Annotated in this window: 55 protein-coding genes and 1 tRNA gene (1 of these 56 only partly in view); 31 read left to right on the top strand and 25 right to left on the bottom strand. The window is 71.9% G+C overall.

Translation table 11 applies throughout. From position 1 onward, the window contains the following. From leuD to V3T34_RS09195, 6 genes are all read left to right on the top strand, one after another. Window positions 1-484 carry the 3' portion of a 3-isopropylmalate dehydratase small subunit gene (gene leuD, locus V3T34_RS09220; RefSeq protein WP_305078117.1) on the top strand. The gene continues 125 nt to the left of window position 1, outside the view, so only the last 484 of its 609 coding nucleotides appear in the window; the start codon falls outside the window, past its left edge; its stop codon occupies window positions 482-484. Between the two features lie 154 nt (window positions 485-638). Then, a complete protein-coding gene (locus tag V3T34_RS09215; RefSeq protein ID WP_305078118.1) occupies window positions 639-1,904 on the top strand; it encodes an ABC transporter substrate-binding protein in 1,266 nt (421 codons plus the stop codon). Window positions 1,905-2,243: 339 nt separating this feature from the next. Then, window positions 2,244-3,119, top strand: a complete 876-nt coding sequence (locus tag V3T34_RS09210) for a branched-chain amino acid ABC transporter permease (RefSeq protein WP_060845721.1) — start codon at window positions 2,244-2,246, stop codon at window positions 3,117-3,119. Between the two features lie 36 nt (window positions 3,120-3,155). After that, window positions 3,156-4,082, top strand: coding sequence for a branched-chain amino acid ABC transporter permease (locus V3T34_RS09205; RefSeq protein ID WP_060845720.1), 927 nt, complete (start codon window positions 3,156-3,158; stop codon window positions 4,080-4,082). 34 nt (window positions 4,083-4,116) lie between these two features. Next, window positions 4,117-5,670 (top strand): ATP-binding cassette domain-containing protein, encoded by a 1,554-nt coding sequence (locus V3T34_RS09200; protein ID WP_407942686.1) that lies wholly within the window; start codon window positions 4,117-4,119, stop codon window positions 5,668-5,670. 111 nt (window positions 5,671-5,781) lie between these two features. Continuing rightward, window positions 5,782-6,030, top strand: a complete 249-nt coding sequence (locus tag V3T34_RS09195; RefSeq protein WP_060845718.1) for a DUF6894 family protein — start codon at window positions 5,782-5,784, stop codon at window positions 6,028-6,030. Between the two features lie 135 nt (window positions 6,031-6,165). Here the strand turns inward: V3T34_RS09195 and flbD are convergent, their stop codons facing one another. The 8 genes from flbD to V3T34_RS09155 form a co-directional block, all read right to left on the bottom strand. Continuing rightward, a complete protein-coding gene (gene flbD / locus V3T34_RS09190) occupies window positions 6,166-7,539 on the bottom strand; it encodes a sigma-54-dependent transcriptional regulator FlbD (protein ID WP_060845717.1) in 1,374 nt (457 codons plus the stop codon). A gap of 53 nt (window positions 7,540-7,592) precedes the next feature. Next, window positions 7,593-7,943, bottom strand: coding sequence for a flagellar motor switch protein FliN (gene fliN, locus V3T34_RS09185; protein ID WP_048425912.1), 351 nt, complete (start codon window positions 7,941-7,943; stop codon window positions 7,593-7,595). A 66-nt stretch (window positions 7,944-8,009) separates the two neighbouring features. After that, a complete protein-coding gene (locus V3T34_RS09180; RefSeq protein WP_305078121.1) occupies window positions 8,010-8,642 on the bottom strand; it encodes a FliH/SctL family protein in 633 nt (210 codons plus the stop codon). Continuing rightward, on the bottom strand, window positions 8,642-9,691 hold the full coding sequence (gene fliG, locus V3T34_RS09175; protein WP_048425914.1) for a flagellar motor switch protein FliG: 1,050 nt from the start codon (window positions 9,689-9,691) through the stop codon (window positions 8,642-8,644). Before fliG ends, V3T34_RS09180 begins: the two co-directional genes overlap by 1 nt. 101 nt (window positions 9,692-9,792) lie before the next feature. Beyond that, the gene (fliF, locus tag V3T34_RS09170) at window positions 9,793-11,442 is read right to left on the bottom strand and encodes a flagellar basal-body MS-ring/collar protein FliF (protein ID WP_305078144.1); all 1,650 of its coding nucleotides are present in this window, start codon (window positions 11,440-11,442) and stop codon (window positions 9,793-9,795) included. A 248-nt stretch (window positions 11,443-11,690) separates the two neighbouring features. After that, window positions 11,691-11,966, bottom strand: coding sequence for a CtrA inhibitor SciP (sciP, locus tag V3T34_RS09165; RefSeq protein ID WP_048425916.1), 276 nt, complete (start codon window positions 11,964-11,966; stop codon window positions 11,691-11,693). Between the two features lie 112 nt (window positions 11,967-12,078). Next, the gene (locus tag V3T34_RS09160) at window positions 12,079-12,756 is read right to left on the bottom strand and encodes a flagellar hook assembly protein FlgD (protein ID WP_060845715.1); all 678 of its coding nucleotides are present in this window, start codon (window positions 12,754-12,756) and stop codon (window positions 12,079-12,081) included. 40 nt (window positions 12,757-12,796) lie between these two features. Continuing rightward, on the bottom strand, window positions 12,797-14,152 hold the full coding sequence (locus tag V3T34_RS09155) for a flagellar hook-length control protein FliK (protein WP_305078122.1): 1,356 nt from the start codon (window positions 14,150-14,152) through the stop codon (window positions 12,797-12,799). A 297-nt stretch (window positions 14,153-14,449) separates the two neighbouring features. Here V3T34_RS09155 and mnmA point away from each other — a divergent pair, with 297 nt between their 5' ends. The 5 genes from mnmA to V3T34_RS09130 all read left to right on the top strand — a co-directional run bounded on the left by mnmA (window position 14,450) and on the right by V3T34_RS09130 (window position 19,814). Then, window positions 14,450-15,598 carry a tRNA 2-thiouridine(34) synthase MnmA gene (mnmA, locus tag V3T34_RS09150; RefSeq protein ID WP_305078123.1) on the top strand — a complete coding sequence of 383 codons (1,149 nt, stop codon included), beginning with the start codon at window positions 14,450-14,452 and terminating at the stop codon, window positions 15,596-15,598. Window positions 15,599-15,763: 165 nt separating this feature from the next. After that, complete coding sequence (locus V3T34_RS09145; RefSeq protein ID WP_091744724.1) at window positions 15,764-16,417, top strand: class I SAM-dependent methyltransferase; 654 nt, start codon at window positions 15,764-15,766, stop codon at window positions 16,415-16,417. Then, complete coding sequence (locus V3T34_RS09140) at window positions 16,414-17,244, top strand: TVP38/TMEM64 family protein (protein WP_305078124.1); 831 nt, start codon at window positions 16,414-16,416, stop codon at window positions 17,242-17,244. The genes V3T34_RS09145 and V3T34_RS09140 overlap by 4 nt, the downstream gene beginning before the upstream one ends. A gap of 198 nt (window positions 17,245-17,442) precedes the next feature. Continuing rightward, entirely contained in the window at window positions 17,443-18,873 is a 1,431-nt protein-coding gene (locus V3T34_RS09135) for a sensor histidine kinase (RefSeq protein ID WP_305078125.1), read from the top strand. Window positions 18,874-18,917: 44 nt separating this feature from the next. Further along, complete coding sequence (locus V3T34_RS09130) at window positions 18,918-19,814, top strand: LysR substrate-binding domain-containing protein (protein WP_305078126.1); 897 nt, start codon at window positions 18,918-18,920, stop codon at window positions 19,812-19,814. A gap of 19 nt (window positions 19,815-19,833) precedes the next feature. Here the strand turns inward: V3T34_RS09130 and V3T34_RS09125 are convergent, their stop codons facing one another. Next, complete coding sequence (locus tag V3T34_RS09125) at window positions 19,834-20,817, bottom strand: LacI family DNA-binding transcriptional regulator (RefSeq protein WP_060845709.1); 984 nt, start codon at window positions 20,815-20,817, stop codon at window positions 19,834-19,836. 169 nt (window positions 20,818-20,986) lie between these two features. Between V3T34_RS09125 and ptsP the strand changes: the two genes are divergently transcribed. The 5 genes from ptsP (at window position 20,987) to V3T34_RS09100 (ending at window position 28,296) form a co-directional block, all read left to right on the top strand. Continuing rightward, on the top strand, window positions 20,987-23,539 hold the full coding sequence (ptsP, locus tag V3T34_RS09120; RefSeq protein WP_305078127.1) for a phosphoenolpyruvate--protein phosphotransferase: 2,553 nt from the start codon (window positions 20,987-20,989) through the stop codon (window positions 23,537-23,539). Continuing rightward, window positions 23,536-24,489, top strand: coding sequence for a 1-phosphofructokinase (gene pfkB / locus V3T34_RS09115; protein ID WP_305078128.1), 954 nt, complete (start codon window positions 23,536-23,538; stop codon window positions 24,487-24,489). The genes ptsP and pfkB overlap by 4 nt, the downstream gene beginning before the upstream one ends. An 88-nt stretch (window positions 24,490-24,577) precedes the next feature. Continuing rightward, complete coding sequence (locus V3T34_RS09110) at window positions 24,578-26,287, top strand: PTS fructose transporter subunit IIC (protein ID WP_305078129.1); 1,710 nt, start codon at window positions 24,578-24,580, stop codon at window positions 26,285-26,287. 213 nt (window positions 26,288-26,500) lie between these two features. Beyond that, window positions 26,501-27,238, top strand: coding sequence for a LuxR family transcriptional regulator (locus V3T34_RS09105; RefSeq protein ID WP_060845705.1), 738 nt, complete (start codon window positions 26,501-26,503; stop codon window positions 27,236-27,238). A 395-nt stretch (window positions 27,239-27,633) separates the two neighbouring features. Further along, entirely contained in the window at window positions 27,634-28,296 is a 663-nt protein-coding gene (locus tag V3T34_RS09100) for an acyl-homoserine-lactone synthase (RefSeq protein ID WP_236012469.1), read from the top strand. 47 nt (window positions 28,297-28,343) lie between these two features. Here the strand turns inward: V3T34_RS09100 and V3T34_RS09095 are convergent, their stop codons facing one another. From V3T34_RS09095 to V3T34_RS09075, 5 genes are all read right to left on the bottom strand, one after another. Continuing rightward, complete coding sequence (locus tag V3T34_RS09095; RefSeq protein WP_060845703.1) at window positions 28,344-29,009, bottom strand: response regulator; 666 nt, start codon at window positions 29,007-29,009, stop codon at window positions 28,344-28,346. A gap of 486 nt (window positions 29,010-29,495) precedes the next feature. Next, window positions 29,496-29,648: a hypothetical protein gene (locus tag V3T34_RS09090; RefSeq protein WP_197682157.1), complete on the bottom strand. Its 153-nt coding sequence runs from the start codon at window positions 29,646-29,648 to the stop codon at window positions 29,496-29,498. A gap of 532 nt (window positions 29,649-30,180) precedes the next feature. After that, window positions 30,181-30,633, bottom strand: coding sequence for a secondary thiamine-phosphate synthase enzyme YjbQ (locus V3T34_RS09085; protein WP_060845702.1), 453 nt, complete (start codon window positions 30,631-30,633; stop codon window positions 30,181-30,183). Continuing rightward, window positions 30,630-32,324, bottom strand: coding sequence for a cisplatin damage response ATP-dependent DNA ligase (locus V3T34_RS09080; RefSeq protein ID WP_305078130.1), 1,695 nt, complete (start codon window positions 32,322-32,324; stop codon window positions 30,630-30,632). Before V3T34_RS09080 ends, V3T34_RS09085 begins: the two co-directional genes overlap by 4 nt. Then, window positions 32,321-33,517 (bottom strand): ligase-associated DNA damage response exonuclease, encoded by a 1,197-nt coding sequence (locus V3T34_RS09075; protein ID WP_305078131.1) that lies wholly within the window; start codon window positions 33,515-33,517, stop codon window positions 32,321-32,323. The genes V3T34_RS09080 and V3T34_RS09075 overlap by 4 nt, the downstream gene beginning before the upstream one ends. Window positions 33,518-33,615: 98 nt before the next feature. Here V3T34_RS09075 and V3T34_RS09070 point away from each other — a divergent pair, with 98 nt between their 5' ends. After that, on the top strand, window positions 33,616-34,545 hold the full coding sequence (locus V3T34_RS09070) for a class I SAM-dependent DNA methyltransferase (protein WP_305078132.1): 930 nt from the start codon (window positions 33,616-33,618) through the stop codon (window positions 34,543-34,545). Between the two features lie 84 nt (window positions 34,546-34,629). On the opposite strand, the gene V3T34_RS09065 is transcribed toward V3T34_RS09070, so the two are convergent. Next, the gene (locus V3T34_RS09065) at window positions 34,630-35,535 is read right to left on the bottom strand and encodes a LysR family transcriptional regulator (protein ID WP_091885222.1); all 906 of its coding nucleotides are present in this window, start codon (window positions 35,533-35,535) and stop codon (window positions 34,630-34,632) included. A gap of 89 nt (window positions 35,536-35,624) precedes the next feature. Between V3T34_RS09065 and V3T34_RS09060 the strand changes: the two genes are divergently transcribed. Continuing rightward, the gene (locus tag V3T34_RS09060; protein WP_305078133.1) at window positions 35,625-36,062 is read left to right on the top strand and encodes a PACE efflux transporter; all 438 of its coding nucleotides are present in this window, start codon (window positions 35,625-35,627) and stop codon (window positions 36,060-36,062) included. A gap of 138 nt (window positions 36,063-36,200) precedes the next feature. Here V3T34_RS09060 and V3T34_RS09055 read toward each other — a convergent pair whose 3' ends face one another. Together V3T34_RS09055 and V3T34_RS09050 are read right to left on the bottom strand one after the other, a co-directional pair. Beyond that, window positions 36,201-36,437, bottom strand: coding sequence for a hypothetical protein (locus V3T34_RS09055; protein ID WP_060845697.1), 237 nt, complete (start codon window positions 36,435-36,437; stop codon window positions 36,201-36,203). A gap of 515 nt (window positions 36,438-36,952) precedes the next feature. Then, on the bottom strand, window positions 36,953-38,155 hold the full coding sequence (locus V3T34_RS09050; RefSeq protein WP_091885216.1) for a pyridoxal phosphate-dependent aminotransferase: 1,203 nt from the start codon (window positions 38,153-38,155) through the stop codon (window positions 36,953-36,955). A gap of 231 nt (window positions 38,156-38,386) precedes the next feature. Here V3T34_RS09050 and V3T34_RS09045 point away from each other — a divergent pair, with 231 nt between their 5' ends. Further along, window positions 38,387-39,544 carry a helix-turn-helix transcriptional regulator gene (locus V3T34_RS09045; protein ID WP_305078134.1) on the top strand — a complete coding sequence of 386 codons (1,158 nt, stop codon included), beginning with the start codon at window positions 38,387-38,389 and terminating at the stop codon, window positions 39,542-39,544. Between the two features lie 16 nt (window positions 39,545-39,560). Here V3T34_RS09045 and V3T34_RS09040 read toward each other — a convergent pair whose 3' ends face one another. Further along, on the bottom strand, window positions 39,561-40,424 hold the full coding sequence (locus tag V3T34_RS09040) for a DUF1236 domain-containing protein (protein WP_305078135.1): 864 nt from the start codon (window positions 40,422-40,424) through the stop codon (window positions 39,561-39,563). Window positions 40,425-40,806: 382 nt separating this feature from the next. On the opposite strand from V3T34_RS09040, the gene V3T34_RS09035 reads away from it, so the two are divergent. After that, window positions 40,807-42,450, top strand: a complete 1,644-nt coding sequence (locus V3T34_RS09035) for a hypothetical protein (RefSeq protein ID WP_305078136.1) — start codon at window positions 40,807-40,809, stop codon at window positions 42,448-42,450. A 38-nt stretch (window positions 42,451-42,488) separates the two neighbouring features. Here V3T34_RS09035 and V3T34_RS09030 read toward each other — a convergent pair whose 3' ends face one another. After that, entirely contained in the window at window positions 42,489-43,568 is a 1,080-nt protein-coding gene (locus V3T34_RS09030) for a tartrate dehydrogenase (protein ID WP_091744849.1), read from the bottom strand. 63 nt (window positions 43,569-43,631) lie between these two features. Next, window positions 43,632-45,452, bottom strand: a complete 1,821-nt coding sequence (locus tag V3T34_RS09025; protein ID WP_091885183.1) for a chloride channel protein — start codon at window positions 45,450-45,452, stop codon at window positions 43,632-43,634. A 172-nt stretch (window positions 45,453-45,624) separates the two neighbouring features. Between V3T34_RS09025 and V3T34_RS09020 the strand changes: the two genes are divergently transcribed. Together V3T34_RS09020 and V3T34_RS09015 are read left to right on the top strand one after the other, a co-directional pair. Beyond that, a tRNA-His gene (locus V3T34_RS09020) sits at window positions 45,625-45,701 on the top strand. 174 nt (window positions 45,702-45,875) lie between these two features. Then, window positions 45,876-46,088 carry a hypothetical protein gene (locus V3T34_RS09015; RefSeq protein ID WP_244533438.1) on the top strand — a complete coding sequence of 71 codons (213 nt, stop codon included), beginning with the start codon at window positions 45,876-45,878 and terminating at the stop codon, window positions 46,086-46,088. A 13-nt stretch (window positions 46,089-46,101) separates the two neighbouring features. Here the strand turns inward: V3T34_RS09015 and V3T34_RS09010 are convergent, their stop codons facing one another. The 3 genes from V3T34_RS09010 to V3T34_RS09000 form a co-directional block, all read right to left on the bottom strand. Continuing rightward, window positions 46,102-46,269 (bottom strand): hypothetical protein, encoded by a 168-nt coding sequence (locus V3T34_RS09010; RefSeq protein ID WP_305078137.1) that lies wholly within the window; start codon window positions 46,267-46,269, stop codon window positions 46,102-46,104. Between the two features lie 237 nt (window positions 46,270-46,506). Further along, window positions 46,507-46,791: a hypothetical protein gene (locus V3T34_RS09005; RefSeq protein ID WP_060845688.1), complete on the bottom strand. Its 285-nt coding sequence runs from the start codon at window positions 46,789-46,791 to the stop codon at window positions 46,507-46,509. Window positions 46,792-47,286: 495 nt separating this feature from the next. After that, the gene (locus V3T34_RS09000) at window positions 47,287-47,586 is read right to left on the bottom strand and encodes a hypothetical protein (RefSeq protein WP_060845687.1); all 300 of its coding nucleotides are present in this window, start codon (window positions 47,584-47,586) and stop codon (window positions 47,287-47,289) included. A gap of 271 nt (window positions 47,587-47,857) precedes the next feature. Here V3T34_RS09000 and V3T34_RS08995 point away from each other — a divergent pair, with 271 nt between their 5' ends. The 8 genes from V3T34_RS08995 to V3T34_RS08960 all read left to right on the top strand — a co-directional run bounded on the left by V3T34_RS08995 (window position 47,858) and on the right by V3T34_RS08960 (window position 54,217). Then, window positions 47,858-48,484, top strand: a complete 627-nt coding sequence (locus tag V3T34_RS08995) for a hypothetical protein (RefSeq protein ID WP_305078138.1) — start codon at window positions 47,858-47,860, stop codon at window positions 48,482-48,484. 92 nt (window positions 48,485-48,576) lie between these two features. Then, window positions 48,577-48,801: a hypothetical protein gene (locus V3T34_RS08990; protein WP_060845685.1), complete on the top strand. Its 225-nt coding sequence runs from the start codon at window positions 48,577-48,579 to the stop codon at window positions 48,799-48,801. Window positions 48,802-49,063: 262 nt separating this feature from the next. Continuing rightward, on the top strand, window positions 49,064-50,116 hold the full coding sequence (locus tag V3T34_RS08985; protein ID WP_305078139.1) for a transglycosylase SLT domain-containing protein: 1,053 nt from the start codon (window positions 49,064-49,066) through the stop codon (window positions 50,114-50,116). Between the two features lie 166 nt (window positions 50,117-50,282). Continuing rightward, window positions 50,283-50,900 carry a response regulator gene (locus V3T34_RS08980; RefSeq protein WP_305078140.1) on the top strand — a complete coding sequence of 206 codons (618 nt, stop codon included), beginning with the start codon at window positions 50,283-50,285 and terminating at the stop codon, window positions 50,898-50,900. A 184-nt stretch (window positions 50,901-51,084) separates the two neighbouring features. After that, a complete protein-coding gene (locus V3T34_RS08975; RefSeq protein ID WP_305078141.1) occupies window positions 51,085-51,369 on the top strand; it encodes a hypothetical protein in 285 nt (94 codons plus the stop codon). Between the two features lie 140 nt (window positions 51,370-51,509). Beyond that, the gene (locus V3T34_RS08970; protein WP_305078142.1) at window positions 51,510-52,460 is read left to right on the top strand and encodes a transglutaminase family protein; all 951 of its coding nucleotides are present in this window, start codon (window positions 51,510-51,512) and stop codon (window positions 52,458-52,460) included. A gap of 137 nt (window positions 52,461-52,597) precedes the next feature. Further along, window positions 52,598-53,404 carry a transglutaminase-like domain-containing protein gene (locus V3T34_RS08965; RefSeq protein ID WP_060845681.1) on the top strand — a complete coding sequence of 269 codons (807 nt, stop codon included), beginning with the start codon at window positions 52,598-52,600 and terminating at the stop codon, window positions 53,402-53,404. Between the two features lie 159 nt (window positions 53,405-53,563). Next, window positions 53,564-54,217, top strand: a complete 654-nt coding sequence (locus tag V3T34_RS08960; RefSeq protein ID WP_060845680.1) for a L,D-transpeptidase — start codon at window positions 53,564-53,566, stop codon at window positions 54,215-54,217. Between the two features lie 109 nt (window positions 54,218-54,326). On the opposite strand, the gene V3T34_RS08955 is transcribed toward V3T34_RS08960, so the two are convergent. Further along, the gene (locus V3T34_RS08955; RefSeq protein WP_060849184.1) at window positions 54,327-54,629 is read right to left on the bottom strand and encodes a hypothetical protein; all 303 of its coding nucleotides are present in this window, start codon (window positions 54,627-54,629) and stop codon (window positions 54,327-54,329) included. 123 nt (window positions 54,630-54,752) lie between these two features. Here V3T34_RS08955 and V3T34_RS08950 point away from each other — a divergent pair, with 123 nt between their 5' ends. After that, window positions 54,753-54,986, top strand: a complete 234-nt coding sequence (locus V3T34_RS08950) for a hypothetical protein (RefSeq protein ID WP_091744869.1) — start codon at window positions 54,753-54,755, stop codon at window positions 54,984-54,986. A 139-nt stretch (window positions 54,987-55,125) separates the two neighbouring features. On the opposite strand, the gene V3T34_RS08945 is transcribed toward V3T34_RS08950, so the two are convergent. Then, on the bottom strand, window positions 55,126-55,251 hold a 126-nt coding region (locus tag V3T34_RS08945), incomplete at its 5' end, for an EF-Tu C-terminal domain-related protein (RefSeq protein ID WP_462677503.1).

Genomic DNA, 55,251 nt, shown 5'->3' with positions numbered 1-55,251 from the left:
GTTCCACGACGAGCGCCGCCGCAGCGAGGCCTATCCCCTCGACGCGCCCGCCTATGCCGGGGCGGGAATCCTGGTCGCCGACCGCAACTTCGGCTGCGGCTCCTCGCGCGAGGGCGCGGTCTACGCACTGGTCGATGGCGGCATCCGCTGCGTGATCGCCCCGAGCTTCGGCGACATCTTCGCATCGAACGCGGCCAAGAACGGCCTCCTGACCGTGACCCTGCCCGAGGCGGCGGTCGCGGCCTTGCGCGCGCGCTTGGCCGCCGCGCCGGGCGCCGCGCTCACGGTCGACCTGCCGGCCCAGACCGTGACCGACCCGGACGGCGCGGCGGTATCGTTCGAGATCGATCCGTTCAAGAAGCGCTGTCTCGTCGAGGGGCTCGACGACGTGGCGCTGACGCTCGAACACGCCGAGGCCATCGCGGCCTTCGAGGCCCGGGTGGCGGCCGAGCAGCCGTGGCGGGTGCCGTCCATCGCCGGATGATCCGGCCAGGGAGCAAGCCATGCACCCACGCGATGGCTCGCTCGCGCTTTGATGCAATATTCGATCAGCATCTTGTGATCGAAGTCTCTCCCGCTACACTACCCCTCCGAGCCGCGACGCCATCAATCAAACAGCGGCCGGAAGAGGGAACGTCATGCTGGAATGCGCATCCGTCGCCAGGCGGCGGCTCGTCCGCGCGTTGCTTGGCTCAACGGTTCTGTTGGCCGCCAATGCCTCGCTCTCGACCGCTCAAGCCGCCGACCCGATCCGCATCGCGGTGATCGCGGAGGCGCAGGCCATCGCCGGGGCCTCGATTCCCCAGGCTGCCCAGCTCGCCGCCGACGAGATCAACGCCAAGGGCGGGATGGACGGCCGCAAGATCGAGATCATCACCTACGACAACAAGAGCTCGGCCGCGGATTCCGTCCGCGCCTTCCAGCGCGCGGCGAGCGAGGACAAGGCCCACGTGGTCATCGCCAGCTACATCAGCGAGGTGGTGCTGGCGCTCCAGCCCTGGTCGGCCCGGCTCAAATTGCCCTTCATCACCCCCGGCGCGGCCTCGAACGAGATCCCGCTCAACGTCCACAAGGACTACGCCCGTAACAAGTATTCCTTCCACGGCTACCTGACCTCGAAGGCGCAGTCCCAGGCCGTCTGCGACGCCGCCAAGGCGATCCTGGTCGAGGGGCGGCAGATGAAGACCGCAATCATCATGAGCGAGGACGCGGCGTGGACGAAGCCGCTCGACGAGGGCTACAAGGAATGCCTGCCGAAGGTCGGCCTCAAGGTGCTCGACCATATCCGGTTCTCGCCGAGCACCACCGACTTCAACCCGATCTTCAGCCGCATCGAGGGCGCCAAGCCCGACGTGATCGTCACCGGCATCTCGCATGTCGGCGTGCAGCCGACGGTGCAGTGGCGCAGCCAGCAGGTGCCGATCCCGATGGTCGGCATCGCCTCGCAGGCGACCAACGCCACCTTCTGGAAGGAGACGAACGGCGCGACGGAAGGCGTGCTGTTCGAGATGTTCGCCGCGCCCGGCACCAACGTGACGCCGAAGACCGCCCCCTTCGCGGAAGCCTTCAAGGCGAAGTACGGCAACTATCCGGGATACGCCGGCTACACGGCGTATGACGAGGTCTACTACATCGCCGATGCGGTGAAGCGGGCGGGCTCGACCGACCCCGACAAGCTCGTCGATGCGCTCGAGAAGACCGACTGGGAGGGTACCCTCGGGCGCATCCAGTTCTACGGCAAGGACGACGAGTTCACCCACTCGATCAAGTATGGCGCCGGCCTCGTGTCGGGCATGATGATGCAGTGGCAGGACGGGAAGCAGCTGGCGGTCTGGCCTCCGAGCGTCGCCAATGGAAAGATGACCTTTCCGAGCTTCGTCAAGGCCGGGACGGCGGCGAACTAAACGCCTCCATTGATCGATCCTGATCCAGCCGACGCGGGATCCCCTCTCCCACACGGGCGAGCGGATTCGCACCTCTCCTCAGAGAGCTAACCCTCTGTAAAGGTGCGCGCTTTCCCCTCCCCCTTGTGGGGAGGGGTTAGGGGTGGGGGTGGTGCCGCGTAGAGCGCAAGCTTCATCCGGCACCACCCCCAACCTCCAACTCCTCCCCACAAGGGGGAGGAGAGGCGCGCTACCTTCAAAGGGAGAAGCGTTCAAACCGAGATGTGCGACCACGCTAGCCCAAACGGGAGAGGGGAGATCTCGCGCGCGCCTCGCCCCCTCATCTTTCCCGCGAGCCCCATGACCGCGATCCAGATCCTCATCGACGGCTTCGCCATCTCGGCGCTCTACGCGCTCGGCGCCACCGGCTTCACCCTCATCTTCGGCGTCTCAGGCGTGCTCAACCTCTCGCACGGGGCGCTGATGGTCACCGCCGCCGTGATCGCCTGGGCGGCCTCCAGCGAGTTCGGCCTCGGATCTTACGCGGGTGCGGCCGCCGGCATCGTCGTCTGCACCGGGCTCACCCTCGCCACCTACGGCGTCGTGGTGCGCCCCATCGACAAGTCCCGTGCGATCCCGCCGGAGGAGAAGGAGATCTTCATCCTCACCGGCACCCTGCTCTGGGGCATCATGATCCAGGAGTTCATCGCCTACCTGTTCACCAGCAACGCCAAGACGGTGATGCCGATCGTCGAGGGCGTGGTGACCATCGCGGGCGTGCGCACGCCGTGGAACCAGGTCTTCACCGCGGTGGTGTGCTGGGCGACAATCGGATTGCTGTGGCTGCTCGTGAACCGCACCCGCACCGGCAAGGTCCTGCTCGCGGCCTCCATGAACCCGCGCGGCGTGACGCTCCTCGGATTCGAGCTGTCGAAGATCTACGTGGCGATCTGGCTCATCTACGGCGTGCTCGCGGGCATCGCCGGGGTGCTGCTCGGCCAGTTCCTGGGCGTGTCGAGCTACAGCGTCGGCCCGCTCACCGCGAGCGCCTTCTCGATCGTCGTTCTGGGGGGCTTAGGCAGCGTCTCGGGCTCGCTGATCGCCGCCTACGTCGTCGGCTACCTCGAGACGCTGACCGCCTATCTCGTCTCCCCGGCCTACCGGACCATCCCCGCGCTGCTGCTCCTCGTCGCCGTGATGTATGTCCGGCCGCAAGGCCTCCTCGGGCGCCGCTGACCCCGGCCCCCCGCGTCATCCGAAGAAGAGGCCTGAATGTTCGCCAAGACTCTTCGCAATCCGCTGTTCTGGCTCTGCCTGATCGGCCTCGCGCTCGCCAGCGTGCTGCCGCTCTGGGTCTCGGGCTACATCCTCGGGCTCCTCACCGTCGCGTACTATTTCGGCGTGTTCTCGATGGCCTGGGACCTGCTGTTCGGCTTTGCCGGCGAGGTCAATTTCGGCCCGACCTTCCTGATCGGGCTCGGGGCCTACACCGCCGGCATCCTCAACGGCCACGGGGTCGGCATCCCGCTCTGCCTCTTGGCCGGCACCGTCGCGGCGGTGATCGGCGGCCTCGTCCTGGCCCTTCCCGCGCTGCGGGTGCGGGGCCCGTATTTCGGCCTCACCACCGTCGTGGCGGTTCTGATCCTGCAGAACCTGATCGTGGTCTTCGCCGACACCACCGGCGGCGAGATCGGCCTCACCGTGCCCGACGTCATCAGCATCGACGCCGCGACGAATTACTGGATCGCGCTCGGCTTCATGGGGGTGAGCGGGCTCGTCCTCTACGCCATCGCGGTCTCGCCGGTGGGGCTGATCCTCCAGGCGAGCGGGCAGGACCCGGTCGAGGCCGGCGCGCTCGGCTTCAACGTCGCCAAGCACAAGCTCGCGGCGTTCTGCGTGAGCGCGGTGTTTTCGGGGCTCGCGGGCGCGTTGTTCGTCTTCTACATGGGCACCGCCTCGGTCGGCACGCTGGTCGACGTCTCGGTCGGCGTCCAGGTCATCATCGGGGCGGTGCTCGGCGGGCGGCGCACCATCGTGGGCGGCGTACTCGGCGCGGTGTTCCTGATCGCCGCCGGCGAGTTGCTGCGGCCGCTCGGCTCGCTCTCGACCTTCGTGGTCTCGGCCGCCGCGCTCGCCGTTATCCTGTTCGTGCCGTCGGGCCTCCTCGGGATCCTCACCCGGCAGGGACGCCACGCCTGATGGCCTCCGCTCCTCGCGTCACAAGGGTTGCGTTATGAGCGTTGCGTCCACGAGTGCTGCGTCCATAGGTGCGGCCAGCCCCGCCCCATCCCCCCTGCCCTCCGCCGCGGGCGCCGTGCCCGACGGAGCTCCGCCGCTCCTCGCGGTCGAGGGGCTGACCAAGCGCTACGGCGGCCTCGTCGCGGCGAAATCGATCGGCTTCACGGTGCGGGCCGGCGAGATCGTCGGGCTGATCGGGCCGAACGGCTCGGGCAAGTCGACGGTGATGAAGCTAATCATGGGGCTGGAGCGCCCGAATGGCGGCAGCATCCGGCTCGACGGCACCGAGATCGCCGGCTGGCCATCGCACAAGGTGGCGCGGGCCGGCATCGGCCTCGTCTTCCAGCATTCGCGGCCGCTGCACCGCCAGACCGTCTTGGAAAACATCAAGCTCGCGCTCCTGCCCGACAGCCTGGTGCGGCTCTTCGCCGATGCCGGCGTCGAGAAGCGGGCACGCGCCATCGCCGAGCGGGTAGGTCTCGGGGCCGTCATGGACCGGCGCCCCGGCACCCTGCCCTTCGCCGACCTGCGCCGGATGGAACTCGCCAAGGCGATCGCCCGCGACCCCAAGGTGGTGCTGGTCGACGAGCCCTTCGCGGGCCTCACCTCCGGCGAGGTCGCGGATTTCTCCGCCCTGATCCGCGGCTTTCGCGACGAGGGCAAGGCGGTGCTCCTCGTCGACCACAACGTGAAGAGCGTCTCGGCCCTCGTCGACCGGGTCTTCGCGATGTATCTCGGCGAGCGCGTCGCCGAGGGCAGTGCCGCCGAGGTGATGCGCGACGAGACCGTGCGCCGGGTCTATCTCGGCGGCAGCATCGAGACCGCTTCGCGGCCCGAGGCCACCTTCTCCGGCCGGCCCCTGCTCCAGGTCGAGGGGCTCGACGTGCTCTACGGCAAGGCGCAGGCCCTGCGCGGCGTCGGCCTCCACGTGCACGAGGGCGAGTTCGTCTCAGTGGTCGGCCTCAACGGCGCCGGCAAGACCACCCTGTTCAACGCGATCTCCGGCTTCGTCCCGCATTCCGGACAGATCAGCTTCGCGGGGGAATCACTGGCGAAGCGCACGCCGGCGAGCATCGCCAAGGGCGGCATCGTCCAGGTGCCGGAGACCCGCGAATTGTTCGGCGAGATGAGCGTGCGCGAAAACCTCGATCTGGGCGGCCAGCACCTGCCCAAGGCCGAGAGCACACGCCAGCTCGACTGGCTGTTCGAGCTGTTTCCGATCCTCAAGAGCCGCGGCGGCCAGATGGCCCGCACGCTCTCGGGGGGAGAGCAGCAGATGCTCACCATCGCCCGCGCCCTGATGATGAAGCCGCGCCTGCTGATCCTCGACGAGCCGACGCTGGGCCTCGCCCCGGTGATCCTCGAACAGCTCTCGAAGGCGCTGGAGCGCCTGCGCCAGACCACGCCGATCACGGTGCTGCTCGGCGAGCAGAACGTCACCTTCGCCCTGCCCCACGCCGACCGGGTCTACGTGCTGGAGCATGCCCGCGTCGTCTGGGAGGGCCCGCCCGACCGCTTCGCCGCCGAGGCGGGGGCCGGCTATCTGTAGGGGGCCGGGACGGCCCGCGCTGGGCAATCCGAAAACCCTTGACTCGGGTTAAGGCGGCCGGAGACGAGCCATCGTATTCAAAGCAGAACAACCACCTCATGGAGGCGCGGGATGTCCTGCTACTACTTTCACTTTCAGGTGGGCAGCCGCCTCATCCGCGACACGCGTGGCGTCGAGCTCGCCGAGCCTGGCGAGATCATCAACTGCTCGGAGCATATCGCGGTCCTGCTGCGGCGGCGGGCCTGCCGCGAGCCGGAGTGGAAGGAGGCGATCATCCACGTCGAGGACAAGGAGCGCCGCTTCAGCCTGTTCCTGCCGATCGCGCGGTTCGCCGGGGCGATCCCGCGCCTGCAGGCCTGAGGGGAGAACGTCGCGCAACCTCGGCGGCGGGCCTCCCACCGCTGCCTGGATCTGCGCCGGCGCCGCGCGGCCGTCCCGACGATGGCGGGCGCCCCCCCGGACGGTTCCCCGAGCGCCGCCCGGGGCGAACCCGCCTCAGCCGTAGGCCGCCAGCATCCGGGTCTGGCCCGGCTCGGCCACCGTGATGCCCGCACCCGTATACTCGTTGAGCTTGTTGCGCAGGGTGCGGATCGAGATCCCCAGGATCTTGGCGGCGTGGGTGCGGTTGCCGAGGCAGTGGTCGAGGGTGTCGAGGATCAGGTCGCGCTCGACGTCGGCCAGCGAGCGGCCGACGAAGCCCCGCGTCACGGCCTCGGCGGCCTGGACCGCCCGCGCGGCGGCGCCCGCCCCGGTCGCGCCGGTCGAGAGGGCGTCGCCCTCGGGCGAGCGGATCGCGTCGGCGTCGATCTCGGGGCCGCTCGCCAGCAGCACCGCCCGGTGCAGGGTGTTTTCCAGCTCGCGGACGTTGCCGGGCCAGGGGCTCTGGGTGACGAGCCGGCGCGCCTCCGCGGAGAGCGGCCGGGCGGCGAGTCCGTTGGCCTCGGCGTACTTGCGCGCGAAGTGCTCGGCGAGCGCCAGGATGTCCGCCGGGCGGTCGCGCAGGGGCGGCAGGCGCAGGTTCACTACGTTGAGGCGGTAGAGCAGGTCCTCCCGGAAGGTGCCCTTGCGCGCCTCCTCGGCGAGGTTGCGGTTCGAGGTGGCGAGCACCCGGATGTCGACCTTCACCGGCTGGGTGCCGCCGACCCGGTCGATCACCCGCTCCTGCAGCGCCCGCAGGAGCTTGGCCTGGAGCCGGACGTCCATCTCGGAGATCTCGTCGAGGAGCAGCGTGCCGCCGCTCGCCTCCTCGAACCGGCCGATGCGTCGGGCCACCGCGCCGGTGAAGGCGCCCTTCTCGTGCCCGAAGAGCTCGGATTCGAGCAGCGCGTCGGGGATCGCCGCGCAGTTCACGCTGACGAAGGGCTTGTTGGCCCGGTTGGAGCGGGCGTGGACGTGGCGCGCCAGCACCTCCTTGCCGGTGCCGCTCTCGCCGGTGATCAGCACCGAGGCGTCGGAGCGCGCCACCTGCTCGGCGAGCTTGACCACGCGCTCCATCGACGGGTCGCCCCACACGAAGGAGCGGGCGTCCGACGCCACCGCCTCGAGCACCGCGGCGATCAGCTCGGGGTCGGGCGGCAGCGGGATGTATTCCTTGGCGCCGGCCCGGATCGCCGCCACCGCGGCGTTGGCGTCGGTGCCGGTGCCGCAGGCGACCACCGGGGTGCGGATGCGCTCGTCGGCGAGCGCCGTCACCAGCACCCGGACCGGCAGCGACACGTCGACCATGACGAGGTCGGCGCCCTTGGCGCGCAGCGCGTTGAGCCCCTGCTCGATCCCGTCGGCCTGGGTCACGGCGGCGCCGCGGCTCATGGCGATCCGGGAGGCGGTGATGAGTTCGCCGTTCAGGCGTCCGATGATCAGCAGCCGCATGGCGGGCACTCCGTGGCGTCTCGTGTCGGGCAGGATGGGGAGGGCGTCCTGCCTCAGCCGTCGACCTTGACGATCTCGGTCATCGTCACGCCGAGGCGCTCCTCGACCAGCACCACCTCGCCGCGGGCGACGAGGCGGTTGTTGACGAAGATGTCGATCGCCTCGCCGACCTTGCGGTCGAGCTCCAGCACCGTGCCGGGGCCCAGCCGCAGGAGGTCGCCGATCGGCATCCGCGACGAGCCGAGCACCGCCGAGACCATCACCGGCACGTCGAAGACCTGCTCGAGGTCGGCCGCCGACTTCGCCGCCACCGGCGCGTCGCGCATCGTGCTGGCCGCCGCGGTGTCGAAGGCGAGGTCGGCCTCGTTGAGCTGGGGCAGTCCGAGATCGTTGTCGGAGGACATCGGGGTTACCTTTTGGGGCGAAACCAGAACGGGAAGAGGTCCGGAAAGCGGAAGCAGGCGCCGGCGTCAGGCCGGCGCGAGGGCGGAGAGCACGGCCGCCTCGATGGCCGCGCGGTCGCGCACCACGCCGCCGTCGGCCCACTCGATGCGGGCGTCGCCCGGCGCGAGGCCCGGATCGCCGAGCACGATCAGGCGGCCCTCGTAGCCGCGCTCGCGGGCGAGCCGCGCGACCTGCCGCTCGGTCTCCTCGACGAGGTCGTCGTGGACCCGGATCGCCAGGTGGGGCACGCCGCGCAGGTGCTGGAGCGCGCGGCCCGCGGCCTCGGCGATCGCCGCGACCGGCTGGCTGTCGAGGGCGGCCCCGGCGATCTTGCGCCCGAGCGCCACGGCGAAGTCGAGGGCCTGGGCCTCGCGCGCGGCGTCGCGCTCGTCCGCCGCGGCGATCATGCCAACTGCTGCCGCCGCGACCCGGTTGAGGGCGTCGGCGAGGCGGGCCTGGACCTGCGCCTCGGCCTGGGCGCGGCCCTCCTGCAGGCCGCGGGCGAAGGCGGAGGCTTCCGACGCGGCGCGGGCCGAGGCCTCGGCCTCGGCCGCCGCCTGGGCCGCCGCGGCGCCCGGCGCGCCGGGATCCTCCCGCTGCGGCTTGCCGCCGGGGGGGCTGAAATCGGTGTCGAACAGGAAGCGCCTGATCTGGGCCATCAGTAGACCAGCTCCTCTTCGGCGCTGTTCTTGGCGATCATGATCTCGCCCTTCTCGGCCAGGTCCTTGGCGAGGTCGGTCATCTTCGACTGGGCCTCGTCGACGTCCTTGAGGCGGATCGGCCCGAGCGAGCCCATCTCGTCCTGCATGTTCTTGGCCGCGCGGCTCGACATGTTGGCGAAGAAGAAGTTGCGCACCGGGTCCGACGCGCCCTTGAGCGCGCGGGCCAGCACGTCGCGGTCGACGCTGCGCATCAGGGTCTGGACGCTGCCGGCATCGAGCTTCATCAGGTCGTCGAAGGTGAACATCAGCTGGCGGATCTTCTTCGCCGAGCCGCGGTTCGCCTGGTCGAGGGCGGTGAGGAACCGGATCTCGGTCTGGCGGTCGAAGGCGTTGAACACGTCGGCGAGCAGCTCGTGCGCGTCGCGCCGGGTGGTCTGGGCGATGGTCGAGACGAACTCGACCCGCAGGATCTCCTCGATGTGGCGCAGGGCCTCCTTCTGCACCGTCTCCATCCGCAGCATCCGGTTGAGGACGTCGATGGCGAAGTCCTCCGGCAGGATGGTCAGCACCCGGGCGGCGTAGTCGGAGCGCACCCGCGACAGGATCACCGCGACGGTCTGCGGGTACTCGTTGCGCAGGAACGAGGCCAGGATCTCGGGGTCGATCTGGGTCAGGCTGGCCCAGACCCGGCGACCCGACGCGCCCTTCACCTCCGCCATGATCACCGAGACCTGCTCGGGCGGGAAGATCTTCAGGAGCAGCGACTCGGTGCGCTCGAAGCTCGAGGTGATGCCGCCGCTCGCCGAGAGCCGCGACACGAAGTCGATGATCAGGTGCTCGACCACGTCCGCCTCGAGCGAGCCGAGCTGGACCATGGCGTGCGAGACCTTCTTGATCTCGTCCTCCTCCAGCATGCGCCAGATCGGCGCGCCGTCCTCGTCGCCGAGCAGGAGCAGCAGCGCGGCGGCGCGCTGGGTGCCGGGCATCTCGGCGTAGCCCGCGGCCCCGGCGGTCGGGAGGGTGATCGGCATCGGGGTCGCGGCCATGACGTTCGGTCGTCCTCGGTCGAATCGGGGGCGCGAAGGCGGGCGGCCGCGGCGCGGCGGCCCTCGCGGGGCGGGTCAGCGGTCGTCGGTCCGGATCCGCGTCAGCGGTCGTTGATCCAGGTACGCAGCACCTCGACGGTCTCGGTCGGGTTGGACTTCACCACGTCGACCACGCGCTCGACGGTCTGGGCCTGGATCTTGCCGTTGATCTTGGCGAACTCGACGAGGCGGCCGGCCTGGCTCTCGGGGATCGCGATCTCGGCCGGCATGGCGGCCTTGGCCGTCCCGCCCTCCACCGCCATCACGCGGCCGCTGGCATCGGTGAGCACCGTCACCTGGCCCATGGCGAGCGCCGGGGTCTCGGCGGCGACGACCTTCGCCACCAGCGGGCGGACCACGGTCATCACCACGACGAGGCCGAGAAGGAAGAGGACCGTCATCTCGGCGACGCGCAGCACGTCCTCCTTGGTCGGCTGCAGCAGCGAGGCGAGGAGGCCGGCCTCCTGCAGCTCGGGCACCGCCGGGGTGTCGGCGAAGCGCAGGTTCACCACCTCGACCTGGTCGCCGCGGGCCTTGTCGTAGCCCACCGCGGTGCGCACCAGCGCGGTCAGGCGCTCGAGCTCGGGGGCGGGCCGCGGGGTGTAGGCCGCCTTCCCGTCCGGCCCCGCCGCGTAGGTGCCGTCGACCAGCACCGCCACCGACAGGCGCTTGACCCGGCCGCCCTCGTTCACCTCGGTGCGGGTGACCCGGGAGATCTCGTAGTTCGTGGTCTCCTCGTTCTTGTTCGAGGCCTCGCGCGGGCCCTGGTTCTGCTGGCCCTGGTTGGCGCCCGGCAACTCGTTGCCAACGGTGACGCCGTTCTCGTTGCTCTGCGTCTGCTGGGTCTCGGTGCGGGTCTGGGTCGAGCGCACGACGCGGCTCTCGGGGTCGAAGGTCTCCGAGCGGCTCTCGATCCGGTTGGCGTCGAGCTCGGCTGTGACCTGGACCCGGGCGCGGCCGGAGCCGACGATGCCGGCGACGATCTCCTCGACCTGGTTGCGCAGGCGCCGCTCGAGGCCGGTCTGGCGCTCCTCGAGGCCGATCCCCGCCTGGTCCTCGGCGCCCCGGGCGCCGTCGGCGAGGAGCCGCCCGCGCTCGTCGACGATCGAGATGCGCTCGGGCTTCAGGCCCTCGACCGCCGAGGCGACGAGGTGGCGCACCGCCCGGACCTGGCCCGGATCGAGGTCGCCGGCGAGCCGCACCACGATCGCGGCGCTCGGCGCCTCGCGGTCGCGGGAGAACAGCCGCTTCTCGGGCAGGACGAGGTGGACGCGCGCCGCCTGGACCCGGCCGATCGCCCGGATCGAGCGGGCGAGCTCGCCCTCGAGCGCCCGCAGGTGGTTGACGTTCTGGACGAAGCTCGTCGACGAGAAGGCGTCGCCCTTGTCGAAGATCTCGTAGCCGATGCCGCCGGCGCTCGGCAGGCCCTTGGCGGCGAGGTCCATGCGCAGCCGGGCGAGGTCGGCGCGGGGCGCCATCACGGTCTGGCCGGCATCGCCCCGGGTCTCGTAGCGGATGCCCCGGGCCTCGAGGTCGCGCACCACGGCGCCGGCATCCTGCACCGAGAGCTCGGTGTAGAGCACGCCCATCTCGGGGCGCGAGACCCGCAGGATGACGAAAGCGAAGAAGCCGACGAGCGCGAGGGTCACCGCCCCCATCGCGGCGAGGCGCGAGGGCCCCAGCTTCGCTACCAGATCGAAGACCGGCTTCACGACGTCACGCACCCGCCATCCGGAGCCGGAAGCGGCTCCAGGGCAAAATTTGCCGGGTCGTGGTTATGACTTGGTTAACGCGGCAGCAATTGACGTGCGCAGACCCGGGACGCCTGCGGCTTCGAGGCGAAGCCGGGCGTCCCGGGCGGGCCGATCAAACTGGGCCGGAGGCGCGGCCCGGGAGCCGGGCCGCGCACGGCATCGCGCGCCGGACCCCGGCGAACCGGGGGGCGGCGGACGATCCGGTCCTACTGGCGGTAATGCTGGATCCGGGTCGTGCGCAGGCCGGCCAGGCCGTGCTGCTCGATCGAAAACTGCCAGCTCAGGAATTCCTCGGTCGTCAGCGTGTATCGCTGGCAGGCCTCCTCGAGGCTCAGGAGACCGCCGCGGACGGCGGCCACCACCTCGGCCTTGCGCCGGATCACCCATCGGCGGGTATCGGTCGGGGGTAGGTCCGCGATGGTTAGCGGGCTTCCGTCCGGGCCGATGACGTACTTCGCCCTCGGGCGATGCGGTTCGGTCATGATACGCTCTACACTCGACTGACCTGTCGAGACCGAAGCTAGGGACCCGCGCTTAAGATTGGTTGAATCATTTCCCTCGCATGTGATTCGTAATCCACAGCAATCCACCGAATCAGTTGCTTGCGGTCCCACCGATCGCCTCGACGCTGCTGAGGGCCACGGTGCGGTCGCCGATGGTCAGGACCGGTTCGGCGCCGGAGACGTCCACGCTGGAGATCGTCCCGGAGATCTTGGTATCGACGGCGACGTTCGCCCCGGTGGCGTCGAGGGCCTGGATCTTCAGGGTGTACTTGCCGTCCGGGGCGAGCTGCCCTGTCGAGCTGCGCCCGTCCCAGGCGAAGCTCTGGCTGCCGGCGGCGAGCGCCTTGGTCTGGGTCGCCACGACGTTGCCCTTCGGGTCCGTGATCGTCAGGACCGCCTTGGCGGCGGCCCGCGCCGGGTCGAGGGTCCAGGTCGCCTTGCCCTCGGCGAGCGACGCGGTGGCGCCGTCCGCCGTCACGGTCTTGCCGATGAGGCCCGAGGCGGTCGCGGCCGCCGACGCCTTGCTGGCGGTGATCAGGTTGCCGAGCTGGTCGTTGGTCTTGAGCTGCTGCTCGACCGAGGCGAACTGCACCAGCTGCTGGGTGAACTGGTTGGTGTCGAGGGGATCGAGCGGGTTCTGGTTCTGCAGCTGGGTCGTCAGCAGGGTCAGGAACTGGTTGAAGTTCCCGGCGATCGTGCTGGCGTCGCTCGCGGTCTTGCCGGCGCTGGCGCCGGAGAGGCTGGTCAGGCTGCTGATGCCGGCGGTCATCGGGACCTCTCTCTGTCACGCATCATCGGGATGGTCTTCTTCAGATTCTCAGGTCGAGGGGCCGGGCGAGGCTGCGCGCCGGCGCGAGCGCCGCCTGCCGCTCCTCGGGCGCCTCGACGCCGGAGCGCTCGGACCCCGCCGGCCGCTCCGCCCGCTCGCGCTGCGGGTTCTGGCCGCCGTCGTCGCGCAGGGAGAAGCTGAGGGCGCCGTCGCCCGGGTTGAGCCCGGCCTGGGCCAGCGCCTGCTGCAGGCTGCCGGCGTCGCGCTGGAGCAGTGCCAGGGTCTCGGGCCGCTCCACCACCAGGTGCGCCTTCACGCCGTGCTCGCGGTCGATGTCGAGGCGCACGTCGATGCGCCCGAGCTCGATCGGGTCGAGGCGGATCTCGAAGCGGTTGGTGCCGGACAAGGCCCGCATGCCGACCGTCATCGGCACGGCGCTCAGCGGCGCCTGCACCGAGACCGCAGGTCGGCCCTGGGGCGCGTCCGCGGCGCCGGCGCCGGTTCCGGCCCGGGCATCGTTGGCCTTGGCGTCGACGGCTCCGGCGTCGATGCTTCGGGCGCCGATCCCGTCGGCGCCCATCCCGGCGATCCTCGCGCCGGCCTGCGCCGCCGACGGGTCGGGGACCGGCTGCCCAACCGCCGACCCGTCGCCCTCCCCGGTCTCGGCCCGGCGCTCCGTCGCCGGATCGGCGGCGACCGGGACGGCCGGCTTTCCCGCCGCCGCGATCCCGGCGTCGCTCGCCGCCGCGCCGGCTGCCGAGGCCCCCGGGGCCGCACCGGTGGCCGGGCTCGCCGGAGCCGTCGCGGCCAGGAGCGCCATCAGCGACCCGGGCGGGGCGTCGCCCGCCGCGTCCTCGCCGTCCTCCTCCGCCTCGTCGTCGGGATCGACCTCGGCGCCCGTATCCCCGGCCGCCGCGGCCGCATGCGCCGCCTCGGCCTGCGCCGCGGCCGTGGCCTGGGCGGGTGGACCGGAGGCGGCCTTGCGGGCCTGCGCCTGATCGGTGCGGTCGTCCTCGCGCCGCCCGGCGGGATCCGCCGCGCCGCCCCGGGCGGACGTCCTGCGGGCACGGGTCTCGTCTGCGCGAGAGTCCCGGACGCGAGATTCCTGGGCGCGGGCCTCCTGAGCGCGGGCCTCGTCGCGAACATCCTGGGCGCGGGACCGGGCCTGCGCCGCGGAGGCCTCGGTCCGCGAACGGTCGGGGGCATGGGCCTCGCCGCGATCCTGCTCGGCGCGGGCCCGCGATGCGGGGTCCGCCCGGTCGAGGCGGGACGCGCGGGCGGACCGGGCGGCCTCGTCGGCCGCCGGGCGGAACGGCTCGTGCGCGCTAGCCCGCACCGGCCGGGCCGGCTCGCGGCCCGCCACCCGTCCCCCCTCACTGGCTGCGCTGATCTGCATCGCCGACCTCAATGCCGGCCCGGTGGGCCGACCTCCTGGGATGGGACGGGAGCAAGCCGCCTGCCAGTCCGGGCGTAAGCGCAAGCCGCTGATATCGTGAGATAATTTTTGCAGCTGGGCCCGGTGGCGGCGGGCACCCGGTCGAAATCTGCCGGGGCCCCGGCAAGAACTGCCGCCCCGCAATGCCGGTGGGGCCTTACCCTGCCGCCCTGGCAGAACCCGGGCCGGATCGCTATAGACTCCCTCGCGCGCCGTGGACTGCTTCCCGGAGCGCCGTCCGAAACCCCGCGCATGGTCATGAACTCGCTCGATCTGCCCAAGGCCCCGGAAGAGACCCGCGTCGTCGTGGCGATGTCCGGGGGCGTCGATTCCTCCGTCGTCGCCGCGCTGCTGAAGCGCGAGGGCTACGACGTGGTCGGGATCACGCTGCAGCTCTACGACCACGGCGCGGCGACCCACCGCCGCGGCGCCTGCTGCGCCGGCCAGGACATCCACGACGCCCGCCGCGCCGCCGAGACGATCGGGATCCCGCACTACGTCCTCGACTACGAGGACCGCTTCCGCGAGGCGGTGATCGACCGCTTCGCCGACAGCTACCTCCAGGGCGAGACGCCGATTCCCTGCGTCGAGTGCAACCGCTCGATCAAGTTCCGCGACCTGCTCTCGACCGCCCGGGACCTCGGCGCCGACGTGCTGGCGACCGGCCACTACGTGGCGAGCCGGGCGCTGCCGGGCGGCGGCCGGGCGCTCCACCGCGCCCTCGATCCGGCCCGGGACCAGAGCTACTTCCTCTACGCGACCACGCCCGAGCAGCTCGACATCCTGCGCTTTCCGCTGGGCGAGCGGCCGAAGGACGAGACGCGGGCGCTGGCCAAGGAATTCGGCCTGTCGGTGGCCGACAAGCCCGACAGCCAGGACATCTGCTTCGTGCCCCAGGGGCGCTACCAGGACGTGATCGCCCGCCTGCGCCCCGACGCGGTGCGTCCGGGCGAGATCGTCCACCTCGACGGGCGCCGGCTCGGCCGCCACGACGGCATCATCGGCTTCACGGTCGGCCAGCGCCGCGGCCTCAACGTGGCGGCGGGCGAGCCGCTCTACGTCGTGCGCCTGGAGCCCGGCGAGGCCCGGGTGGTGGTCGGCCCGCGCGAGGCGCTCGCCACCTCGGTCGTGCGCCTCGCCGACCCGAACTGGCTCGGCGACGCGGCCCTCGAGACCGCCCGCGACCTGCCCGTCGCGGTGCGGGTCCGCTCCACCCGCGAGCCCCGCCCCGCCACCCTGACCTGGAACCCCGACACGTCCTGCGCCGAGGTCGCGCTGGCGACCCCCGAGGACGGGGTGTCGCCCGGCCAGGCCTGCGTCATCTACGCGGATGACGGCCCGCGGGCCCGGGTGCTGGGCGGCGGCACCATCCGGCGGGTCGAGGCGGAGAGCCTCGCCGCCGCCTAGGGCAGTGCCCCAGGCTGTTGATTTTGCCGCATTTTCCGCGACGGAGCGGTACCCGCTTCCTAGGAAGATGCTCTAGGACGATTTCCGAAGATTTCCTCGGGAAACCGTAGCACAAGCGCGCGCGTCACAGCCCGCGAGACGATCGACCTCGGAGACGATACCGACATGCTGAGCGAGCCGCGAGAGGCGGGGCCCACCACCGCCTTGATGCGCAAGGCCTATGCGCGCTGGGCGCCGGTCTACGACGTGGTCTACGACAAGCTCACCGAGCCGGCGGCGCGGGACGCGGTCCAGGCGGCGCTCGTCGGCGGGCGGCGCATCCTGGAGGCCGGCGTCGGCACCGGCCTGTCCCTGGGCTACTACCCGAAGGACGCGGAGGTCTACGGCGTCGACCTGTCGGAGGACATGCTCCGCCGCGCGAACCGCAAGGTGGCGCGGCGCGGCCTTACCCACGTCAAGGGCCTCCAGGTGATGGACGTCTGTCGCCTCGGCTACGCCGACGCGAGCTTCGACGCGGTGGTGGCGCAGTTCCTCATCACCCTGGTGCCGGACCCCGAAGGCGCCCTCGACGAGTTCCTGCGGGTGGTCCGCCCCGGCGGCATGATCGTGCTCGCCAACCATTTCGGCCAGGACAGCGGCACCATCGCGAAGGTCGAGGAGATCGTCGCGCCGCTCTGCGAGAAGATCGGCTGGAGCTCGGCCTTCAAGGCCGCCCGGATCGAAGCCTGGGCGAAGAGCCGCGGCGTGACCTTCCTCGGCGTGCGGCCGACCTTCCCGGGCGGGTTCTTCAAGATCCTGCGCATGCAGAAGGCCGGGTGAGCACGCCCCCCCGGCCCAACCGGGACCCGCCGCCCGATGCCCCGGAGGATGCCGGCCCCGAGGCGGTGGCGGCGCCGGCCTGGCGCGGCTGGCTGCGGGTGCTGCCCCTCGTCGCGCTGGTGGCGGTCTCGATCGGGCTCCTCGTCGGCGGGTTCACCCGCTGGTTCAGCCTCGACCAGCTGCTGGCCTCCCGGGCCTATGCCAAGGCCTGGGTCGCGGAGGGGTTCTGGCGCGCCTATGCCTGCGCCTACCTGGCTTACGTCGCCACGGTGATCGTGTCGCTGCCGGTCTCGGTGGTGATGACGACCCTGTGCGGCTTCCTGTTCGGCCCGGTGGCCGGCGCGCTGGTCTCGATCTCGGCCGCCACGACGGGCGCCGTCGTGGTGTTCTCGATCGGCCGCACCGCCGCCGGCGAGGTCCTGCTGCGCCGCGCCGGCTCGCGGCTCGGGCGCCTCGCCGAGGGGTTTCGCCGCGACGCGTTCTCGTACGTGATGGTCCTGCGGCTGCTGCCGGTCTTTCCGTTCTGGATGACCAACCTGGCGCCGGCGATCTTCGGGGTCAGGCTACGCACCTTCGCGCTCGCCACGCTCATCGGCATCAGCCCCGGCGCCTTCATCTACGCCTCGGCGGGTGCGGGGGTGGAGACCGTGGTGGCGGCCCATCAGGCGGCGAAGGAGGCCTGCCTCGTCGCCGGCGGCATCGCCTGCGACGCCGCCCTGTCGCTCCGGGCCATCGTCACGCCCCAGCTCGTCGCCACCCTGCTGGGTCTCGGCGCCCTGGCGCTCATGCCGGTCGCCTGGCGGCGCTGGCGCCGCAAGACGACCTGAACCGGGCGCTGGTGCCGCAAGATCGCTTGCATCAGGCGCTGTCTCGCCCCCGATTCGTTGGGTGACGACTGGATTTTCGGCAATCCGGGGATAGCTTCCGCCGGGCCCCGCCCCTCCGGCGACCGGGGCCCGGCCGGTGTGTTAGGCTCATGCGCGCCCGGGACGGAACGGCGCCGGTGAGCGGGAGGCGTCGGGACTGTGAGGGATGACGCGGCGAGGCAAGGTGGCATCCGGCGCCTCGCCGGCCGCATCGGCCTGTCCGGCCGCCTGCTGCTGCTCACGGTGGTGTTCGTCCTCATCGCCGAGGTGCTGATCTACGTCCCCAGCGTCGCGAGCTACCGGCGCGCCTGGCTCTCCGACCGGGTCGCCGCCGCCCAGGTCGCCGCCCTGGTGCTCGACGCCGCCCCCCAGCAAAGGGTTTCCGACGACCTCGCCCGGCGCCTGCTGATGGGCGTGGGCGCCCAGGCGATCGCGCTCAAGGCCGGCGGAGCGCGGCGCCTCCTCAACCTCACCCCGATGCCGCCGGAGGTGGGCGAGACCGTCGACCTGCGCGGAGCCGGCTGGTTCGAGGGCATCGGCGGCGCCTGGCGCACCCTGACGCGGGCGAGCCCCCTGCCCCTTCGGGTGATCGGCCACGGCATGGAGGGGGTCGACTTCGTCGAGCTCGTCCTCGATCCCGCGCCCCTGCGGCACGCGATGATCGCCTTCTCGGGCCGCATCCTCGCCGCCTCGCTGGTGATCTCCGGCATCACCGCTGGCCTCGTCTTCCTGGTGCTCCAGCTCTCGATCGTGCGGCCGGTGCGGCGGCTCGCCCGCAACATCGCGTCCTTCGCGGAGGATCCCGAGGACCTGTCGCGGCGCATCAGCCCGTCCTGGCGCAGCGACGAGATCGGCGCCGCCGAGACGGCGCTCGCCCGAATGGAGACGATCCTGTCGGGGGAGCTGCGCCAGAAGCGCCGGCTCGCCGATCTCGGCCTGTCGGTGAGCAAGATCAACCACGAGCTGCGCAACCTCCTGACCACCGCGCAGCTGCTCGTCGACCGGCTCGAGCACGTCGCCGATCCCGGCGTGCAGCGGGTGGCGCCGCGCCTCGTCGCGACCCTCGGCCGGGCGATCCGCTACTGCGAGGGCACGCTGGCCTACGGCCGCGCCGCCGAGCCTCCGGCGCAGCGGCGTCCGACGCCGCTGCGGCCGATCCTGCGCGACGCCCTCGACCTCGCCGGGCTGGCGCCGGGCGCCGCCATCACCATCGCCGACCGGACCCCCGAGGGGCTGACCGTCGACGCCGATCCCGATCAGCTGTCGCGGGTGCTGGTCAACCTCGTGCGCAACGCCGTCCAGGCGATCGGGCTCGCCGGCAGCGGCGACGGCCCTCCCGTGGTGGCGATCGAGGCCGGGCGCGCGGGTGCGACCGTCACGATCCTCGTCTCCGACAACGGCCCCGGCCTGCCGGAGCGGGCGCGCGCCCACCTGTTCGAGGCGTTCCAGGGCTCCGGCCGCTCCGGCGGCACGGGGCTCGGCCTCGCCATCGCGGCCGAGCTGGTGCGGCTCAACGGGGGTACGTTGAGCCTCGACGAGACCCGCAGCGGGGCGCGCTTCCGGATCGTCCTGACCGACCGGGAGGCGTGAGCGCGGCGGTTGCCAGCCCGCCCGCGCCGACGCATCGTTGCGTCATGTCCCTGCGCGTCCCCCTCTCCGCCGTCCGCTCCTTCGAGGCCGCGGCGCGCCGCCGCTCGTTCAAGGACGCGGCGGCGGAGCTGAACCTGACCGCGAGCGCCGTCAGCCACGCCATCCGCAAGATGGAGGCGTCCCTCGGCGTGACCCTGTTCGAGCGCCAGGGCCAGGGCGTGGTGCCGACCGCCGCCGGCGAGGCCCTGCTCGAGCATGTCGGCCGCGCCTTCGACGAGCTGCATCGCGGCCTCGACCTCGTGGCGGCGCGCGGGCCCCAGCTCCTGCGCCTGCACTGCGCGCCGAGCCTCGCGGCGCAGTGGCTGACTCCGCGCCTCGCCCGGTTCCTGGCCGCCAATCCGGGCTTCGAGGTCCGGCTCGCCGCCGGCATGGACTATGCCCGCTTCGTCGGCGACGAGTTCGACGCCGACATCGTCTACGGCCCGCCCCGGGGGGAGGGCCTGGTGAGCGTGCCGCTCTGCGCCGAGACGGTGATGCCGCTCTGCGACCCCGAGCGGGCGGCCAGAATCCGCCGGCCGGAGGACCTCCTCGACCAGGTGCTGATCCAGAGCGACAACAAGCAGGTGCGCTGGCCGCTCTGGTTCGCCCGCAACGGCCTGCCGGCGCCCCGGCCGCTGGGGGTGCGCTTCGACCGCAGCTTTCTCGCCATCGCGGCCGCCGCCGACGGGCTCGGCGTGGCCCTCGAATCGACCCTGCTCGCCGAGCGCGAGATCGCCAGCGGCCGCCTCGTCGCGCCCCTGCGCGGCCATTCGCAGGACGTGACCTACGTCGGCCACCACCTCGTCTATCCGGCGACCACCCGGCGGCGCGCCCCGCTGCGGGTCTTCGCCCGCTGGCTCGGGCAGGAGATGGGGATCGCGCTACCGGACGACCTCGCGTGATCCGCGCGACATCGTCCCGTCACCGCCGCGCCGTCGAGCCCCGGGCGATCAGCCGGCCGCTCAGCACCACCTTGCGCACCGGCTGGTCCGGGTGCTTCAGCCGGTCGAACAGCAGGTCCATCGCCTGGGCGCCGATCTCGGTCACCGGCTGCTCGATCACCGTCAGGCCGGGCTCAACCAGATCGGTCCAGGGCTCGTTGTCGAAGCCGGCGAGCGCGATCCCGCCGGGCCAGGGGATTCCGGCGGCGCGGGCGGCCCGTACCGCACCCATCAGGATCAGGCCGTTCGAGAGCACCAGGGCCTCGGGGCGGTCGGCCCCGGCGAGCCAGCGCGCCACCTCTTCTTCCGCCGGCTCGGCCTCCGGGAGCACGGTGCGGACCTGCGGCGCGAGGCCGTGCCGGCGCATCGCCGAGAGGTAGCCGTCGCGCCGCTCCTCGGCGGTCGAGCTCGTCGAGCCGAACAGGCCGCCGATGCGGGAAAACCCCTGCTCGACCAGGTGGTCGACCAGCAGGGCGCCGGCCGCGACGTTGTCGAGCACCACGCCGTCATGGCCGCCGGGCGGGCCGGTCCGGTCGATCAGCACCAGCGGGAACGGAAAATCCTCCGGCCGCAGCCGCTCGGCGGTGCGCCGCGTCGGCGCGAAGACGACGCCGGTGACCCGCTCCTCCTGCATCAGGCGCAGGTACAGCGCCTCGCGCTCGGCATCCTCGCCGGTGTTGCACAGGATCAGCCGCATCCCGGCCCGGTAGGCCGCGTCCTCGACCGCCCGGCTCACCGCGGTGAAGAACGGGTTGCGGATGTCGGCGACGATGAGCCCGATCGTCTGCGCCGATTGCGAGCGCAGGCGGCGGGCCGAGAGGTTCGGCCGGTAGCCGGTCGCCCGCACCGCCGCCTCGACCTGCTCGCGCAGGGCGTCGCTGACCGGGCCCTTGCCCAGGGCCCGCGACACGGTCGCGGTGGAAACCCCCGCCGCGCGGGCGACGTCACGGATGCCGACGGCCATGCTCTCGTAAACGTTTTCATACCGATCCGGCGATCGTGCCAGCCTACGGCGCGGCAAGCAAGTCCTTACGGCTCGAAACCAGCTCCGGCACGGGCGCATCGGTTGACAAGGGATGTGAAAACGTTTTCATAAACAGCAAGCAAAACCGCCTCTCGGGAGGAAGCCTGCCATGCTCGCGCCGAACGTGCCGCGCGTCCTGATCCGCACCGCCGCCACCCCTGCCGACAAGGACGCGGCGATCCGCGAGGCGGCCCAGCTCCTCGTCGCGGCCGGCTGCATCGATCCGGCCTACGAGGCCAGCATGCTGCGCCGGGAAGGCGTGGCGAACACCTATCTCGGCCACGGCGTCGTGATCCCGCACGGCATGGTCGACGATCGCGCCCTGGTGCGCGAGAGCGGGCTCGCCGTGCTGCAGGTCCCCGGCGGCGTCGCCTGGCACGACGGTCAGGACGCCCACCTGGTGGTGGCGATCGCCGCCCAGTCCGACACCCACATCACCATCCTGCGCCGCCTCACCCGCCTGATCCAGGACGAGGCGCGGCTGGCGCGCCTGCGCACCACGCAGGACCCCGCCGAGATCGCCGCGGCGCTGTCCGAGGACGCGCCCGCCCCCGGCACCGCCGGCCCGGCCGCCGACCTGCCCCACGCCTTCACCTGGACCGTCGACTACCCGACCGGCCTGCACGCGCGGCCGGCTTCCGCCTGGGTCGAGGCGGCGCGCGGCGGGAGCGCCCGGATCCAGGTCCGCCACGGCGCCGAGGTGGCGGACGCCAAGAACCTGATCGCCCTGCTCCAGCTCGGCCTGCGCGCCGGCGACGAGGCGGTGATCTCCGCCGAGGGCGAGGACGCCCCGGCGGCGCTCGCCCGGCTGAAGGCCGTCGTCACCGGCCTCTCGGCCGGCGAGAAGGCCGCCGCCGCCCGCGCGGCCGAGGCCGCCGCGAAGGCCGCCGCCCCGGTGGCCGGCTGGAACCCGGCCGATCCGTGCCGGATCGTGTCCGGCATCGGCGCCAGCCCCGGCCTCGCCATCGGGCCGGTCCACGTGCTCGGCCCGACCGAGGTCGCGGTGCCGGACGAGCCCGAGCCGCTGACGAGCGGCGGCGACCGGCTGCATGCGGCCCTGGAGAGGACGGCGGCGCAGCTCAAGGCGCTCGCCGACGATACCGGACGGCGCCTCGGCCAGGCCGATGCGGGGATCTTCAAGGCGCAGAGCGACCTCATCGCCGACACCGACCTCATCACGCTCGCCTGCCAGCTGATGGTCGAGGGCCACGGCGTGGCCTATGCCTGGCAGCAGGCGGTCGAGCGGATGGCCGGCCGGCTCTCGGCCCTCGGCAACCCGGTGCTGGCCGCCCGCGCGGCGGATCTGCGCGACGTCGGCCGCCGGGTGCTCGCCCAGATCGACCCGGCGCTCCAGTCCGGCCACGCCCTGCCGGACCGGCCCTGCATCCTGCTCGCCCCCGACCTCGCGCCTTCCGACACCGCCGGCCTCGATCCGGCCCGGGTGCTCGGGCTCGCCACCGCGCAAGGCGGCCCGACCTCCCACACCGCGATCCTCGCCCGCACCCTCGGCATTCCGTCGGTGGTGGCGGCCGGCGCCGCCCTCCTGGCCCTGCCGGCCGGTGCGACCGCGATCCTCGACGGCATGACCGGGCGGCTCTACCTCGACCCGAGCGAGCGCGACCTCGCCGCGGCGAGGGCCTGGCGCGACGCCCTGCGGGCGACGCAGGAGGAGGAGGCGCGCGAGCGCGGCCTGCCGGCCCGCACCCGCGACGGCCACGCCGTGGCGATCGGCGCCAACGTCAACACGCCCGACCAGGTGCCCTTCGCCCTCGCGCAGGGCGCCGAGGGCGTCGGCCTGATGCGCACCGAATTCCTGTTTCTGGAGCGCGGCGACACCCCGGGCGAGGACGACCAGTACGCCACCTACCGGGCGATGCTGGAGGCGCTCGACGGCCGCCCGCTGATCGTGCGCGCCCTCGACATCGGCGGCGACAAGCAGGTGCCCCACCTCGCCCTGCCGAAGGAGGAGAACCCCTTCCTCGGCGTGCGCGGCGCCCGCCTGCTCCTGCGCCGGCCCGACCTGATGGAGCCGCAGCTGCGCGCCCTCTACCGCGCCGCCAGGGATTGCGTGCCGGCCGGCGCCCCCGCGGGCAAGGACGCGCCGCTCTCGATCATGTTCCCGATGATCACCTCGGTCCCCGAGGTCGCGGCCCTGCGCGAGGCCTGCGAGCGGATCCGCACCGAGATCGGCGCGCCGGAGGTGCCGCTCGGCATCATGATCGAGGTCCCGGCCGCGGCGATCCAGGCCGACGCGCTGGCCGCCCATTGCGACTTCTTCTCGATCGGCACCAACGACCTGACGCAATACGCGCTGGCCATCGACCGCCAGAACACCGAGCTGGCGCCGGAGGCCGACCCGCTGCACCCGGCGGTGCTGCGCCTGGTGCGGATGACCTGCGAGGGCGCCGCCCGCCACGGCCGCTTCGTCGGCGTCTGCGGCGGCATCGCGGGCGATCCGTTCGGGGCCGGGCTGCTCGCGGGCCTCGGCGTCCACGAGCTCTCGATGACGCCCCGCGACCTGCCGGCCGTGAAGGCGCGCCTGCGCGCCGCCTCGCTCTCCGACCTGAAGGCGCTGGCCGAACGGGCCTGCGCGCAGCCCGACGCCGCCGCGGTGCGGGCCCTCGACCGGGCGTCCTCGGGAACCGCGGAGGCGCGGCCGTGACCCGCATCCTCACCCTCACCCTCAACCCGGCGATCGACCGGACCGTCACCCTCGACCGGCTGGTGCCCGGCGCCGTCCACCGCGCCCGTGCGCTGCGCGACGACGCCGGCGGCAAGGGCGTCAACGTCGCGAGCTGCCTTGCCGATTGGGGCGTGCCCGTCACCGCCGCGGGCGTGCTCGGCGCCGGCAACGCCGCGGCGTTCGAGGCGCTGTTTGCGGTGAAGGGCATCGCCGACCGCTGCCTGCGGGTGGCGGGCGAGACCCGCACCAACCTGAAGCTCGTCGATCCCGCCGGCACCACCGACGTGAACCTGCCGGGCCTCGCCCTGGCGCCGACGGATCTCGCCGCGGTGCGGGCGGTGCTGCGCGACGCGGCCGGGCCGGACACGCTCGCGGTGCTCGCCGGCAGCCTGCCGGCGGGCGCCGGGCCCGATCTCTATGCGGACCTGACCGCCGAGCTGAAGGCCGCGGGCGCCCGCGTGCTCCTCGACGCCTCGGGGCCGCCGCTCGCCGCCGCGCTCGCGGCGGACACCCTGCCCGACATCGTCAAGCCGAACCGGCACGAGCTGGAGGAATGGGCCGGGCGGCCGCTTCCCGCCCTCGCCGACGTGGTCGGCGCCGCGTCGGACCTCGTGCGGCGCGGCATCCCGCTCGTCGTCGTCTCCCTCGGGGAGGACGGCGCGGTGTTCGTGCGCCGGGACGGCGCCGGGGTGCAGGCCCTGCACGCGCTCGCCCCGGCGGTCGCGGTCGCCAGCACCGTCGGGGCCGGCGACGCCCTGGTGGCCGGGCTGGTGGCGGGGCTCTCCGCCGACCTCGCTCTCGCCGACACCGCCCGGCTGGCGCTGGCCTTCGCGGCCGGCAAGCTCACCCGCGCCGGGGCCAACCTGCCGGCTCGGGCGGAGGTCGAGGCGATCGCGAAGGCCATCGAGATCCGCCCCCTTCCGAACTGACGCCGTCCCGATCGCGCACGCCGGTTCGGAGCCGAATCCCGGACGACCCCGACACGACCCAGAGACGAGACCCGAGGAGGAACAACCCATGACCCAGTTGGTGGCCGTCGTCGGGGGCGGCGAGCTCGGCACCCACGCGGTGCTGGCGGCCGAGGCCCTGCGCCGGGCGGCGGCGCGGCGCAACCGGCGCCTCGAGCTCGAGGTCCGGGGCCGCGGCACCGCCGGGACGCCGCTGAGCGAGAGCGCGATCCGGGGAGCCGACGCGGTGCTCCTCGTCGGCTCCGGCGATCTCGGCGCCGACCGGTTCGGGGCCTTGCGGCGCGCCGAGGCGGGAATCGACGACGTCCTCACCGACGCCGACCGGGTGATCGAGCGGGCGCTGGCCGGGGCGTCACCCGCCCCAGGCCCCGCCGCCGACGGCGCGAAGCGCATCGTAGCCATCACCTCCTGCCCGACCGGCATCGCCCACACCTTCATGGCGGCGGAAGGGATCCAGGCCGCCGCCCAGGCGCTCGGCCATCGGGTCCGGGTCGAGACGCAAGGGTCGGTCGGCGCCCGCGACGCGCTGACGCCGGAGGAGATCGCGGCGGCCGACATCGTGCTCATCGCCGCCGATACCGGGGTCGACCGCGGACGCTTCTCCGGCAAGCGGGTCTACGCCACCACCACCAAGGCGGCGATCCGCGACGGCAAGGGGCTGATCGCCACCGCGCTGAAGGACGCCGAGCTGCAGGGCGCGGCTGCCGCGGAATCCGGCCCGGCCCGCCCGGCGGCGGCCGAGACGAAGGCCGGCGCCTACAAGCACCTGATGACCGGCGTGTCGTTCATGCTGCCCTTCGTGGTGGCGGGCGGCCTGCTGATCGCGCTCGCCTTCGCGTTCGGCGGTATCGACGCGATGGCGCCGGCCAACAAGGGCAGCTTGGGCTTCGCGCTGGGCGAGATCGGCGCCAAGGCGGCCTTCGCGCTGATCGTGCCGGCGCTCGCCGGCTACATCGCCTTCTCGATCGCCGACCGGCCCGGCATCGCGCCCGGCATGATCGGCGGCATGCTGGCGGCCAACCTCAATGCCGGCTTCCTCGGCGGCATCGCGGCGGGCTTCATCGCCGGCTACACGGTCTCGTTCCTCAACCGGTCGATCCGCCTGCCGAAGAACCTGGAGGGGCTGAAGCCGGTCCTGATCCTGCCGCTCGTCGGCACCCTCGTGACCGGCCTCCTGATGGTCTACGTCGTCGGCGTGCCGGTGGCGGCCCTGCTCGCCGCCCTCACCGGCTGGCTCAAGGGCATGCAGGGCGCGAGCGCCCTGGTGCTGGGTCTCGTCCTCGGCGGCATGATGGCGGTCGACATGGGCGGGCCGATCAACAAGGCGGCCTACGCCTCCTCGGCCGCCCTGATCTCCTCGGGGATCTACACCCCGATCGCCGCCGTGATGCTCGCCGGCATGACCCCGCCGCTCGGCATCGCGCTCGCCACCCGGCTGTTCCCGGGCCGCTTCACCGCCCAGGAGCGCGAGGCCGGGACCGCCGCGGCGGTGCTGGGCGCCGCCTTCATCACCGAGGGCGCGATTCCCTTCGCGGCCGCCGATCCCCTGCGGGTGATCCTGGCCCTCGTCGCCGGTTCGGCGGCGGCGGGCGCGGTGTCGATGACCTTCGGGGTGGCCCTGCGGGTGCCCCATGGCGGGCTGTTCGTGCTGCCGATCCCCAACGCCATCACGCCGGTGCTCGGCGCGGTCGCGGCCCTGGTCGCCGGCACGCTGATCACCGCCTTGCTGGTCGGGGTGCTCAAGAAGCGGGCGGCCTGAGCGGCGACGGCCCGGTGCAGTCCGGCCGCTCGGCCGGCACGAGAAGGATGCGGTCCGGGCAGCTGAGGCCGCCCGGCGCACTTCGGCATCCGGGGGAGCTGTTTTACCCCCGGCTTCTCGCAACGGCCCACATTTCCTGATAGTCGATGCGCACCCGCCTCTCGTCTGGCGGGTTGTCGGTCGAGAACTGTCGGAAACGGACGGCGCTGCGCGATGGCGGTGATCGGTCAGGTCACGCTGGACCTCGTCCAGACGGTGAAGGCGGCGCGCAGTGCCGCCGAGATCACGGCGGTGCTGGTGCGGGCCGGCGGGATCTTCGGCTACGAGCGCTTCGCCATCGCGGGCGTGCCGCAGAGCGCCGGCGAGAACCTGCCCGACCGGCTGCTGCTGATGCACTGGCCCGAGGAATGGGCCGCCCGCTACGTGTCGCGCGGCTACGTGCAGCACGACCCGGTGATGGCGCAGGTCCGGCGCACCACGGCGCCGTTCCTGTGGTCGGAGGTCGAGGTCGACCGCGACGCCGCCCTCGCCCGCCGTGTGATGGACGAGGCTCCGGCCTTCGGCCTCGGCAACGGGCTCTGCGTGCCGATCCACGACATCGACGGCACCGAGACCGCCGCCTCGTTCGGCGGCGCCCGCATCGACCTCTCGGACGAGGCCCGGGCCGGGCTGCACCTGCTCGCCATCTACGCCCATCTCGCCTCGCGGGGCCTGGGTCCCGCCCTTCCCTCCCGGATCGTGCGGCCGGAGGGCGCCACGCGCTGCACCCGGCGCGAGATCGAGTGCATCAAGTGGGCCGCGGCCGGCAAGACCGGCTGGGAGACCTCCGAGATCCTGTCCCTGTCCCAGCGCACGGTCGAGGATTACCTGAGCAACGCCGCCCGCAAGCTCGGCGCGGTCAACCGGGTGCAGCTCGTCGCCCTGGCGATGCGGGCGGGGTTGATCGACTAGATCGGTCTTCGCCGGCCTGCGGATGCATGCCCCGCCGCCCGGGTCGCCCGCCCGCGCCGGTACGGCACGAGGGCACGCACAAAGACGATCGGATCCGCCCCCGCCGGCATGACGCAAGGGATGTCGCGAGGCTCCGATCGCTCCCGGCGTCAGCGACATCATTCCCAGTCCTCGATAATTTGAGTCGGCCCGCCTCGATCGCACCTTGAGTTGCAAAATAGCCTGGGCGCCTGAGAAAAATATTTCTCCCGACAGTCCGGGACAGTCTCTATTTTTCTTCAAAACGTTACGAATGCAATCAACCGCAAGACGACCGCAAGATCCCCGTAAATTTACGGTCTTTCTCATTCTAGGTTTAAAGCTCAAGAAGTGCTCCAGAGCAAGGAGCCCTGATCTTGATCACGATCATCGATCGCGAAAATTACCGCGACCATGCGGCGCTTCTCGACCGGATATACTGCTTCCGGCATCGTCTCTTCGTCGAGACGATGCGGTGGGAGGCGTGCCGCAAGCCGGACGGACGCGAGCGCGACCAGTTCGACGGGCCGGACTGCATCCACGTCGCCGGGACCGACGACGGCGAGGTGGTGTCGTATTCGCGTCTGCTGCCGACGACCCGGCCGCACCTGCAGACCCACGTCTATCCGCAGCTGCTGCAGGGCGCGACGGCGCCGAGCGGGCCGCGCCTCTTCGAGTGGACGCGCTGCGGCGCCGCGCCGTGGCGGCGCGCCTCCGCCACCGCCAAGGACCCGATCGCCGGGCGCCAGTTCGTGGCGGTGGCCGAACTGACCGGGACGCTCGGCCTCGACGGCTACCTGATCCAGGCCCACCCGATCATGATCACCCACCTGGCGACGATGGGCTGGGACACCGAGCCCCTTGCGCTGCCGATGATGTACGACGGCAACCCGCTGGTACCGTTCATCGCCCGCTGGACGCCGGCCACCGCCGACACCACCCGGGCGGTCTTCGGGCTGGAGGGCACCGCCTACGACGTGCCGCGCGGGCTCGGACGGGACGAACGCGACCGGGCGCGGCCGGACCTGCGGTTCGCCTGAGGCGGCACCGGCCCGCCGGGGCCCGCACCGGCTCGCCAGAGCCGGCTTTATTCCACCCCGGCCGGTGGCTTGAGGGTCGCGCCGATCCGCGAGGAGACGATCACCGCCTGGGTGCGGCTCTCCACGCCGAGCTTCTGCAGGATCGCCGAGACGTGGGCCTTCACGGTCGCCTCCGAGACCCCGAGCTCGTAGGCGATCTGCTTGTTGAGCAGGCCTTCGGACAACATCATCAGCACCCGCACCTGCTGCGGCGTCAGGGTGGCGAGGCGGCGCATCAGGTCCGCCGTCTCCTTGTCCTCGGAGGCCGACAGCTCGATGTCGGGCGGCGACCAGTTGCCGCCGGCCAGGACCTCGCCGATCGCCTCGCCGATGCGGTCGACCTCGAGGGATTTCGGGATGAAGCCGGCGGCGCCGAAATCGAGGGCGCGGCGGATCACCACCGGGTCCTCGTTGGCCGAGACGATCACCACGGGGATCGCCGGGTGCTGCGCCCGCAGGTAGATCAGCCCGGAGAAGCCCTGGACCCCCGGCATGGTCAGGTCGAGGAGCACGAGGTCGATCTCGTCCTCGGCATCGAGGACCTTCGTCAGCGGTTCGAGCCCGCTCGCCTCGATGATCCGGGCACCGGGCAGGATCGCCGTCACCGCGCCCCTGAGGGCGCCGCGAAACAGCGGGTGGTCGTCCGCGACGACGATGGTGGTCCCGGAACCCAACTCACTCCCCACCACGGCACCTGCGCTCCCGGCGCTCGTCTTCCGGCGCTCTTCGGCCTGCTTCTAATGTCTGTATAGCTTTTTCCGGCGGGCTTGAAACCTGAGGCGGCGCACTATCCACGCCGGGTCGTCGTCCGGTGGACTGCGCAGATCACGGGGCGGACGATGCGAACGCCGCGAAATCCCGTGAGATCCCGCCGGGGATCGGGTCGCGGGCCGGACGGGATGGCAGGAGCACCCCGGTTCTCCGATAGCTCGGGGCGCGCAGGGCGCGGCTGCTTTCGTCCCGGAGAGGTCGGGACTGTCCCGGAAACGTCGCTTTTCGAGCCGAGGCGCCCCTCGACGAACGACGATCGAGCGGGCAGGGCAGCGCCCTCCCCGCCCGTTGGGCATCGCCGGAGTTTCTTGCCGGGGGTTTTGGCCGAGCCGGGGACTATCCCGGCGCAGCAGGCCTCACGCGCCGAACGGCGCGATACGGGCGAGTCTTCAGTCGAGCGAGCCGGTACGGGCCGCGGCGACGGGCTCGACGTAGCGCTGGGCCACCAGGTCGGGCTGGGCGGGACGGCGGGCGGCCGGAACCGGCTGCGGCGTCGTGGTCAGGTCGGCCATGGACCGCACGACCGCAGTCTCGCGGGCCATCTCACGCATGATCGGCGGGAAGACGGTGACGGAGGATGCACGATCCTGCGCATGCGCCGAACCAGCCGACAAGACGAACAGAGACAGTGCACAATATTTCAGGGCCGACATCGCAATTCCCCATCGATTGATCGAATTTGATTTAAAAGAACATAGCTTTTTGTGCAGCGCAATATGCCAATCGAATATTTCTTTAGGATAGGATTTTGCGAATCATAACTCACGCAAGCGCGCGGAACGGCAATAAAATGCCACGTTTTCGGAAGCCGACGATCTGCGGAAACTGAGGCTCGCGATTCGATGCGCGGAAACACGTCGCGGGCGGCGCGGCCGATCGTACAGTCGGGACATGTCGCAGATCATCCGCCACGAACGGCGCCGGCGCCTCGGCACGCCAAGGCCCGACACGACGGCGGATCGGGCGGGGACGGACGATTTTGTGCCTTGCTCGACCTTCCGTGCCGCCCGCGAAACTCATGGCGAGCGCCGCCCCCGGGACATGCTGGCGCGCGCCGATCCCCTCGCGAACCGCTCACGCCCCGGCGAGGTGCAGCACGATCTCGCGCCGGTGCGGCCGGTCGCGGTGCTCGATCAGGTAGATCCCCTGCCAGGTGCCGAGCGCGAGCCGCCCCTCGACCAGCGGGATCGTCAGCGCGGCGTCGGTCAGGAGGGTGCGGATATGCGCCGGCATATCGTCCGGCCCCTCGATGCCGTGGACATAGGGCACGTCGCGGGGCGCCAGCCGGTCGAGGGCGGTCATCAGGTCGGTGCGCACGTCCGGGTCGGCATTCTCCTGGATCGTCAGCGAGGCCGAGGTGTGACGGCAGAACACCGTCAGGAGGCCGTGGCGCAGGCCCGCCTCGCGCACGAAGCCCGCGACCTCCGCGGTGATCTCGGTGAAGCCCTGGCCGCGCGTCTCGACCACGAGGCGTCCGCTCGCCTGGCGGGTGACCGGGCCGCTCGCCAGCATCTCGACGCGTCTCATTCGGTGATCTCCCGTCCCGGATGCACTTCCGTCTCGCCGCGGGCGAGGATGCGCTCGAGCGCCTCGATCCGGTCGGCCTCGGCGGTCGGCTTGTCCCAGCGGATGCGGCTGACGCGGGGAAACCGCATCGCGACGCCGGACTTGTGCCGGGTCGAGCGCTGCACGCCCTCGAAGGCGATCTCCAGCACCAGCCCTTTGCCTAAGCCGTACTCCACCTCCCGCACCGGGCCGAAGCGCTTGGTGGTGTGGTTGCGGACGTAGCGGTCGAGCTTGGCCAGCTCCTCGTCGGTGAAGCCGTGATAGGCCTTGCCGACCGGCACCAGCTCCTCGGCCCCGTCCGGCGCCTCGCGCCAGACCCCGAACGTGTAGTCGGAGTAGAACGACGACCGCTTCCCGTGTCCGCGCTGGGCGTACATCATCACGGCATCGACGCGGTAGGGCTCGCGCTTCCACTTCCACCACGGGCCCTTCGGCCGGCCGGGCTGGTAGGGGCTGACGACACGCTTGAGCATCACGCCCTCGATCGCGTCGGCGTCCGGCCCCGCCCCGACCGAGGCCGGGTCGGCCCGGGCCGCGGCGAGCGCCGCCCAGTCGGCGAACGGCACCAGGGGCGAGAGGTCGATGCGGACGTGGTCGAGCCCGCCGACGAAGCGCTCCAGCCGCGCCCGGCGCTCGCTGAACGGCAGCGGCCGCAGATCCTCGCCGTTCTCGGCCAGGAGGTCGTAGGCCCGGACATGGGCGGGGAAATCCTGCAGGAGCTTGCCCGTCACCGTCTTCCGGTTGAGGCGCTGCTGCAGCACGTTGAAGCTCTGCACCCGCGCGTCGCGCAGGATCAGCAACTCGCCGTCGAGGGCGCCCGAGAAGGTGATCGCCTCGGCGAGGTCGGGAAAGGCGCCGGAGATGTCCTCGCCGGTGCGCGAATAGATTTTCTGGACCTGGCGCCCCTCGCCGTCGCGCCCGCCGGCGAGCTGGACGCGGATGCCGTCCCACTTCCACTCGGCCGAGAACGCCTCGGCGTCGAGCTTGTCGAGGTCGGCCTCCTCCTCGATCGGGTGCGAGAGCATGGCGGGGCGGAACGGCGCCGGGTTGACCGATTCCGGCGGCCCGGCCCGGCCCTCGACCCAGGCGAAGAGTTCCGGGTAGGGCGCCTGGAGCCCGTGCCAGACCTCCTCGACCGCATCGGCCTCGTGGCCGCCGAGGCTCGCCACCGCGGTCTTGGCGAGCCGCGCGGAGACGCCGACCCGCAATTCCCCGGTGATGAGCTTGAGGAGCGCCCAGCGCCCGGTTTCGTCGAGGGCGTCGAGCCAGGCGGCGAGCCGGGCCGGCAGCTCGCCCTTGCCGATGGTGGCGAGACTCTCGACCACCTCCGACAGGGTCGGGACCGGCGGGTTGTTGTGGCCGGGGCCCGGGCCGCCGTCGCGCTTGGGCCAGATCAGCGCCGTCGTCTCGGCGAGGTCGCCGACGTAGTTGTAGGACAGGCGAAACAGCACCGGATCGACCCGGGCCTCGACGAGGCCGCGGATCAGGCCGGGCTTGGCCTCGCGGAAGCTGAGCGAGCCGGTCATGGCGGCGAGCGCGTAGCCGCGGTCCGGGTCGGGGGTGTGCCGGAAGAAGTCCTGGAGCAGGCGCAGCTTGGCGTTGCGGCGCGGCTCGTAGGCGAGGCGGTCGAGGAGATGGGCGAAGTCGTTCACGCCGCACTCTCCTTGGCCGTGGTCTTCCGGGCGCGGCCTCTCGCGGGCTTGGCGGTGCCGGGCTTGCCCGCTTCCGGCTCGGCATCCCGGAGCTCTGCATCCTCAGGCTTGGTGTCGTCCGCCTTGCCCTGCTCGGACCTCTTCTCCTCGGACTTGTTTTCCTCGACCTTGCCCTCCGGCTCCGCCTCGCCCTCGTCGCCGTAGCCCAGCATGTGCAGGGGCTTGGCCCGGATCCCTTGCGTCTCGCACCAATGGACCAGGGCGTCCTCCTGGCCGTGGGTGACCCAGACCTCGCCGGCTCCGGTGTCCTTGATGGTTCGGCAGAGGTCGTCCCAGTCCGAATGGTCGGAGACGATGAGCGGCAGCTCGACTCCCTTCTGGCGGGCGCGGGCCCGCACCTGCATCCAGCCCGACGCGAAGGCGGTGACGGGATCGGGAAACTTTCGCGACCACAGGTCCTGGATCGCCGAGGGCGGGCAGAGCACGATCCTGCCGCCGAGCTTCGGCCGCTCCGCCGCCACGACCTTGATCGTCTCGCCGACGCGGATCCCCTCGCGGCGATAGAGGTCGGTCAGCTTCTCCATGGCGCCGTGCAGGTAGATCGGGTCGGAAAATCCTTCCTCGCGCAGGAGCGCCATCACCCGCTGCGCCTTGCCGAGCGCGTAGGCGCCGACGATGTGGGTGCGCTCGGGAAACAGCCGGACCGAATCGAGCAGGCGGCGCACCTCGTCGCGGGCCTCCGGGTGGCGGAAGACCGGCAGGCCGAAGGTCGCCTCGGTGATGAACACGTCGCAGGGCACGACCTCGAAGGGCCGGCAGGTCGGGTCCCGCGCCCGCTTGTAGTCGCCCGAATTGACGATCCGGCAGCCGCCCTGCTCGATCGCGATCTGGGCCGAGCCCAGCACGTGGCCGGCCGGATGGAAGCGCACCGTGACGTCGTTGAGCCGGATCTCCTCGCCGAGCCGGGCCTCCTGGCGGGTGCGGCAGAACTCCTCGCCGTAGCGCACCGCCATGATCCGCAGGGTCTCGGGCGTCGCCAGAACGGCGCCGTGGCCGGCCCGGGCGTGGTCGGCATGGCCGTGGGTGATGAGGGCGCGCGGGACCGGGCGGACCGGATCGACGTGGAAATCGCCCGGCGGGCAGTAGAGCCCCTCGCGGGTCAGGGTGAGGAGGTCGGTGGGGCGCGGCGCCATTGACCCTCGTTTCGGAGGACTAGCCTCTTCTCGGCTGCGGAGCCGGGTATATAGGCGGTCCTTCCCGTCCGTCCCGCGATCCCGAGATCCCCGCCGCGATGCCCGCCCCCACCCGCTCCTCCGGCGACCTCCTCGCCGACCGCCGCTACGCCTGGGCGGAGGCGGCCCTCGGCGAGGGCGACGCGGAGGCCGCGGCCGACCTCGCCGCCCAGGTGCTGGAGATCGCCCCCGGCTACGCCCCGGCCTGGCTGCTGCTCGGCCGCGCCCGCATGCCCGATCCGGCGCAGCGCGAGGCGGCCGCGGCGGCGTTCCGGGCGGCGCTCGCTCTCGATCCCGACGACCCGCTCGGCGCCCGGCTGCACCTCGCCGAGCTCGGCGAGGCCGACGGCGCGGCGAACGCGGAGGCGATCTCCCCGGCCTACGTGCGGGCCCTGTTCGACGGCTACGCGGGTCGCTTCGAGCGCCACCTCGTCGAGGGCCTGGGCTATTGCGGCCCGGCCCTGATCCGGGCGGCCCTGGAGCGGCTGCGGGGCCCCGACGCCCGCTTCGCCACCGTGCTCGACCTCGGCTGCGGCACCGGCCTGATGGCCGCGGCGCTCGACGGCCTCGCCGGGACCCTCGTCGGCGTCGACCTCTCGCCCGGCATGCTGGCCGAGGCGCGCCGCACCGGCCGCTACGCCCGCCTGCACGAGGGCGACCTGCGAGGCTTCCTCGCCGCCGAGCCCGCGGCGAGCGCCGACCTCCTGGTGGCCGCCGACGTGTTCATCTACCTGCGCGAGATCGGCCCGGTGCTGCGCGAGGCCGCCCGGGTGCTCGCACCCGGCGGCCTGTTCGCCTTCACGGTCCAGGGCCATCCGGGCGCGCACGGCGCCGTGCTCGGCCCCGACGGGCGCTACGCCCACGGCGTCGCGACGTTGCGGGACGACGCGGCCGAGGCGGGGCTGACGGTCGCCGCGCTGGAGCCGGCCGAGATCCGGCGCCAGAACGGGGTCGGGGTGCCGGGGTGGCTGGTGGTGCTGGGGCGGTAGGTCCTCGCCTTCTCGCCACTCCCCGTCCGTGCCGGCGAAGCCCGGACGGACGATCGAGAGCTTTCGCGACGGTGGATCCGACCCTCATCCGACCCTGCCGCCGCCCTCCCCGCCGATCCGCTCCGCCGCGAAGCGGTCGCGCAGCCAGGCCGCGGCGGGGCCGCAGGGGCGCTGCTTGTGCCAGACGAGTTCCAGCGCGACCGGCCAGTCGCCCTCGTCGAATTGCAGGTCCGGCGTGACGAGGTAGGGCGCGGTGAGCGAGGCGGCGATGACGTGGTCGGTGACGAAGGCCCAGCCGATCCCGTGCTTGACCATCTCCAGAATCACCCAGTGGCTCTCGACCCACCACACCTCTGCGGCGATCCGCAGGCGGCGCTTCTCCGGCCCGTCGCTGCGGGCGGCGACCAGGATCTGGCGGTGGCGCTTCAGCTCCTCCCACTCCACCCGCGCCTTGGCGAGCGGATGGTCGCGGCCGCAGACGAGCTTGAGCGGCACCCAGCCGATGGTCTGGAAGCCGAGCTCCGTCGGCAGCACCTCCTGGCGCCACATCACCCCGAGGTCGGCGGCGCCCGACTGCACCATGCGGCTGACATCCTCCATCAGCGGGAAGAGCAGCTCAAGTTCCACGTGCGGGAAGGCCCGGGCGAACTCGGCGAAGAGGGCACCGAGCGCGTGCTCGGGATACAGTTCGTCGATGGCGACGACGAGCCGGTTCTCGATCCCCTGCTCCAGGCTGCTCGCCACGCCGATCAGGTGCTCGCGCCGGTCGAGCACGACCCGCGCCTCCTGGAGCAGACGCTCGCCGGCCGGGGTGAGCACCGGGTTGCGGCCGGCCCGGCTGAACAGCGCCAGGCCCAGATCCGCCTCGAGATTCGCGACCTGCACGCTGACGGCCGACTGCGCCTTCCTCAACGTCCGGGCCGCACCGGAGAACGAGCCGGCCTCGGCCGCCGCCACGAAGGCCTGGAGCTGATCGAGCGAGACCGTCAACTATCCGATTTCCCGATATGTCCCAACTTGCGACCGGGAGCATCGCAGATAGAACGCGGCGCATCCATCACCGCACCGGGACCGCCACCATGCGCAGCACGCGTGACCGCATCCGCCACGCCATCCTGTTCGAAGTCATCGGCCTCGCGCTCATCATCCCGCTCGGAACGCTGGCGTTCGGCCTGCACGCCTCCGCGATGGGGGTGATCGGGATCGGCAGCGCCGTGACGGCGACGGCGTGGAACTACGTCTACAACCTGGGCTTCGACCACGCGATGCAGCGGCTCAAGGGCCATACGCGCAAGAGCCTGCCGCTGCGCGTGGGGCACGCGGTGCTGTTCGAGGCCGGGCTGCTGGTGATCCTGCTGCCGCCGATCGCCTGGTATCTCGGCATCGGTCTGCTCGAGGCCCTGGTCATGGATCTGGCGATCGCGGCCTTCTACGTGGCCTACGCGTTCCTGTTCAACCTCGCCTACGACCGGGCCTTCCCGGTGCCGGGCTGGGCCGAGACCGCCCCGGCGCGCTGAAGGCGCGCCTTTCCAAGGTATCATGGGCGCTGAAGGCGCGCCTTTCCAAGGCATCATGGGCGCTGAAGGCGCGCCCATTCAGGGCGTCATGCATGGTCGAGGCGCGCCGGCCGTCGCATCGCCGGGCGCCCTCGGCGATCAGCGCCGCTTCCCCTCCCCGGCGGCCTCGGACATCAGCCGGCCGAGGCCGCGCTGGTCGTAGGCCTTGTCGGCGCGGCGGGGCGCGATGGCGCCGGTCGTCGCCGGATCGACCACGGAGGCGAGGGCCGGGCCGGGCGCGCGGTCTTGCTCGCGTACCGCGATCCAGTTCGCCGCCGTGGTCAGCGCCGCGATCGCGATGATGACTTTGATTCCACCCAGGAGGAGGCGCCACATGGCTGGTCGAGACCCACGATCGGTGTGCGGCCGGCAATCCGGCCCGTCCCGACATCCTTGAGCCACAGGACTTAACGGGCGGCCTTCACGGTCCCGGGGCGGGCCGTCCCACATCGGGAGAGCGGGCGAGGCCGGCGGGACAAGTCTGGTGGGCCTTGCGCCAGGATCGCGGTTCCTGTTCCCCGGAACCCTGACGCTCCGGCGACTGCTCGGCCCACTGAGCCTCACAGGAATGAGTTGCAGAGAACTGGTCCGCCCCACCCCGTCATCGCCGACCTCTTTGCCGCACAGCCCGGACGGGTTCCGGAAGCCACCGGGCGCGCCGGCATCGAGGACGGTCCGTGTAGGACAGACCGGGCCGGAGGGGCAACCGGAATGCGGGCGGCGGCCTTGCGTCGAAACGCGCCTGCCCCGTGCGCTTGACCGGAGGACGCCGAGAGCCAAGGGGCAAAAAAACCCGGCGGGGACTTGGCCCGCCGGGTCGATTCATCCCGCCATCCTGCAGCGCGGCGCGCTCAGCGCAGCGAGCCGCAGAAGCGCTGGATGCGGCGGCAGGCCTCTTCCAGCAGCTGGTTCGAGGTCGCGTAGGAGATGCGCAGGTTGGGCCCGAGGCCGAAGGCCGAGCCGTGCACCGAGGCGACGCCCTCGGCCATCAGGAGCTCGGTGACGAAATCCTCGTCGGTCTCGATCACCTTGCCCGACTCGGTGCGCTTGCCGATCAGCTCGGCGCAGGACGGGTAGACGTAGAACGCACCCTCCGGCGTCGGGCAGCGCAGGCCGTTGGTCTGGTTGAGCATCGACACGACGAGGTCGCGCCGGACCTGGAACGCCGCCCGGAACTCGGCCAGGTGGTCCTGCGGCCCGTCGAGGGCGGCAACGGCAGCCCATTGCGAGATCGTCGCCGCGCCCGAGGTCTGCTGGCCCTGGACGAAGTCCATCGCCTTGATCAGCTGCTCGGGGCCGGCGGCGTAGCCGATGCGCCAGCCGGTCATGGCGTAGGACTTCGAGACGCCGTTCATGGTCAGCGTGCGCTCGTAGAGCGCCGGCTCGACCTGGGCCGGGGTGACGAAGGTGAAGTCGCCGTAGACCAGGTGCTCGTACATGTCGTCGGTGAGCACCCAGACGTGCGGGTGGCGCACCAGCACGTCGGTCAGCGCCTTCATCTCGGCGTGGCTGTAGGCGGCGCCCGACGGGTTCGAGGGCGAGTTCAGGATCACCCACTTGGTCTTCGGCGTGATGGCGCGCTCCAGCTCCTCGGGCTGGAGCTTGAAGTTCGTCGCCATCGTGGTGTCGGCGAAGACCGGGGTGCCGCCGCACAGGCCGACCATTTCCGGGTAGGACACCCAGTAGGGCCGCGGGATCACCACCTCGTCGCCCGGGTTCAGGGTGGCGAGCAGCGCGTTGTAGATCACCTGCTTGCCGCCGGTGCCGACGATGGTCTGGCTCGGCTTGTAGTCGAGACCGTTCTCGCGCTTGAACTTCTTGGCGATGGCCTCGCGCAGCGGGACGATGCCGGAGACCGGCGGGTACTTGGTCTCGCCGCGGGCGATGGCCTCGACCGCCGCCTGCTTGATGTGCTGGGGCGTGTCGAAATCCGGCTCGCCGACCGACAGGCTGATGACGTCGCGCCCCTGGGCCTTCAGGTCCCGCGCCTTCTGGGTCATCACGATGGTGGCGGAGGGTTTCACGCGCGAGAGGGCGTCGGCCAGAAAGCCCATGATGATCGACTCCAGAACCTGTGAAAGACGCCCGGTCGGGCAGGGTCCTGGCCGTCCGGGTCTTCGAGCGGGCCGGACCCTAGTCGTGCGCGCCAGCGCGAGCAAGCCGCGCCTTGCTCGAAGAACGGGCGCCGGAGCCCGCCATGCATCGGTAGCCTGGACAATTGCCGCGCCCGCGTGACACCGTTTCCGCCCCGGGGCGACGGCCCCGGGCGGACGGGGTCGGCGGCGATGGGCGAGGCGGAGCGCCTGCGGGCGGTGAGCGAGGAAATCGGCCTCGCGATCGACCACGCCGCCTGCGACCCCGGCGCCTGGGACGGGGTGATGGCCACGATCGGCCGGCTCATGCCCGGCATCTGGCCGGTGCTCCAGGTCGTCGACGCCGCCGCCGGGACCGGGCTGCCCCTCGTGCACTGGGGCTGGGACCCGGCCGACGTCGCCGCCTACGAGGCGCATTACGGCGCGGTGAACCCGTGGATCTCGGTGATCCTGTCGACGCCCGAGATGGTGTCGATGCATTCCGAGGAGCGGATGCCGGCCGCCACGCTGCACCACACGGAGTTCTACACCGACTGGCTGTCGCGGCTCGGCGGCATGACGGCCTCGAGCGGGATCAAGCTCCTCGACGCAGACGGCCGCCTGGCGGTGCTGAACCTGCAGCATGAGCAGGCGCGGGCGGCGCGCGAGCAGGGGCGGCTCGGCGAGGTCATGGCGCGGATCGGGCCGCGGATGCGCCGGGCGATCGAGACCAACCGGGCCTGCTTCTCCCCGGGCGCCGCCCGCGGGCCCGGGGAGACGCTGCTCGAGCGGGTGGCCGACCCGGCCTTCGTGGTGACCCGCGACCTGCGCCTCGTCGAGGCGAGCCGGGCCGGCCACGACCTCCTCGCGGAAGGAACGGTCCTGCGGGTCGGCGCCCTCGACCGGGTGCAGGTGCGGGACCCGCGGCTGGCCGAGACCGTGGCCCGGGAGGTGGCGCTCGCCTGCGGCGGCGTGCCGGGGCCCGCCGTTCTCCCAGCGAGCCAGGGGCCGGTCCGGATCGGGGCGACGCGCTGGCAGGTCACGGCGATCGGGCTGCGCCAGGACCTGCGCGGGGTCGTCGGGATGGCGCGGCTGCTGGTGCCGGACCAGCTCGCCCTGGTGGTGCTGCGCGGCAGCGCCGCGGACGAGGCCCGGGAGCGCGACCGTCTCGCCGCCCTCGGGCTGTCGCCGGCGGAGACCCGCCTCGCCCTGCTGATGGACGGGTCGCGCTCCCTGGTGCAGGCGGCCGAGGCGCTGGGCATCCGCCACGAGACTGCCCGCTCGCAGCTGCGGCAGGTCTTCGCCAAGCTCGGGGTGTCGCGGCAATCCGAACTCGCGGTGTTCGTTCTCCGGCTCAGGCAGCGCGCCTGAGCCGGAGCGGCCGGCCTCAGGCCGGGATCACGTCCACGATCTCGTAGGTGTCGGGATCGATGATGACGATGTCGTCGCCGACCAGCACGTACTGGAAGCCGCGATAGGCCGGGACCAGGGTGAGGATCGCCGGCGGCAGGGCGTGCAGCGTCACCGAGCGCGGCACCGCGACGCCGGCGCGCAAGGCGAAGTTGACCCCCGTCAGCGGCCGAACGCCGGAGCGCACGATGGTCTGGCGGAACTCGGTGCGCTTGGTGGTGTCGAGGCGCGAGACGGCGCCCCGGGCCTCGGAGCGACCGCCACCGCGCTCGCCGCGTTCGGCCCCACGCTCGCCCCGCTCGGCTCCCCGTTCACCACGCTCTCCGCGCTCACCACGCTCTGCGCCGCGCTCACCGCGCTCTCCCTTCTCGGTGCCGCGCTCACCGCGCTCGCCTCTCTCGGCGCCGCGCTCACCACGCTCTCCCCGCTCCGCCCCACGCTCGCCGCCCGGCTCGGCCCCGCGTCCGCCCCGTTCGCCCTGCTCGGCCCCGCGCCCGCCGGCACCAGGCTGAGCGCCCTCGCCACCGGCCCGGCCACCGGGGGCACCCGGCTGCTGGCCTGCGCCACCCGCCGGCCCGGCCCCACCGCCCGGCTGGGCCGCACCGGCCCCGCCGCGAGGGCCGGCCGCACCGCCCGCGCCACCGCCCGCCCCCATGCCGGCACCACCGCCGGCTCCGCCACCGCCGCCCGCGGCTCCGCCGGCCGCACCCGCGCCGCCACCCCCGGCTCCGCCGCCGGCACCGCCTGCCCCGCCCTGCGCAAATGCCGTGGCCGCGCCGAGCACCAGCACGGCCGCCGTCATCGTTCCACGAAGTGCCTTGCCGCGAATGAGCTTGCTCATGTGACCCCTCTCCCGACACCGCGCCCGCACGGCCGACCGTGCCGGGTGCCGCAGTGCCGGGCCGCAACGGAGAGGTGTGGGAAATGGTTCCGGGACGCGAGGCGCCGGGGCGGCGACGCCGCGCGCGCTGCTGGCGCACCGCGTACCGGGCGATGCCGGACACTCCGGTCTCCTGGCCGGGGTCGCCGCGTAGATTTCAGCAAATCCACCAATGGAAAAGTCTTATTCAAAATAAATCTAAATTATAAATTGCAAATGGCGGCGAATCGCAGCCCTCTCGATCTGTCCTCGAATGGGGTGCTGGAGGGGTGGTATGTCGATCAACTCGATCTTGAGTCGCCTGGGACTGGCGGCATGCCTGCTCGCGACGGCGGGTCAAGCGATGGCGCAGACGGATCAATGCAAGGGTGCGCGCAACGGCATCCTCGACGCCCTCTACCGTGACAGCAAACCCCGGGACGCGGCCGGCTGCGCGATGACGGTCGAGAACGGCAAGATCCGGATCACCGGGCCGACCACCAACCCGGCCATGACCTGCCCGGACATGGTCGCCTGGAAGCTCTTCGCCGAAAGCATCCGGCAGAGCTTCTGGACCGACTGGGCGTCCGATCAGCAGACCTGGCCCGCGGCACCCCTGGCGCTCTGCAAGCCGGGCCAGCCGCCGGGGACTTCGTGCTGCACGCCGGATTCGGCGAGCAATCCCGGCTACGACGATCCCACGCAGCCGGGGGGGCAATGCCCCTACTTCCCCGGGGACCATGCGGGCTCGCCCGGGACCATGGCCCTGCGGGTCGGGCAGCCGCTGTCCAAGGCGCACGCGACGCGCTTCGGCGACGATCCGATGCGTCCCGCTCAGGTCCAGGGGGCCGGGGCGGTCCGCGATTCCGATCCCGGCCGCAAGATCCGCCAGTCGATGGCCGAGCTCGTCTTCCGCAACAAGCCGATGCTCGATTTCGTGTTCAGGAACGACCTCTACAACCAGCAGGGCTTGCAGGCGATCTTCCAGCGGGCGACCGCCTACGCCAACCCCGGTTCCGACACCGACTTCATGCCCTATCGCCAGGTCGGCAAGCCGGGCGCGCTGGTCGAGGTCGATTTCCCGGTCGATGCCGTCATGATCAAGAGCAACTGGCTCAGCGAGAAGCGCGCCCAGGAACTCGGCCTGCGCGACGATCCCGCCAATCCTCACATCAGGATGATGATGAAGAGTGCGGCCAACGACAACAATTCACCTATTTTCGAGGAAGGCATCCACTGGCTGGTCGCGTTCCACATCTCCTCGAAGGACATCCCCAACTGGGTCTGGGCGACGTTCGAGCATGTCGGCAGTCCGGGCCGCTGCGACTATACCGGCTGCAACGATTCCTACGGCTACGCCTCGTCGGATACCGGCCTGCGGCCGGACCAGGCGACCAACTTAACGCGGCCGAAGACGGCCTGCGACAACCTCCGGCTGGGCGATTTCGTCTTCCAGCTCGGCGAGACCTATCCGGGCGGTACCCGCTCGCCGGCACTCGGCAAGGTGCTGTCGGATCTCGGGATCGGGACCGGCCCGGCCGCCGCGGGCAACCCGCTTCGGCCCGTCGCCAGCGATCCGGCCTGGAACAGCTACCGCCTCAAGGGAACGCAGACCGAGTTCACTTCCGCGACCGGGCAGGCCACCCGCCTCGGCAACTCGGTCACGGAGGGCGGCTTCGTCAACTCGTCATCCTGCATCACCTGCCACGCCCGGGCCAGCCTCGGCGCCAACGGTTCGACGGGTCCGCTGCCGCTCGGCGTCTTCGTGAGCGAGGCCTCGGATGTCGGCTACCTGCGCAGCGCGAACGGAGTGCCGGACCCGAACTGGTACGCGACGAGCCGCCAGCCGGCGACGCCGCTGGCGATCCAGACCGACTTCGTCTGGGGCTTCCTGTTCGCCAGCTGCATCGCCGGACAGGTGACGCCGGGCTGCCCGGCCAGAGCCGAGGCGCTGCGGGCGGGCGGGCCGGAGCCGCAACGCTCGATCCGCAGCATCATCCGCCAGTGACGAGGGGCGCCCGGCGGCGAGCCGGGCGCCCTCTTCCGTCAGCCGATCGCCTCGGCGACGGCCGTGCCGCAGGCGGTGGTGTCGGCGTTGCCGCCGAGGTCGCGGGTGCGCAGCGTCCGCTCGGCGAGCACACGCTCGATTCCGGCGACGATCTCGGCTGCGGCCTCCTTCTCCCCGAGATGCTCGAGCATCATCGCGCCGGACCAGATCTGACCGATCGGGTTGGCGATGCCCTGGCCGGCGATGTCCGGCGCCGAGCCGTGGACCGGCTCGAACAGCGACGGGAAATCCCGCTCCGGGTTGATGTTGCCGGACGGCGCGATGCCGATCGTACCGGTGCAGGCGGGGCCGAGATCCGACAGGATGTCGCCGAAGAGGTTCGAGGCCACCACCACGTCGAACCAGTCCGGATGCAGCACGAAGTGGGCCGTCAGGATGTCGATGTGGTACTTGTCCCAGGCGACGTCGGGGTAGTGGCGCGCCATCTCCTGCACCCGCTCGTCCCAGTACGGCATGGTGATCGAGATGCCGTTCGACTTGGTGGCCGAGGTCAGGTGCTTCTTCGGCCGGGCGCTCGCCAGCTCGAACGCGAATTTCAGCACCCGGTCGGTGCCGCGGCGGGTGAAGACCGATTCCTGCACGGCGAATTCGCGGTCGGTGCCCTGGAACATCCGGCCGCCGACGGACGAGTACTCGCCCTCGGTGTTCTCGCGCACGACCCAGAAGTCGATGTCGCCGGGCTTGCGGCCGGCGAGCGGGCTCGGCACGCCGGGCATCAGCCGGACGGGCCGCAGGTTGATGTACTGGTCGAACTCGCGCCGGAACAGGATCAGCGAGTTCCATAAGGAGACGTGGTCGGGGATCTTCTCGGGCCAGCCGACGGCGCCGAAGAAGATCGCGTCGTGCCCGCCGATCTGCGCCTTCCAGTCCTCCGGCATCATCCGGCCGTGCTTGGCGTAGTAGTCGTAGGACGAGAAGTCGAACCAGTCCTGCTGCAGGGTGAAGCCGTGGCGCTTGGCCGCCTGCTCCAGCACGCGCACGCCCTCCGGCACCGTCTCCTTGCCGATCCCGTCCCCCGGGATGACGGCGATGCGGTAATGGCGCTTGGCTGACGGCATGGGTGTCTCCTCGTTGTTATGGGTCCTGCCGTCGCGCATCGGGCGGGATCGGTCAATCGCCGTTCACGCCACATCCCCGACGCTCGCCCTGCGCTGGCGGTCGAGCTCGTCGCTGTAGCGCTTGAGGGTGTGCTTCTCGGTCAGGATGCCGATCACCCGGGCGGCCTCGCGGCTCTCGACCACCGCCAGCGCCTCGCTCTCCGCCTTGTCGAACAGGGCGACCGCCTCCTTGGCGTTCATCTGCGGCAGGAGCACCTCGTCGCGGTAGCGCAGCAGGTCGACGACCTTCGTCTCGGCGGCCTTGTCGTCGATCGGGGCGGCGTGGGCCTCGGCCACCAGCACGATGCCGGCATAGTGCCCGGCCTCGTCGACGGCGACGACCTGGGTGCCCGAGCCGAGGGGAAAGGCGCGCCGGAACGCGGCGAGCGTGGTGTCGGCGCGCACGGTGCGGATCTCGCGCCGCATCAGCTGGCCGACCGTGAGGGTGCGGATCCAGCCGACGTCGTGGGCGCTGCGGATCGATTCGCCGCGCAGGTGGAAGCGCCAGGTCGCGAAGGAGTAGCCGAAGGTCTTGCGCACGGTGAGCGAGGACGCGATCACCGCCACCAGCACCAGGCCGGCGATGGGGAAGTCGCCGGTGACCTCCAGCGCCAGGAAGGTCATCGTCATCGGCCCGCCGATCACCGCGACGGCGAGCGCGCTCATCCCCACCACCGCGTAGGTCACGGGCGGCAGCACCATGGCGACGAGGGGCGGGGCCAGCATCACGAAGATCTTGCCGGCGAGCGCCCCAAGGAACAGCGAGGCGAAGAACAGCCCGCCGCGGAACCCGCTGCCGATCGAGATCGCCGAGGCGAGCGCCTTGGCGAGAAACAGGAAGATCAGCCCGGCCGCCCCGATCGCGGCGCCGTCCTCCGTCAGGTTGAGGTGGAGCGCCCCGTGTCCGGCCGACAGCACCTGGGGCGTCGCCACCAGCGCCAGCAGCCCGACCGCCAGCCCCCCGAGGGCGGGGCGCGCCAGCGGCGGCAGCCGGGTGCGGCGCACCCCCTCCTCCACCAGGGTGACGCCCTGCATGATCAGGATGCCGAGCCCGGCGCAGATCAGCCCGAGGCCGAGCGTCGGCAGGTAGTCGGCCGGGCCGACCGGCGGGGTCGGCCCCAGCATGATCACCGTCTGGTGGCCGAGGATCGCCCGCGACACGAAGGCCCCGGCGAGCGCCGCGGTGACCACCGGCGTGAGCGAGGCGATGGCGTAGGTGCCGATGATCAGCTCGAAGGCGTAGAACGCGCCGGTGAGCGGCGCCCCGAACGCCGCCGCGATGGCGGCGGCGGCCGCGCAGCCGACGAGGATGCGCATGTCGGCGCGGCGCAGCTCGAAGCTCAGGCCCAGGCGCGAGGCGACGCCGGCGGAGATCTGGGTGTAGCCCGCCTCGAGCCCGACCGAGGCGCCGCAGCCGTTCGAGATCAGGTTCTGCACCGCCAACAGCACCGAATCCCGCAGGGACAGGCGCCCGCCATGGAGGGCGTTGGCCTCGATCGGATCGATCACCGGCCGGCCGGGTGCCCGCCGCCAGCGCCCGCCGAGCCAGATCACCAGGCCCAGCACCACGCCGCCCAGCGCCGGCACCCCGACGGCGACGAGGGGCGGCACGTGCGGCGTCGCGCTCAGCCGCTCGTCGAGGCCGAGGCCGTAGAGCCGCTCGTGCGCGGCCTGGGCCGCCCAGCCCATGAGGCTGACGAGCCCCCCCGACAGGCAGCCGACCAGGGCGGCGAGCAGGATCAGGCCGATCTCGCCGCTGCGCACCCAGGCGCGCAGCGATCCGGGGGCCAGCACGAGGGCGCTCTCCGTCAGGGCGCGGCGGACCGTCTCGGGCTTCGGCGTCATCGAACCGTCGGGGCGGGAATGGGGAATGCCCCGCGGTGTACGGTGCCGGAGGCGGTCGGTCGACCGGCTTCGCATCCACAGCCGGCGCACTTTCCCGCGCTTTCCGGTCCCCGAACCGCAGATCGGCGCTTGCCACGGCGCTCGGGCCCGACTACACACCCCCTCGTCGCGAGCCGCCATAGCTCAGTTGGTTAGAGCGCTAGATTGTGGATCTAGAGGTCCCCCGTTCGAGCCGGGGTGGCGGTACCACGACATCGATGGACCGGAGCCCGGGCTGGCGAGAGCGCCCCCGGCGAGCGACCAGGTCGGATAGACCTTCCGAACAACTCGCGCGTGGTTTACCGGCCAGTCGATCCCTGTCGGCCTCACGGCGGGAACGATCGGCGTTGCGGTGCGATACCCGACGAGATCCGGAGGCGCCTGATGACCGATATCCCCGCCACGCCGAGCGCCGCCCAGGCCGGCGCGCCCGACGCCGCCGGCGACGAGGAGGCGTTCCACATTCCGGACGAGATCGCGGTGGCGTTGACCGAGTTCGCCGCGGTGGAGCAGCTCTCCCGCGGCGACGCGATCTGCTTCATCCTGCGGGAGTACCTGCGTGCAAAGGGCTACCTGAAGGGTGTGCCCGCCGCCTGATCGCGGCGCCTGCCTACAAGGCGCCGCGCAGCTGGATCTCCAGGCGGCCGACATCCTCCGTCAGCCGGTCGACCATGCGCTGTACCTCAGGGTCCTCGGGCGCTTCCCTGAGGGCTAGGGCGGCGGCGGCGAGGGAATCGCGCTTGGCCTGGAGCGCGTAGGCGATTTGGGCGCGGGCCATCTCGGGTGTCCTGTCGGCCATGGTCTCTCCTCCGTCCTCGTCTCTCGGCCCGTCGTATCCCGGGCGCCGCGACGGCACCGGCGGCCATCCAACGCGCCAAGCCGCCCGGAGATCGCGTCGCTCCAAGGTGACATCGCCCAAAGTCGCGTCGGCCGACGTTCGCGCGGCCGCGATGCACGACGACGGCACGGGTGCATCACCCGCGCCGTCGTCAGGATGTCGTTCGGGTGCTTCGGCTCAGCAGTCGTTGGCCTGCTGCGCGGCGGTCTTCTCGCCCTTCGACTGGCGGGACACGTCCGACGGCGAGGTGGCCGTCTGCGAGCCGACATTCTGCATCGCCCCGACGGTGCCGGGCGATTCCGCCTTCGCGCCGGGCGAGACCGAGGCGGTGGCCGAGGGGTCGACGTTCGAGGTCTTGTCCATCTTCTGGGCGGTCTGGCCCGGGGCGCAGGGCCCGGCGGCGGCTCCGAGCGTACCGGCGAGCAGGAACAGGCCGGCGCCGATGGCGGCGAGACGCGTCATGGTGTTTCCTCCACTGGTTGTCGTGCCGCCTCAACCGACACCGGGGAGTCGCGGTTCCTTGGCCATTGGGCTGCGGCATACTGGCTGCCCCTATGGTCGCGCTTTCGCGAAGGCGCGACCCGAAAGCCAGCTCGCGGTCCGAGGCCGGAAGCGGTGGTTCGATCGAACCCAATCCGAAAAATTCGCTTGCGTTTTGTGCGCCGCACGCTATTTTGTGCATCGCACGGTCGCGATGGCGTCGCGGCCTTGCTGCCCTCTTTGGGCGTTTCCTCCCTAGACTTCGGGCCACCCGCAAAGGTGGCCTTTTTTCTTTGGGGCAAGGTAAAATTCGGAGCGCACGCCCGGACGTTCCGGGGGGCCGCGAGGCGTGCTCCCAGGCTCGCCCGTGCCTCGGACGAAGCGAAGGGGCCGCGCATGGCGCAGCCCCGGCAGTCGGCGAGAACGAGATCTGGGATCGTGAGAAGCAGGCCGGGAGCGGCGTCCGGCCGGACAGCATCAGCTCGGCAGCATCCCGGCCGGGCGCGACTGGGCGTAGAGGCTTGCTCCCGCATCCGCCCCGACGACCCGCGCCAGGGCTGCCTCGTCGCAGGTGCCGGCGATGCGCAGGCCGAGCCGGTGCAGGTGATCCTTGTCGGTGCAGTAGGCCGCCAGCCGGGCGCGTCCGGTCTCGGGCATCCGCGCGACCAGGGCGTCCACGTCGTCCTCGCTGGCGCGGTGCAGGACCGCCAGCAGCTCGAGGGGAATCGGGTAGCGCGCGAACGCCGTGGGCAGCGGGCGGGTCTGAGCTTGCGGCATGGATCACCTCGTGCGGTCGGATTCGGCCGATCCTCGACCGGTATGGTTAGCGATCGGTTAATGATCCAAGATCTCCACACGAGCGCTCTTGCACTGCACCATGCCGGATTGCGACAATCCGTCCGTCAGCGCCAGTCAATGATCTGTATCAGTCCGAAAGACGTCGCGGCGCCGCACCATGTCACCGCATGCGCATAACGTAGGGAGCCACCTTTTGAATGAATGATTGTAGTGGGAGACTGGTCTCCATGCGAGGCCCGGACGAGGTGAGATGAGCGAGCAGACCAGCGCGGAAACCGTCTCGGCCGACGCCGTGCGGCGCAGCCTCGACGGCTGCCTGCGCATGCCGGTGTTCCGGCGCTCCCCCAAGCTCGCCGCCTTCCTGGGCTACATCGTGGAGGAGGAGCTGGCCGGCAGGGGCGAGGCCATCAAGGCCTACACGATCGCTACCCAGGCCCTCGGCCGGGCCGACAGCTTCGATCCCAGCAACGACCCGAGCGTGCGCGTGGAGGCCGGCCGCCTGCGCCGCGTCCTCGACGAGGTCTATGCCGAGGAAGGCCGCACCCTGCCGGTACGCATCCTGGTACCCGTGGGGGCCTACCGGCCGTTCTTCGAGACCCAGCCGGGCGAGGCGCGTCCCCGGGAAATCCCACCGCGGCTCGTGACCTCCGACGAGGCGTTTCGCGTCGAGTCGGCCCGCCCGGTCCCGGCGCCGCCCGCCATCCCCGCCTCCATCCCAGCGCGGGGGCCGGCGCCGGTGCTGCAGGGCACTTCGGCTCCGACGTCCACCTTGTTCGAGAGCCGCGGCCAGGCCGTGCTGGCCGTCCTCCTCATGCTGATCGTGGTTCTGCTCACGATCCAGATCGCGCTGCAGATCTACCTGATCGCCCGCACCTGACGCCGGGGCCCGCCGTCGCGTACCGCCACGGAACCAAGGCCGGACTTCGGCTGTTCTGTGCCGTCATTGGACGTGACGTACGGGAGATCACCATGCGCAAGACGATGTCCGCCGCCGTGCTCGCCATGGGCCTGGTCGGCTTCGCCGGGGCCGCCGAGGCCAAGGGCTGCATCAAGGGCGCGGTCGTGGGCGGCATCGCCGGCCACGCCGTCGGCCACACCTTCGCGGGCGCCGCCGCCGGCTGCGCGCTCGGCCGGCACCAGGCCAACAAGCGCCAGCGCACCCGCGACGAGGCCGTCCAGCCCGCCGCCCGCTGACACGACCGGCCTCTCGCTGCGCCGCAGCATCTCCGGTGACAATCGCCGGGGCCGCCCCGCAGGTCGAGCTTGGCCGTAAGACGGGGCGAATGCTCGGACCGCGATACGGCGAAGCTTGCCCGGGATCGTGCTGACCTGCGCGAGCGTCGCCGTCATATCGCCACATCTCGCCGGCTTCTTGCGCCGTACAGGCACGGAAACCGGGGCGATACATCAGATGCAACGTCGAGTGGACGGACCGGCACAGCGAGGCTCCTTGCGGATGGCGGGAGCCCACGGGGACGTCCTCTCGTTCGGCAACCGCGCCGCCCATGGCGGCGTGCCGGTGATGGCCCGGACCATCCTGGCGGCCGGGTGCCTGGCCGCCGGCCTCTCGGCGCTGCTGCACCAGTACGGCGCCGAGCTGGTGACCGCCCGCCCGGCCGTGACCATGATGGCCGACCTCCTGGTGATGCCGACCCCCAGGATCCAGGTCCAGACGGCGCAGGCCCGGGCGGCCCAGCCCTCCGCACCGGCGATCGCCCCCCTGCGCGAGCCGATCCACGACCTCGACACCGCCCTCGGCTCGTCCGGCGTCGACCGCGTCTCCTACGACGACCTGCTCGCCGCCAGCACCGGGGGCGACCCCAACGAGGTGCTGACCTTCGGGCCGATGCGGATCCGCCGCCACCTCGTCCAGACCATCGTGCGGGCCGCCGCGACGGTGCGCACCGACCCGGTGCTGCTGATGGCGGTCGCCGACAAGGAATCGAGCTTCCTGACCGAGGTCCAGGCCCGCACCTCCTCTGCCACGGGCCTCTACCAGTTCATCGAGCGGACCTGGCTGCAGGTCATGCGCGAGTTCGGCCCCCGGCACGGCTACGCCCGCGAGGCCGCGCTGATCGGCGACGACAACGGCGTCGCGGACGCCGCCGAGCGCGCCCGCATCCTCGACCTGCGCCGCGACCCCTCGCTCTCGGCGGTGATGGCCGGCGAGATGCTCAAGCGCGATTCGGCCCGAATCGCCGCCCGGATCGGCCGCGACCTCACCCTCGGCGAGACCTACCTCGCCCACTTCCTCGGGCCGGACGACGCCGAGCGCTTCATGGCCAAGGTGGTCGAGGAGCCGAAGGCCGAGGCAGCCGCCCTGCTGCCGAAGCCCGCCAAGGCCAACCGACCGATCTTCTACGAGCGTGTCGGGCGCCGGAAGGCCCGCAGCCTGACGGTGGCGCAGGTCCACGACAAGTTCGAGGCGATGATGAGCACCCGCGGCGCCCGCTACCGCGACGTCGGCGCCCTGATGGGCGTGATGGCCTACGCCGCCGAGACGCCCTGACGCAGGCGCCCTGAGCGGGCGCGCCCGCGCCCCGCGCGGGACAGATGCCGCTCCCTAAAAAAGCCGTTCCCTAAAAAAGACTTGCGGCTCAGCCTCCAGCTTCGGAAACCACCTCCCCGGATCGCGGTTTATCCCTCCGACGATCCACGCGGACCAGGAGGTGACGATGGGCGCGGCAGGCGCCGGACGCCGGACGGGCGGTACGCAACTCACCCCGATCCTCTCTCTCGACGCCCTCGGCGCGAGCCTCGCGGCGGCCTATGACGGCCTGATCGCCGAGGAGGTTCCGGAGCGGCTCGGTGCCCTGCTGCGCCAGATCGAAGCGAGCGAGGCGCCGGGCTCTGGGGCGACCCGGGCGACGCGACCCGGGCACGACGCGACCGCGCCCGCGGCGGGCACGGCCTGCCGGCTCGCCCTGCTCGTCGGCGACGTGCCGGGCGCGGGGGAGGCCGGTGTGCTCCTCGCCCGGGCCGGGCTCGACACGGTGCGCTGCCGCCACCCGCAGGACGGCCTCGACGTCCTGCGCCTGCACGGCGGCGAGGTCGCCCTGGTCCTGATCGGCCTGCCGACCGAGCGGGCGGGCACCCTCGACGGGGCCGCACTCGCCCGGGCGGTCGCGACGCTCTGGCCCACCATCCACCTCGTCGTGGCGCAGCCGCCCCACGCCGCGGCCCGGCTCCCGGACGCGCACCTGCCGCCGCAGGCGGTGCCCCTCGACCGCGAGCCCGACCTCCTGGCCTTCGCCGAGCACGCGGCACACAACCCCCGTCCCCCGGTCGCCTGAGGACGCTTCGGAATCCGGACGGCAGACCGCCTGCCCCCGGGCATCCCCCCGGCGGGGGGCTGGGTTGATTTGATCGGCGCGGCCCTCCTGTCCTAGATTTTGGATCGAGGGCCGCGCCGATCGACGCCGCGCGCCCGGAAGGAGGCCGGAGCGACCGGCGAATCGGATCGGGGGATCCTTGCTCATGACGACCCTGCACATGATGACCAGCGAGCGCGACGGCCAGGCCCGGCAGGGCCGCGACGCGTATGCCGTCGAATACGCGCAGACCGCCGGGCAGCAGGCGGCCTTCTTCCGCGAGCAGGCCGAACACCACCGCCGCCAGGCCGAGCAGGCGCGGGTCTTCGCCGATCTGAGCCCGGGCGACGACGGTGCCGAGCAGAATCGCCGGGCGGAGCGACTCGAGACCCTCGGCCGCCACGGCGACACCATGGCGGCCGCCTTCGAGGCCCGCGCCCGGCGCCTCTGAGCCTTCCCGGCCTCGTCCGGGCCCTCGGCCGCCCCCCCCGTCGGGGCGGATCGGCCGCGGCCCGTTTCCTCCCGGCCGAGCCCAGCGGCGTCGATGCCCATGCGCCGACGCGCGAATCATCTTGCGAAGCCCGAACGATCTTGCCGATCCTCTCCGTCGACCACGTCACCACCTACCGCTACCGTCGGCCCGTCGGCTTTGGCGAGCACCGGATCCTGTTCCGGCCCCGCGACAGCTACGACCAGCGCCTGCTCGCGGCGTCGCTCACGGTCACGCCCGAGCCGGAGAGCCTGCGCTGGATCCACGACGTGTTCGGCAACTGCGTCGCGGTGGCCCGCTTCCGCGGCCGGGCGCAGGAGCTTCGCTTCGTCGCCCGCATCACCCTCGAGCACACGCCCGAGCCGCCGCTCTCCTTCGCCCTCGCGCCGCACGCGGCGCGCTTCCCGTTCGCGTACGAGCCCGACGAGATGCCCGATCTCGCCCGCTGCATCGAGCGGCAGCGGCCGGATCCGGACGATGCCGTCCTGGCCTGGGCTCGCGGCTTCCTGGAGCCCGACGGCACCGCCGAGACCCGCGCCCTGCTGGCCGCGATGACGGCCGGGATCCGCCGCGACTTCGCCTACGAGGCTCGGACCGAGAAGGGGGTGCAGGATCCCGCCGAGACCCTGCGCCTGCGCCGCGGCAGCTGCCGCGATTTCGCCCTGCTGATGATCGAGGCGGTCCGGTCGCTCGGCATGGCCGCCCGGTTCGTCTCGGGCTACATCTACGTGCCGGAGCGGGACGGGGCCGCGCTCCACGTCGGCGGCGGCTCCACCCATGCCTGGGTCCAGGTCTACCTGCCGGGGGCGGGCTGGGTCGAGTTCGACCCGACCAACGGCATCGTCGGCAACCGCGACCTGATCCGCGTGGCGGTGGCTCGCCATCCCGGCCAGGCCGTGCCGCTGCACGGCAGCTGGATCGGCCGGCCCGAGGACTTCCTCGACATGGCGGTGACGGTCCGGGTGACCGAGCGCGACGAGGCGGCGCTCCCCGCTTCCTGCCCGGCCCCGGTTGCCTCCGCTGCCCCCGTCCGCCTCGTCGCCGCCGATTGACGGCGGATTGGCCCGGACGGCGCATCTTCGCCCAGGGCCTGCCGCTTCTTCATGCAACTCGCGGACGCGAGACGGCCTTACCCTGTGTTGTCGCGAGAGCGATCGCGCGTCGACTGCATCGAGGAGCCAGCACCGCCATGAAGATCAGGACCGGGTACGCGATCACCTTCGACTCCCCGGCCCCGACGCCGATGCTGCTGATGCTCGGCATCCACCCCTCCCGGCTTGGCGATTGCCTCACCTCCCCGGCCCTGCGGTTCGATCCACCGATCCCGGCGCGCGACTATCCCGACCGCTACGGCAATACCTGCACCCGCATCCTCGCCCCGCCGGGCCGTCTCACGGTCTCGGCCGACTTCTTGGTCCAGGACAGCGGGCTGGCCGACGACTACGCGCCCGACGCCGTGCAGCACCCGGTGCAGGATCTGCCCGACGACGTGATGGTCTACCTGCTGGGCAGCCGCTACTGCGACACCGACAAGCTCTCGAACATCGCCTGGCAGCTCTTCGGGAACACGCCGCTCGGCTGGGCCCGGGTCCAGGCGATCGTCGACTACGTCCACAACCACATCCGGTTCGACTACCAGCGCGCCGACGCCACCCGTAGCGCGTTCGACGGGTTCAACCAGCGCGAGGGCGTCTGCCGCGACTTCGCGCACCTCGCCGTCACCTTCTGCCGCTGCATGAACATCCCGGCGCGCTACTGCACCGGCTACCTCGGCGATATCGGCGTGCCGGCCGCCCCCGACCCGATGGATTTCTCGGCCTGGTTCGAGGTCTATCTCGGCGGCCGCTGGTACACGTTCGACGCCCGCCACAACCGGCCCCGCATCGGCCGCATCCTGATGGGCCGCGGGCGCGACGCCACCGACGTGGCGATCTCGACGATCTTCGGCCCCTCGGTCCTCGCCGGCTTCCAGGTCCATACCGACGAGGTCGCGTGAGGCGGCATCGCTCGAAAGCCGCCGATCCCGTCAACCTCCCGTGAAGTCTCTCACAGGCCTCAGTACTCCGCCGTCGAAACAAGCGTCACGGGAGCCGGGAACCACTGCGCCGACACAGCATTGTACAGCAAAGGTAATTGCTGAGGTAAGGCTCCGGCCATGAAGATCTTCGCTACCGCCCTGGCGGGCGTTCTGAGCGTGTGCGTGCTTGCCTCCGCGCCGGCCAAGGCGGCGCCCTACGACCCCTTCGACGCCAACCCCGGCGAGGACTACTACGCCGGCCAGCCCTACGACTCGCCGAGCTACCGTGCCACCCAGGGCTACTACGGCCAGGGTCAGGCCGCCGGCAGCACCGAGCAGGCCCAGGTCGCCCCGATCCCGCGGGAACTGGTGCCGTTCAACGGCGGCTACGCCCCCGGCACCCTGGTGGTCTCGACCGCCGAGCGCCGCCTCTACCTCGTGCTGGGCGACGGCATGGCCCTGCGCTACGGCGTCGGCGTCGGCCGCCCGGGCTTCACCTGGTCGGGCACCAAGACGATCACCGCCAAGCGCGAGTGGCCGTCCTGGACCCCGCCGAAGGAGATGCTGGCCCGCCGCCCCGACCTGCCGCGCTACATGGCCGGCGGCATCGACAACCCGCTCGGCGCCCGCGCGATGTATATCGGCGGCACACTCTACCGGATCCACGGCTCGAACGAGCCGGACACGATCGGCCAGGCGGTGTCCTCGGGCTGCATCCGCATGACCAACGACGACGTCACCGACCTGTATTCGCGGGTCAAGGTCGGCGCCAAGGTGGTGGTGCTGAACTGAGGCGATACCGGACGTTCAGTCCGCCCGGATCGAAATCGGAAAGGGCCGCCCTCGGGCGGCCCTTTTTCGTTGTCCGGAGCAGGGGCCGCCCGGAGGCGGCCCGCCTCGATCAGGGGACGACGCGGCCCGGGGCGGGCGGCTGCGGCGCGCTGAAGCTCGCGATCGGCACGTCGCAGAAGCAGCGGGCGCCGAGCGGCCTCGGGCCGGGCAGCGGGCAGGAATAGGGCTGCGGGCCGGTGAAGCCGCGCTGCACCGCATCGCAATTGTAGCCGACGGCGCGGCGCGGCGGCACGCGCTCGTAGCCGTAGCCCGGCGCCACGTCTTCGCGGTAGTATTGCGCCGAGGCCGAGCCGGTCATGGCAGCGACCAGAACCGCGGCCGAGGCCAGGCCGGCGCGAACGAACCCTCGCATCATCGCGTTCCTCTCTGGCAGGGTGACGACCCTGCGGGACGCCGCATCGGTAGCCGAACCGCCCCGGCCCGGCAAATCCCGGCCGTGGCCCCCTCGCCGACCCGTCTTTCGCGGAGATCGCCCGTGACGACCTCGACCCAGTGGCAGCGGACCCTCGACGCGGTGGTCGAACTCGCCGAGGAGATCGCCCGCCTCGCGCCCGACTGCGCCGACCGGGCGGTCCAGATCGTCCGGCTGATCCGCGCGGTCGACCCGCCGGACCGGGAGCTGGAGGGAGACGCCCTCGCGGTCGACGACGTGCTCGACGGGCCCGATGTCGGCCCGCTCCGTCGCAGCCGCCCCGCGGACCTGGCGTGACCCGCGCGAGGCCGCGAGCCGGCCTCCGGACGCGGGCGGGAGCCCGCCCGCCATGAAAAAGGGCGGGCGCCGGTCAGGCGCCCGCCCCGTCCATCCAGGGTCCGGAGCCGATGGGGCTCCGTACCGAGGACGGTCGATCTTACTCGGTGATGGAGGCGACGACGCCGGCGCCGACGGTGCGGCCGCCCTCGCGGATGGCGAAGCGGAGCTTCTCCTCCATGGCGATCGGCACGATCAGCGTGACGTCCATGGTCACGTTGTCGCC

This window comes from Methylobacterium ajmalii (assembly GCF_036448855.1).
Lineage (GTDB): Bacteria > Pseudomonadota > Alphaproteobacteria > Rhizobiales > Beijerinckiaceae > Methylobacterium > Methylobacterium ajmalii.
Note: the sequence above shows the minus strand (reverse complement) of the source record. Positions and strands in the feature narration are given on the sequence as shown.

Excerpts from the sequence above, each read along its gene's own strand:
- V3T34_RS09195 (WP_060845718.1), top strand. The coding sequence starts at position 5,782 with ATGTCCTGCTACTACTTTCACTTTCAGGTGGGCAGCCGCCTCATCCGC.
- V3T34_RS09155 (WP_305078122.1), bottom strand. The coding sequence starts at position 14,152 with ATGCAGATCAGCGCAGCCAGTGAGGGGGGACGGGTGGCGGGCCGCGAG.
- V3T34_RS09180 (WP_305078121.1), bottom strand. The coding sequence starts at position 8,642 with ATGGCCCAGATCAGGCGCTTCCTGTTCGACACCGATTTCAGCCCCCCC.
- V3T34_RS09075 (WP_305078131.1), bottom strand. The coding sequence starts at position 33,517 with ATGGCGCCGCGCCCCACCGACCTCCTCACCCTGACCCGCGAGGGGCTC.
- V3T34_RS09110 (WP_305078129.1), top strand. The coding sequence starts at position 24,578 with ATGACCCAGTTGGTGGCCGTCGTCGGGGGCGGCGAGCTCGGCACCCAC.
- V3T34_RS09200 (WP_407942686.1), top strand. The coding sequence starts at position 4,117 with ATGAGCGTTGCGTCCACGAGTGCTGCGTCCATAGGTGCGGCCAGCCCC.
- V3T34_RS09015 (WP_244533438.1), top strand. The coding sequence starts at position 45,876 with ATGACCGATATCCCCGCCACGCCGAGCGCCGCCCAGGCCGGCGCGCCC.
- sciP (WP_048425916.1), bottom strand. The coding sequence starts at position 11,966 with ATGACCGAACCGCATCGCCCGAGGGCGAAGTACGTCATCGGCCCGGAC.
- V3T34_RS09070 (WP_305078132.1), top strand. The coding sequence starts at position 33,616 with ATGCCCGCCCCCACCCGCTCCTCCGGCGACCTCCTCGCCGACCGCCGC.
- V3T34_RS09125 (WP_060845709.1), bottom strand. The coding sequence starts at position 20,817 with ATGGCCGTCGGCATCCGTGACGTCGCCCGCGCGGCGGGGGTTTCCACC.
- V3T34_RS08965 (WP_060845681.1), top strand. The coding sequence starts at position 52,598 with ATGAAGATCAGGACCGGGTACGCGATCACCTTCGACTCCCCGGCCCCG.
- V3T34_RS09035 (WP_305078136.1), top strand. The coding sequence starts at position 40,807 with ATGGCGCAGACGGATCAATGCAAGGGTGCGCGCAACGGCATCCTCGAC.
- V3T34_RS09130 (WP_305078126.1), top strand. The coding sequence starts at position 18,918 with ATGTCCCTGCGCGTCCCCCTCTCCGCCGTCCGCTCCTTCGAGGCCGCG.
- V3T34_RS09000 (WP_060845687.1), bottom strand. The coding sequence starts at position 47,586 with ATGCCGCAAGCTCAGACCCGCCCGCTGCCCACGGCGTTCGCGCGCTAC.
- fliN (WP_048425912.1), bottom strand. The coding sequence starts at position 7,943 with ATGTCCTCCGACAACGATCTCGGACTGCCCCAGCTCAACGAGGCCGAC.
- V3T34_RS08980 (WP_305078140.1), top strand. The coding sequence starts at position 50,283 with ATGGGCGCGGCAGGCGCCGGACGCCGGACGGGCGGTACGCAACTCACC.
- V3T34_RS08990 (WP_060845685.1), top strand. The coding sequence starts at position 48,577 with ATGCGCAAGACGATGTCCGCCGCCGTGCTCGCCATGGGCCTGGTCGGC.
- V3T34_RS09085 (WP_060845702.1), bottom strand. The coding sequence starts at position 30,633 with ATGAGACGCGTCGAGATGCTGGCGAGCGGCCCGGTCACCCGCCAGGCG.
- V3T34_RS09050 (WP_091885216.1), bottom strand. The coding sequence starts at position 38,155 with ATGGGCTTTCTGGCCGACGCCCTCTCGCGCGTGAAACCCTCCGCCACC.
- V3T34_RS09105 (WP_060845705.1), top strand. The coding sequence starts at position 26,501 with ATGGCGGTGATCGGTCAGGTCACGCTGGACCTCGTCCAGACGGTGAAG.
- V3T34_RS09090 (WP_197682157.1), bottom strand. The coding sequence starts at position 29,648 with ATGGCCCGCGAGACTGCGGTCGTGCGGTCCATGGCCGACCTGACCACG.
- V3T34_RS09030 (WP_091744849.1), bottom strand. The coding sequence starts at position 43,568 with ATGCCGTCAGCCAAGCGCCATTACCGCATCGCCGTCATCCCGGGGGAC.
- V3T34_RS09025 (WP_091885183.1), bottom strand. The coding sequence starts at position 45,452 with ATGACGCCGAAGCCCGAGACGGTCCGCCGCGCCCTGACGGAGAGCGCC.
- V3T34_RS09210 (WP_060845721.1), top strand. The coding sequence starts at position 2,244 with ATGACCGCGATCCAGATCCTCATCGACGGCTTCGCCATCTCGGCGCTC.
- V3T34_RS08985 (WP_305078139.1), top strand. The coding sequence starts at position 49,064 with ATGGCGGGAGCCCACGGGGACGTCCTCTCGTTCGGCAACCGCGCCGCC.
- V3T34_RS08955 (WP_060849184.1), bottom strand. The coding sequence starts at position 54,629 with ATGCGAGGGTTCGTTCGCGCCGGCCTGGCCTCGGCCGCGGTTCTGGTC.
- mnmA (WP_305078123.1), top strand. The coding sequence starts at position 14,450 with ATGAACTCGCTCGATCTGCCCAAGGCCCCGGAAGAGACCCGCGTCGTC.
- V3T34_RS09215 (WP_305078118.1), top strand. The coding sequence starts at position 639 with ATGCTGGAATGCGCATCCGTCGCCAGGCGGCGGCTCGTCCGCGCGTTG.
- V3T34_RS08975 (WP_305078141.1), top strand. The coding sequence starts at position 51,085 with ATGACGACCCTGCACATGATGACCAGCGAGCGCGACGGCCAGGCCCGG.
- V3T34_RS09060 (WP_305078133.1), top strand. The coding sequence starts at position 35,625 with ATGCGCAGCACGCGTGACCGCATCCGCCACGCCATCCTGTTCGAAGTC.
- V3T34_RS08995 (WP_305078138.1), top strand. The coding sequence starts at position 47,858 with ATGAGCGAGCAGACCAGCGCGGAAACCGTCTCGGCCGACGCCGTGCGG.
- fliG (WP_048425914.1), bottom strand. The coding sequence starts at position 9,691 with ATGGCCGCGACCCCGATGCCGATCACCCTCCCGACCGCCGGGGCCGCG.
- V3T34_RS09010 (WP_305078137.1), bottom strand. The coding sequence starts at position 46,269 with ATGGCCCGCGCCCAAATCGCCTACGCGCTCCAGGCCAAGCGCGATTCC.
- V3T34_RS09145 (WP_091744724.1), top strand. The coding sequence starts at position 15,764 with ATGCTGAGCGAGCCGCGAGAGGCGGGGCCCACCACCGCCTTGATGCGC.
- V3T34_RS08960 (WP_060845680.1), top strand. The coding sequence starts at position 53,564 with ATGAAGATCTTCGCTACCGCCCTGGCGGGCGTTCTGAGCGTGTGCGTG.
- V3T34_RS09055 (WP_060845697.1), bottom strand. The coding sequence starts at position 36,437 with ATGTGGCGCCTCCTCCTGGGTGGAATCAAAGTCATCATCGCGATCGCG.
- V3T34_RS09040 (WP_305078135.1), bottom strand. The coding sequence starts at position 40,424 with ATGAGCAAGCTCATTCGCGGCAAGGCACTTCGTGGAACGATGACGGCG.
- V3T34_RS09005 (WP_060845688.1), bottom strand. The coding sequence starts at position 46,791 with ATGACGCGTCTCGCCGCCATCGGCGCCGGCCTGTTCCTGCTCGCCGGT.
- V3T34_RS09045 (WP_305078134.1), top strand. The coding sequence starts at position 38,387 with ATGGGCGAGGCGGAGCGCCTGCGGGCGGTGAGCGAGGAAATCGGCCTC.
- flbD (WP_060845717.1), bottom strand. The coding sequence starts at position 7,539 with ATGCGGCTGCTGATCATCGGACGCCTGAACGGCGAACTCATCACCGCC.
- V3T34_RS09160 (WP_060845715.1), bottom strand. The coding sequence starts at position 12,756 with ATGACCGCCGGCATCAGCAGCCTGACCAGCCTCTCCGGCGCCAGCGCC.
- ptsP (WP_305078127.1), top strand. The coding sequence starts at position 20,987 with ATGCTCGCGCCGAACGTGCCGCGCGTCCTGATCCGCACCGCCGCCACC.
- V3T34_RS09205 (WP_060845720.1), top strand. The coding sequence starts at position 3,156 with ATGTTCGCCAAGACTCTTCGCAATCCGCTGTTCTGGCTCTGCCTGATC.